General features: G+C 65.4%; 50 protein-coding genes and 2 tRNA genes (2 of these 52 only partly in view). 33 read left to right on the top strand and 19 right to left on the bottom strand.

Annotated elements, in window-relative coordinates:
- Positions 1-1,346, top strand: the 3' portion of a protein-coding gene (locus AB0362_RS15125) for a cytochrome c oxidase assembly protein (protein ID WP_255183252.1). It extends 568 nt beyond the left edge of the window; 1,346 of the gene's 1,914 nt are visible here — the last part of the coding sequence; its start codon lies off the left edge, out of view; it ends in the stop codon at positions 1,344-1,346.
- Between the two features lie 12 nt (positions 1,347-1,358).
- On the opposite strand, the gene AB0362_RS15120 is transcribed toward AB0362_RS15125, so the two are convergent.
- Positions 1,359-1,784, bottom strand: a complete 426-nt coding sequence (locus tag AB0362_RS15120; protein WP_231893809.1) for a MarR family transcriptional regulator — start codon at positions 1,782-1,784, stop codon at positions 1,359-1,361.
- An 82-nt stretch (positions 1,785-1,866) separates the two neighbouring features.
- Between AB0362_RS15120 and AB0362_RS15115 the strand changes: the two genes are divergently transcribed.
- The 8 genes from AB0362_RS15115 to AB0362_RS15080 all read left to right on the top strand — a co-directional run bounded on the left by AB0362_RS15115 (position 1,867) and on the right by AB0362_RS15080 (position 13,330).
- A complete protein-coding gene (locus AB0362_RS15115) occupies positions 1,867-3,663 on the top strand; it encodes an ABC transporter ATP-binding protein (protein WP_366235780.1) in 1,797 nt (598 codons plus the stop codon).
- A gap of 10 nt (positions 3,664-3,673) precedes the next feature.
- Positions 3,674-4,306, top strand: coding sequence for a YigZ family protein (locus AB0362_RS15110; protein WP_366235779.1), 633 nt, complete (start codon positions 3,674-3,676; stop codon positions 4,304-4,306).
- A 166-nt stretch (positions 4,307-4,472) separates the two neighbouring features.
- Positions 4,473-4,946, top strand: a complete 474-nt coding sequence (locus AB0362_RS15105) for a single-stranded DNA-binding protein (protein ID WP_366235777.1) — start codon at positions 4,473-4,475, stop codon at positions 4,944-4,946.
- A 115-nt stretch (positions 4,947-5,061) separates the two neighbouring features.
- Positions 5,062-6,741: an energy-dependent translational throttle protein EttA gene (gene ettA / locus AB0362_RS15100; protein ID WP_032402531.1), complete on the top strand. Its 1,680-nt coding sequence runs from the start codon at positions 5,062-5,064 to the stop codon at positions 6,739-6,741.
- A 1-nt stretch (position 6,742) separates the two neighbouring features.
- Positions 6,743-7,153: an acyl-CoA thioesterase gene (locus AB0362_RS15095; RefSeq protein ID WP_366235776.1), complete on the top strand. Its 411-nt coding sequence runs from the start codon at positions 6,743-6,745 to the stop codon at positions 7,151-7,153.
- Between the two features lie 127 nt (positions 7,154-7,280).
- Positions 7,281-12,119 (top strand): NAD-glutamate dehydrogenase, encoded by a 4,839-nt coding sequence (locus AB0362_RS15090; protein WP_366235775.1) that lies wholly within the window; start codon positions 7,281-7,283, stop codon positions 12,117-12,119.
- 64 nt (positions 12,120-12,183) lie between these two features.
- Positions 12,184-12,648, top strand: a complete 465-nt coding sequence (locus AB0362_RS15085) for a thioesterase family protein (RefSeq protein WP_068052572.1) — start codon at positions 12,184-12,186, stop codon at positions 12,646-12,648.
- Positions 12,641-13,330, top strand: a complete 690-nt coding sequence (locus tag AB0362_RS15080; protein ID WP_366235773.1) for a hypothetical protein — start codon at positions 12,641-12,643, stop codon at positions 13,328-13,330. Before AB0362_RS15085 ends, AB0362_RS15080 begins: the two co-directional genes overlap by 8 nt.
- Here the strand turns inward: AB0362_RS15080 and AB0362_RS15075 are convergent.
- Complete coding sequence (locus AB0362_RS15075; protein WP_366235772.1) at positions 13,327-14,910, bottom strand: glycoside hydrolase family 13 protein; 1,584 nt, start codon at positions 14,908-14,910, stop codon at positions 13,327-13,329. The two genes, AB0362_RS15080 and AB0362_RS15075, sit on opposite strands and share 4 nt — an antisense overlap.
- 211 nt (positions 14,911-15,121) lie before the next feature.
- On the opposite strand from AB0362_RS15075, the gene AB0362_RS15070 reads away from it, so the two are divergent.
- Positions 15,122-15,589: a cupin domain-containing protein gene (locus AB0362_RS15070; protein ID WP_283347840.1), complete on the top strand. Its 468-nt coding sequence runs from the start codon at positions 15,122-15,124 to the stop codon at positions 15,587-15,589.
- Positions 15,590-15,610: 21 nt separating this feature from the next.
- On the opposite strand, the gene AB0362_RS15065 is transcribed toward AB0362_RS15070, so the two are convergent.
- Both AB0362_RS15065 and AB0362_RS15060 read right to left on the bottom strand, forming a co-directional pair.
- Positions 15,611-16,006 carry a globin gene (locus AB0362_RS15065; protein ID WP_366235771.1) on the bottom strand — a complete coding sequence of 132 codons (396 nt, stop codon included), beginning with the start codon at positions 16,004-16,006 and terminating at the stop codon, positions 15,611-15,613.
- Between the two features lie 50 nt (positions 16,007-16,056).
- Positions 16,057-17,016 carry a mechanosensitive ion channel family protein gene (locus tag AB0362_RS15060; protein ID WP_366235832.1) on the bottom strand — a complete coding sequence of 320 codons (960 nt, stop codon included), beginning with the start codon at positions 17,014-17,016 and terminating at the stop codon, positions 16,057-16,059.
- Between the two features lie 231 nt (positions 17,017-17,247).
- Between AB0362_RS15060 and AB0362_RS15055 the strand changes: the two genes are divergently transcribed.
- From AB0362_RS15055 to AB0362_RS15045, 3 genes are all read left to right on the top strand, one after another.
- The gene (locus AB0362_RS15055; protein WP_176460278.1) at positions 17,248-17,910 is read left to right on the top strand and encodes an HNH endonuclease; all 663 of its coding nucleotides are present in this window, start codon (positions 17,248-17,250) and stop codon (positions 17,908-17,910) included.
- Between the two features lie 81 nt (positions 17,911-17,991).
- Positions 17,992-18,243 (top strand): hypothetical protein, encoded by a 252-nt coding sequence (locus AB0362_RS15050; RefSeq protein ID WP_068052560.1) that lies wholly within the window; start codon positions 17,992-17,994, stop codon positions 18,241-18,243.
- A complete protein-coding gene (locus AB0362_RS15045) occupies positions 18,230-18,706 on the top strand; it encodes a DUF5130 family protein (RefSeq protein WP_366235770.1) in 477 nt (158 codons plus the stop codon). The genes AB0362_RS15050 and AB0362_RS15045 overlap by 14 nt, the downstream gene beginning before the upstream one ends.
- Before the next feature lie 89 nt (positions 18,707-18,795).
- Here AB0362_RS15045 and pepN read toward each other — a convergent pair whose 3' ends face one another.
- Positions 18,796-21,369, bottom strand: coding sequence for an aminopeptidase N (gene pepN / locus AB0362_RS15040; RefSeq protein WP_366235768.1), 2,574 nt, complete (start codon positions 21,367-21,369; stop codon positions 18,796-18,798).
- Between the two features lie 158 nt (positions 21,370-21,527).
- Between pepN and AB0362_RS15035 the strand changes: the two genes are divergently transcribed.
- Entirely contained in the window at positions 21,528-22,145 is a 618-nt protein-coding gene (locus AB0362_RS15035; RefSeq protein WP_068052542.1) for a DsbA family protein, read from the top strand.
- A gap of 61 nt (positions 22,146-22,206) precedes the next feature.
- Here the strand turns inward: AB0362_RS15035 and AB0362_RS15030 are convergent, their stop codons facing one another.
- Positions 22,207-22,869, bottom strand: coding sequence for a DUF429 domain-containing protein (locus tag AB0362_RS15030; protein WP_366235767.1), 663 nt, complete (start codon positions 22,867-22,869; stop codon positions 22,207-22,209).
- 16 nt (positions 22,870-22,885) lie between these two features.
- On the opposite strand from AB0362_RS15030, the gene AB0362_RS15025 reads away from it, so the two are divergent.
- Positions 22,886-23,365 (top strand): ribose-5-phosphate isomerase, encoded by a 480-nt coding sequence (locus AB0362_RS15025; protein ID WP_068052539.1) that lies wholly within the window; start codon positions 22,886-22,888, stop codon positions 23,363-23,365.
- Positions 23,366-24,160 (top strand): DNA-formamidopyrimidine glycosylase family protein, encoded by a 795-nt coding sequence (locus tag AB0362_RS15020; protein WP_094640231.1) that lies wholly within the window; start codon positions 23,366-23,368, stop codon positions 24,158-24,160. It begins immediately after the preceding gene.
- Here AB0362_RS15020 and AB0362_RS15015 read toward each other — a convergent pair.
- Positions 24,157-24,930 carry a DUF1542 domain-containing protein gene (locus AB0362_RS15015; RefSeq protein ID WP_366235765.1) on the bottom strand — a complete coding sequence of 258 codons (774 nt, stop codon included), beginning with the start codon at positions 24,928-24,930 and terminating at the stop codon, positions 24,157-24,159. The two genes, AB0362_RS15020 and AB0362_RS15015, sit on opposite strands and share 4 nt — an antisense overlap.
- Before the next feature lie 108 nt (positions 24,931-25,038).
- Positions 25,039-25,112, bottom strand: a tRNA-Gly gene (locus AB0362_RS15010).
- A 170-nt stretch (positions 25,113-25,282) separates the two neighbouring features.
- Between AB0362_RS15010 and AB0362_RS15005 the strand changes: the two genes are divergently transcribed.
- The 5 genes from AB0362_RS15005 (at position 25,283) to clpX (ending at position 29,849) form a co-directional block, all read left to right on the top strand.
- A tRNA-Pro gene (locus AB0362_RS15005) sits at positions 25,283-25,356 on the top strand.
- Between the two features lie 112 nt (positions 25,357-25,468).
- The gene (tig, locus tag AB0362_RS15000; RefSeq protein ID WP_366235764.1) at positions 25,469-26,848 is read left to right on the top strand and encodes a trigger factor; all 1,380 of its coding nucleotides are present in this window, start codon (positions 25,469-25,471) and stop codon (positions 26,846-26,848) included.
- A gap of 83 nt (positions 26,849-26,931) precedes the next feature.
- On the top strand, positions 26,932-27,582 hold the full coding sequence (locus AB0362_RS14995) for an ATP-dependent Clp protease proteolytic subunit (protein WP_082898933.1): 651 nt from the start codon (positions 26,932-26,934) through the stop codon (positions 27,580-27,582).
- Between the two features lie 47 nt (positions 27,583-27,629).
- Entirely contained in the window at positions 27,630-28,271 is a 642-nt protein-coding gene (locus AB0362_RS14990) for an ATP-dependent Clp protease proteolytic subunit (RefSeq protein ID WP_008715342.1), read from the top strand.
- Positions 28,272-28,568: 297 nt separating this feature from the next.
- Positions 28,569-29,849 carry an ATP-dependent Clp protease ATP-binding subunit ClpX gene (gene clpX, locus AB0362_RS14985; protein ID WP_032394600.1) on the top strand — a complete coding sequence of 427 codons (1,281 nt, stop codon included), beginning with the start codon at positions 28,569-28,571 and terminating at the stop codon, positions 29,847-29,849.
- A gap of 79 nt (positions 29,850-29,928) precedes the next feature.
- Here clpX and AB0362_RS14980 read toward each other — a convergent pair whose 3' ends face one another.
- The 3 genes from AB0362_RS14980 to AB0362_RS14970 all read right to left on the bottom strand — a co-directional run bounded on the left by AB0362_RS14980 (position 29,929) and on the right by AB0362_RS14970 (position 32,964).
- A complete protein-coding gene (locus AB0362_RS14980) occupies positions 29,929-30,741 on the bottom strand; it encodes an N-acyl homoserine lactonase family protein (protein ID WP_366235762.1) in 813 nt (270 codons plus the stop codon).
- An 8-nt stretch (positions 30,742-30,749) separates the two neighbouring features.
- Complete coding sequence (locus AB0362_RS14975; protein ID WP_149406248.1) at positions 30,750-32,108, bottom strand: MFS transporter; 1,359 nt, start codon at positions 32,106-32,108, stop codon at positions 30,750-30,752.
- Between the two features lie 178 nt (positions 32,109-32,286).
- The gene (locus tag AB0362_RS14970) at positions 32,287-32,964 is read right to left on the bottom strand and encodes a TetR/AcrR family transcriptional regulator (RefSeq protein ID WP_068052526.1); all 678 of its coding nucleotides are present in this window, start codon (positions 32,962-32,964) and stop codon (positions 32,287-32,289) included.
- 109 nt (positions 32,965-33,073) lie between these two features.
- Here AB0362_RS14970 and AB0362_RS14965 point away from each other — a divergent pair, with 109 nt between their 5' ends.
- Both AB0362_RS14965 and AB0362_RS14960 read left to right on the top strand, forming a co-directional pair.
- A complete protein-coding gene (locus tag AB0362_RS14965) occupies positions 33,074-33,961 on the top strand; it encodes a shikimate dehydrogenase (RefSeq protein WP_366235759.1) in 888 nt (295 codons plus the stop codon).
- Positions 33,958-35,847, top strand: a complete 1,890-nt coding sequence (locus AB0362_RS14960; RefSeq protein WP_094688394.1) for a sugar phosphate isomerase/epimerase and 4-hydroxyphenylpyruvate domain-containing protein — start codon at positions 33,958-33,960, stop codon at positions 35,845-35,847. Before AB0362_RS14965 ends, AB0362_RS14960 begins: the two co-directional genes overlap by 4 nt.
- 7 nt (positions 35,848-35,854) lie before the next feature.
- On the opposite strand, the gene AB0362_RS14955 is transcribed toward AB0362_RS14960, so the two are convergent.
- From AB0362_RS14955 to pcaH, 6 genes are read right to left on the bottom strand one after another with little or no spacing between them, the layout of a single operon-like run.
- Positions 35,855-37,066, bottom strand: a complete 1,212-nt coding sequence (locus tag AB0362_RS14955; RefSeq protein ID WP_366235758.1) for an acetyl-CoA C-acetyltransferase — start codon at positions 37,064-37,066, stop codon at positions 35,855-35,857.
- Positions 37,059-37,880 (bottom strand): IclR family transcriptional regulator, encoded by an 822-nt coding sequence (locus AB0362_RS14950; protein ID WP_094688395.1) that lies wholly within the window; start codon positions 37,878-37,880, stop codon positions 37,059-37,061. Before AB0362_RS14950 ends, AB0362_RS14955 begins: the two co-directional genes overlap by 8 nt.
- Complete coding sequence (gene pcaD / locus AB0362_RS14945) at positions 37,877-39,046, bottom strand: 3-oxoadipate enol-lactonase (RefSeq protein ID WP_366235756.1); 1,170 nt, start codon at positions 39,044-39,046, stop codon at positions 37,877-37,879. The genes AB0362_RS14950 and pcaD overlap by 4 nt, the downstream gene beginning before the upstream one ends.
- Positions 39,043-40,392 carry a 3-carboxy-cis,cis-muconate cycloisomerase gene (pcaB, locus tag AB0362_RS14940; RefSeq protein WP_366235755.1) on the bottom strand — a complete coding sequence of 450 codons (1,350 nt, stop codon included), beginning with the start codon at positions 40,390-40,392 and terminating at the stop codon, positions 39,043-39,045. The genes pcaD and pcaB overlap by 4 nt, the downstream gene beginning before the upstream one ends.
- A gap of 23 nt (positions 40,393-40,415) precedes the next feature.
- Entirely contained in the window at positions 40,416-41,054 is a 639-nt protein-coding gene (pcaG, locus tag AB0362_RS14935) for a protocatechuate 3,4-dioxygenase subunit alpha (protein WP_366235754.1), read from the bottom strand.
- The gene (gene pcaH, locus AB0362_RS14930) at positions 41,047-41,763 is read right to left on the bottom strand and encodes a protocatechuate 3,4-dioxygenase subunit beta (protein WP_068052499.1); all 717 of its coding nucleotides are present in this window, start codon (positions 41,761-41,763) and stop codon (positions 41,047-41,049) included. Before pcaH ends, pcaG begins: the two co-directional genes overlap by 8 nt.
- Before the next feature lie 109 nt (positions 41,764-41,872).
- On the opposite strand from pcaH, the gene AB0362_RS14925 reads away from it, so the two are divergent.
- Together AB0362_RS14925 and AB0362_RS14920 are read left to right on the top strand one after the other, a co-directional pair.
- On the top strand, positions 41,873-42,622 hold the full coding sequence (locus AB0362_RS14925) for a CoA transferase subunit A (protein ID WP_179272194.1): 750 nt from the start codon (positions 41,873-41,875) through the stop codon (positions 42,620-42,622).
- Entirely contained in the window at positions 42,619-43,302 is a 684-nt protein-coding gene (locus tag AB0362_RS14920) for a CoA transferase subunit B (RefSeq protein WP_366235753.1), read from the top strand. The genes AB0362_RS14925 and AB0362_RS14920 overlap by 4 nt, the downstream gene beginning before the upstream one ends.
- Here the strand turns inward: AB0362_RS14920 and fdhD are convergent.
- Positions 43,285-44,124, bottom strand: coding sequence for a formate dehydrogenase accessory sulfurtransferase FdhD (gene fdhD / locus AB0362_RS14915; RefSeq protein ID WP_149406238.1), 840 nt, complete (start codon positions 44,122-44,124; stop codon positions 43,285-43,287). The genes AB0362_RS14920 and fdhD overlap by 18 nt on opposite strands.
- A 34-nt stretch (positions 44,125-44,158) precedes the next feature.
- Positions 44,159-46,366, bottom strand: a complete 2,208-nt coding sequence (gene malQ / locus AB0362_RS14910) for a 4-alpha-glucanotransferase (protein ID WP_366235831.1) — start codon at positions 46,364-46,366, stop codon at positions 44,159-44,161.
- Positions 46,367-46,515: 149 nt separating this feature from the next.
- Between malQ and AB0362_RS14905 the strand changes: the two genes are divergently transcribed.
- From AB0362_RS14905 to AB0362_RS14870, 8 genes are all read left to right on the top strand, one after another.
- Positions 46,516-46,947: an ATP-binding protein gene (locus AB0362_RS14905; protein WP_149406237.1), complete on the top strand. Its 432-nt coding sequence runs from the start codon at positions 46,516-46,518 to the stop codon at positions 46,945-46,947.
- Entirely contained in the window at positions 46,947-47,732 is a 786-nt protein-coding gene (locus AB0362_RS14900) for a SigB/SigF/SigG family RNA polymerase sigma factor (RefSeq protein ID WP_037193137.1), read from the top strand. Before AB0362_RS14905 ends, AB0362_RS14900 begins: the two co-directional genes overlap by 1 nt.
- A 28-nt stretch (positions 47,733-47,760) precedes the next feature.
- Complete coding sequence (locus tag AB0362_RS14895; protein WP_366235751.1) at positions 47,761-49,752, top strand: prolyl oligopeptidase family serine peptidase; 1,992 nt, start codon at positions 47,761-47,763, stop codon at positions 49,750-49,752.
- Positions 49,753-49,761: 9 nt separating this feature from the next.
- Positions 49,762-52,437 (top strand): valine--tRNA ligase, encoded by a 2,676-nt coding sequence (locus AB0362_RS14890; protein ID WP_366235750.1) that lies wholly within the window; start codon positions 49,762-49,764, stop codon positions 52,435-52,437.
- Positions 52,438-53,868, top strand: coding sequence for a folylpolyglutamate synthase/dihydrofolate synthase family protein (locus AB0362_RS14885; protein ID WP_366235749.1), 1,431 nt, complete (start codon positions 52,438-52,440; stop codon positions 53,866-53,868).
- A complete protein-coding gene (locus tag AB0362_RS14880) occupies positions 53,865-54,254 on the top strand; it encodes a DUF4233 domain-containing protein (RefSeq protein ID WP_094670662.1) in 390 nt (129 codons plus the stop codon). Before AB0362_RS14885 ends, AB0362_RS14880 begins: the two co-directional genes overlap by 4 nt.
- Before the next feature lie 69 nt (positions 54,255-54,323).
- Complete coding sequence (ndk, locus tag AB0362_RS14875; protein WP_032394582.1) at positions 54,324-54,737, top strand: nucleoside-diphosphate kinase; 414 nt, start codon at positions 54,324-54,326, stop codon at positions 54,735-54,737.
- Between the two features lie 574 nt (positions 54,738-55,311).
- Positions 55,312-57,671: the 5' portion of a translation initiation factor IF-2 N-terminal domain-containing protein gene (locus tag AB0362_RS14870; protein ID WP_366235748.1), read on the top strand. Its footprint extends 1,006 nt past the window's final position; the window shows 2,360 of its 3,366 coding nt (coding positions 1-2,360); its start codon is at positions 55,312-55,314; its stop codon lies off the right edge, out of view.

Genomic DNA, 57,671 nt, shown 5'->3' with positions numbered 1-57,671 from the left:
TGCTGGCGCACGTTCGCAGGCGCGGTGCACACGCCGATGTCGCGGCTCGCCGATTCTCCACGATCGCCGGAGTCTGTTTCGTGGTCATGGGCATCAGCGGCGTCATCAACGCCCTGGTCCGGGTTTCGCTCGCCGACCTGTTCACCACCACCTACGGCCTGCTGATCGTGGGCAAGATCGTCGCCCTGATCGTGCTGGGCGGCTTCGGCTGGATGCAGCGTCGCCGCGCCCTACCGGCCCTGATCGCCGATCCCACGGCCCGCGGGCCGCTGCTCCGGTTCGCCGGTGCCGAGGTGCTGGTCCTCGCGGCGACCATCGGGCTGGCCGTCGGACTCGGCCGCACACCGCCCCCCGCCGAGATCGACCCCAATCTCACGACCACGGAAGCGGCACTCGGGTACAACCTCAGTGGCCCGCCGACGTTCGCGCGTATGGCGCTGGACTGGCGCTTCGATCTGATCTTCGGCACCGCGGCGATCGTCATGGCCGTGGTGTACCTGATCGGGGTCCGTCGGCTGCGGCTGCGCGGCGACGCGTGGCCCGTCGGCCGTACCGTCGCCTGGGTCTTGGGCTGCCTCACGCTGCTGATCAGTACGTCCTCGGGTATCGGACGGTATTCCACGGCCGTGTTCAGCGTGCACATGACCGGGCACATGATGCTGTCGATGCTCGCGCCGGTTCTGCTCGCGCTCGGCGGTGCACTGACGTTGGCGTTGCGTGTCCTGCCCGCGGCAGGCAAGGACGGCGTCCCCGGGATGCGCGAGTGGTTGCTGATGGGCCTGCACAGTCGACTTTCGCAGTTCGTCACCCACCCGCTCGTCGCGGCGCTGATCTTCGTCGGCGGCTTCTACGTGCTCTACCTCGGCGGAATCTTCGGGGCAGTTCTGGACAGTCACGGCGCGCACCTGCTGATGAACCTGCACTTCGTGCTCAGCGGTTACCTGTTCTACTGGACCGTCATCGGAGTCGATCCGTCTCCGCGCAAGATCGCTCCGGTCACCAAACTCGCCGTCGTGTTCGGATCGCTACCGTTCCATGCCTTCTTCGGAGTGGCTCTGATGAGCATGAACACCGTGATGGGTGGCTGGTTCTACCGGACGCTCGGGCTGGATTGGAACTCCGACCTGCTCGGAGATCAGAAGCTCGGCGGCGGTATCGCCTGGGCCACGGGCGAGGTTCCGCTGGTGCTCGTCATGCTGGCGTTGCTGATCCAATGGACCCGTAGCGACGATCGAGATGCCAGGCGCAGTGACCGCGCCGCCGAGCGCGATCACGATGCCGACCTGGCCGCGCACAACGCGATGTTCGCCGAGCTCGCCCGACGCGAACGGACCGGCGAGCAGTAGTACCCGGTCGGTTCAGCCGGTCTCGGCGATCTTGCTCAACAGTCGGTTCAGCTCGTCGCGTTCCGCGGGCTCGAGGCCGTCGAACATTTCCGACGACACCTGACGGCGCGCGTCGTCGATTCTGTCCAACAGCGCGCGGCCGGTGTCGGTCAGCTCGACCAGGACGGCTCGCCGATCGCTCGGATCCTGTTGCCGGATCACCAGGTGCGCCGCCTCGAGGGAGTCGACGATGTCGGTGGCCGATCGCGCGACGATGCGCAGGTGCTCGGCGAGATCGCGTAGTCGCACGGACTCGGGCTCGCGCGCCAACACGTGCAGAGCCCGACTCTGTGAGGGATTGAGGCCGAACGGTTCCAACGCAGTCATGTGGCTGCGCCGGATCTGCCGCGCGACGGCCATGAACTGCTCGCTCAGGTTGGGCGAGTGTCCGGTTTCCATGTACGGGATCATAGCGACGGTTGCTCACTACCTCATAGTGAGGTAGCCTCTGCATATTACTTCAGCTACCACGGAGGTCTACTTGGAAAGCCGACCCGAACGTTCTCTCCTCGCGTCCGATCCAGCACCCGTGCGCCGAGTCCTGGCTCTGTTCACGCCCTACCGCCGCAAGATCGCCGTCGTCAGCGCGATCATCGTCGTCAGCGCGATCATCGCGCTCGCGTCCCCCTTGCTTCTCCGCGAACTCCTCGATCATGCGATACCCGACCGCGATGTCACGCTCGTCAGCCTGATCGCACTCGGCATGATCGCAGTTGCAGTCGCCACCAACACTCTCGGTGTCGTGCAGACCTGGATGTCCAACGGCGTCGGTCAGCGACTCATGCACGATCTACGCGTCCAGGTCTACTCGCACCTGCAACGCCAATCCCTCGGATTCTTCGCACGCACTCGTACCGGCGAGGTGCAATCACGCATCGCCAACGACATCGGCGGCATGCAATCGGTGGTCACCAATACCGCAACGTCCATCGCGCAGAACGCGACGACCGTTGCCGCGACGGTGGTCGCACTCTTCCTGCTCGACTGGAAGCTCGCCACGTTCTCGTTGATCATCCTGCCGGTCTTCGTCCGTGTCGCTCGCCGCATCGGCGACGAGCGGCGCAAGATCTCCACCAAGCGACAGAAGCTGCTCAGCGACCTGTCGGTGCAGATCGAGGAATCACTCTCGGTCAGCGGCATTCTGCTGGGCAAGACCACCGGTTCCGCACAGGTGTTGACCGAGAAGTTCGCCGACCGATCCCACGAAGTGGCCGGCGTCGAACTCGCGGCGATGATGGCAGGGAAGTGGCGCATGGCCACGATCCAGATCAGCTTCGCCGTCATGCCTGCTCTGGTGTACTGGTTCGCCGGCATCACCATCGGGCAGGGGAGCGCACTGACGATCGGAACTCTGGTCGCGTTCACCGCTCTGCAGACCCAATTGTTCCGGCCCACCATGCAATTGCTCAACACCGGCGTCGAGGTGCAGGCCTCGCTCGCCCTGTTCGGGCGAGTGTTCGAGTACCTCGATCTGCCGATCGACGTGGCCGAGCCCGCCCATCCGGTGGCGCTGCCTCGCGAGTCCGTCCGCGGAGACGTCGCCTTCCGCGCCGTGGACTTCACCTACACCTCGGCAACGGTTCCGACATTGAGCGGCATCGACCTCGAGGTCCCGGCAGGCAGCACGCTCGCTCTCGTCGGCGCAACCGGGTCCGGCAAGACGACTCTGGGCTATCTCGTTGCGCGGCTGCATGATCCGACGGCCGGATCGGTGACGATCGACGGCATCGATCTGCGGGAGATGGCGTCGGAGAACATCGCCGACCTGGTCGGCGTCGTCTCTCAGGAGACGTACCTGTTCCACGCCACCATTCGAGAGAACTTGCGATTCGCCAAACCCGACGCCACCGACGAGGAGATTTTCGCAGCCGCCCGAACGGCACAGATCCACGACTTCATCGACGGCCTCGACGACGGCTTCGACACCATGGTCGGCGAACGCGGATACCGCTTCTCGGGCGGTGAGAAGCAACGCATCGCCATTGCCCGAACGGTGTTGCGCAATCCACCGATCCTGGTGCTCGACGAAGCGACCAGCGCCCTCGACAATCGCACCGAACGCGCAGTGCAAACCGCGCTCGACGGCCTGATGAACGGGCGAACGACCATCCTCATCGCGCATCGACTGTCCACGGTGCGCTCCGCGGACAGCATCGCAGTACTCGATCACGGCGTCGTTCGCGAGGTCGGAAGCCACGAATCCCTGTTGGAGAACGACGGCATGTACGCCCAATTGGTCCGAGCCGCAGACGATGTGGTGGACAGTGTTGCCGCATGAGTGAGACCGGGTGATCCCACTGCGTACCATCGCCGGTCGTGTCGAGTGCGAGACCGAGGTCAAGAAGTCGAGGTTTCTCGCGGTCGTCGATCGCGCGGCCACGGAAGCCGAGGCGCGCGCTGTGATCGAGGCGGCCCGCAAGGCCGATCCTGCTGCCGGACATCACTGTTCGGCGTTCATCGTCGATTTTTCGCCGCCGGATCCGCGCATCGAGCGGTCCAACGACGACGGTGAACCGAGCGGGACGGCAGGTACACCGATGCTCGACGTGCTGCGCGGGCATCACCTGACCAACGTCGTCGCGGTCGTCAGCAGATATTTCGGTGGAACAAAGCTGGGCACCGGAGGACTGGCCCGTGCCTACGGCGGAGCGGTGGCCGAGGCGTTGGCCGGTGCGATGTTCCTGACCCGGGAGCGACGCGAGATCATGACTCTCGAACTCGACCACGCCGAGGTCGGTCGCGTGGAATCGGAATTACGCGGGCACGGGGTTGTCGTCGTCGGCACCTCCTACGGCGCGTCCGCGGTACTGACCGTCGCGGTTCCGGACGCCGATTCGACTGCGGCCCTGGTTGCTTCGCTCACTGCGGGGCGAGTGATCCCCGAGCTCGACGGTCACATGTACGCCGAGATTCCCGACTAGCACACGGTCCCGACATTCTCGGGTCGTGCGGGCCCCGATTCGGGTGCTTCATCCACAGGCCGGCCGGTTGTCCACATTTCGCCGACTCGTTCACCACGGACGTCTTCCGCGTAGCAGTGTCGATATCGATCGCAACCACGCGACATCGATCGAGGGGGAACACACCATGTACGAAGCACAGTGCGCAGTTGTCGGAACGGTCATCACCAATCCCGTCAAGCGCTCCACACCCACCGGCGACGAGGTCCTCAGCTTCCGGATGGCCAGCAACGCCCGACGTCAGGATCGCAACACCGGCGAGTGGACCGACGGCGGAACCCTTTACCTGACGGTCACGTGCTGGCGTCGCCTCGTGCGCGGCGTCGGAGCATCGCTGATGAAGGGCGACCCGATCATCGCCTACGGGCAGCTGCGGACAAACGAGTACACCAACCGCGACGGGGTAGAACGCGCCGATCTGGAGATGCGGGCCAGCGCCGTCGGACCGGATCTCGCGCGCTGCAACGTCTCGATCCATCGGACGAAAGCGGTGGCACCCGAGGCTGCGACGGACGGCGATCCGGGAGCTACCGAACCTCTGGACGAGGATCGGGACCACGATCGCATCGAGGACGACGTGCGCGAGTCCGTTCCGGCTTGACGGTCTCCCGGCATCCGCCGTCCGCGCTGCATCGGAACCTCGATCGAGTGCGGGCGGCGGCTGCGCGCGCGGGCGGTGGTGCCGGAGACCCACTCGCACCGATAAGCTGGGCGTCATGGCTGAATTCATTTACACCATGAAGAAGGTGCGCAAGGCGCACGGCGACAAAGTCATCCTCGACGACGTGACAATGAGCTTCTATCCAGGAGCGAAGATCGGCGTCGTCGGCCCCAACGGCGCCGGTAAGTCCAGCATCCTCAAGATCATGGCGGGAATCGATCAGCCCGGAAACGGTGAGGCGTTCCTCGCTCCCGGTGCCTCGGTCGGCATCCTCATGCAGGAACCGGTCCTCGACGACACCAAGACCGTTCGCGAGAACGTCGAGGATGGTCTCGGCGAGACGATGGTCCAGCTCAAGCGGTACAACGAGATCGCCGAGTTGATGGCCACCGACTACTCCGACGAGCTGATGGAAGAGATGGGCGAGCTGCAGGAAAAGCTCGACCACGCCGATGCCTGGGAGATCGACTCCCAGCTCGAACAGGCCATGGACGCGCTGCGCTGCCCGCCGCCCGAGTCGCCCGTCACCAACCTCTCCGGTGGTGAGAAGCGCCGCGTGGCGCTGTGCAAGCTGCTGCTGAGCAAGCCCGACCTGCTGCTGCTCGACGAGCCCACCAACCACCTCGACGCCGAGAGTGTGCTGTGGCTCGAGCAGCACCTGGCCGCATACGCAGGCGCTATTCTCGCCGTCACTCACGACCGGTACTTTCTCGACCACGTTGCGCAGTGGATCGCCGAGGTCGACCGCGGACACCTGTACCCGTACGAGGGCAACTACTCCACGTACCTGGAGAAGAAGGCCGAACGTCTCGAGGTCTCGGGCAAGAAGGACCAGAAGCTGCAGAAGCGCCTCAAGGACGAACTCGCCTGGGTTCGTTCCGGTGCCAAGGCACGTCAGGCCAAGAGCAAGTCTCGTCTGGCTCGCTACGACGAGATGGTGGCCGAGGCCGAGAAGACCAGGAAGCTCGACTTCGACGAGATCCAGATCCCCAACCCGCCGCGCCTCGGCGACGTCGTGGTCGAGGTCAAGAGCCTGGACAAGGGCTTCGACGGCCGCGTGCTGATCAAGGATCTCTCGTTCACGTTGCCCCGCAACGGCATCGTCGGCGTCATCGGCCCCAACGGCGTCGGTAAGACGACGCTGTTCAAGACCATCGTCGGGCTCGAGGAGCCGGACGGCGGCGAGGTCAAGATCGGTCAGACCGTCAAGCTGAGCTACGTCGACCAGAACCGCTCGGGCATCGACTCGAAGAAGACGGTGTGGGAGACGGTCTCCGACGGTCTGGACTTCATCACCGTCGGCAGTTCCGAGTTCCCGTCGCGTGCGTACATCAGCTCGTTCGGGTTCAAGGGCCACGATCAGCAGAAGCCCGCCGGAGTGCTCTCCGGTGGTGAGCGGAACCGGCTGAACCTGGCGATGACGCTCAAGCAGGGCGGCAACCTGATCCTGCTCGACGAACCGACCAACGACCTCGACGTCGAAACCCTCGGATCTCTCGAGAACGCTCTTGAGGAATTCCCGGGCTGCGCCGTGGTCATCTCGCACGACCGGTGGTTCCTGGACCGCACCTGCACGCACATCCTGGCGTGGGAAGGTGGCTTCGGCGACAACGAGGCCGCGTGGTACTGGTACGAGGGCAACTTCGAGGGCTACGAGGCCAACAAGGTCGAGCGCCTCGGACCCGACGCGGCCCGCCCGCATCGCGTCACGCACCGAAAGCTGACCAGAGACTGACATGCCGTCGAAAACCTTCACCTGCACACTTCAGGTGCGGTGGGGTGATTCCGACCGTCTCGGCCACGTCAACAACACCCGGTTCGTCGAATACCTCCAGGAGGGCCGCGTTCAGTTCCTGAACGCGGTCTTCGGGGGTCCGGGTGTGCGCGGCGCAGCGGTGGTGCGGAAACTCACCACCGATTTTCTGCATCCGATTCTCGACGACTCGGGTCCGCTGACGATCGAGCTGTGGATCACCCGCATCGGGACCACCTCGTACGGCGTCCGGCACGTGGTGACCGACCGCGACGGAAAAGTCTGCGCGGATGCCGAAGCACTGATGGTTGCCTTCGATCTCGCGACGTCTTCCTCTCGTCCTTTGTCGGAGGACGAGAGGAACCTTCTCGCGGAGTATCTCGTCGCGAAGTAGTTCGCCACGCGCCGGCTCAGCGAGGTCACTGCGGTAACAGGGTGTTCGACACTAAGGTCGAGGAGTCATCGACGACCGGCGATCGGCGGGCGTCGGGAAAATCCTCACGAGGGAGTACTCGAACACCATGCCACGCTCGCTGGACCTGCCCGACAACGACTGGGCCGACGGCCTCGACGACCGACTCCTGGCCGAGCTGGCGACACTGCGTACCGAGTACTTCGAGCACGTGGACACGACGGCCGTCGGAGCGTCCGCGCACACTCCCGACACCACGTCCTTTCACCGGCACGTCCGGTTGGCCGCTCAGCGGCTGCCCGAGACCGCGAACGTAGCGGTGCACCGACCCAGCGAGTCGAGTTCGGCCGCCCATCAGGCCGCGGGCAGCTATCTGCAGATCGTCACCGACGACATGCCGCTCCTCGTCGAGTCGGTCATCTCGCTGCTGTCCCGACTCGGCATCGAGTACACCGACGTGGTCCATCCCATTCTGTCGGTCGCCCGCGACGCGGACGCCAAGCTGACGGGTCTGAGCGCCGACGGTCGACGCGAATCCTGGATTCACGTCCAGCTGCATCCGTCCACGTCCGCGGAGGCCCTCGCCCGCGTGGAGTCGGAGGCGAGCCGGGTGTTGGCCGACGTGCGTCAGGTCGTCGGCGACACCGAGCGCATGCGTCGGGTACAGGCCGAGGTCGCCGATCTCCTCGACGGCGCGGCCGAGCGGGCCGGTGATGCGGAGTCCGACATCGCCGTCGAACATCGCGACGCAGCCGCGTTGTTGCGCTGGCTCGGCGACGGTCACTACACGCTTCTCGGCTACCGCCGGTACCGGCTCGGCGGCGTCGACGGTGCACGGACGGCCACCGGCGAGGAGTCGAGCAGCCTCGGGGTGTTGCGCGACGCGGCCCACGACGTGGACGGTTCGGAGCCGCTCGGTCAGCGCGATCTGGTCGCCCTGACGCAGGGAGCGAGTCCTGCGACGGTGCACCGCGCCGTCTACCCCTACTTCGTCAGTGTTCTCGACGCCGAGAACTCCGCCGAACACCGTTTCGTCGGCGTCTTCACCGTGACGGCGCTGCACGAGAACGTGCTCGACATTCCGGTGATCGAGCGTCGGGTGCGCTCGGTGATCGCCCGGGCCGGTCATGATCTCGGGTCGTTCTCGGGTCAGGCGATGCTCGAAGTGCTGCAGTCGATGCCGCGCTCGGAACTGTTCGCCACCTCGGCGGCCTGGCTGTTCGAGACCGCGAGTGCTGTTCTGGCACTGGGCCGTCGGCGCAAGGTCAAGCTGTTCGTGCGGCCCGATGCCGGCGGGTCCTTCGTCTCCGCCCTGGTGTATCTGCCGCGAGATCGCTACACCACCCGTGTTCGGCTGGCCATTCAGGATCGGCTGCTCCGTGAGCTCGGCGGCACCTCTCTGGACTACACGGCGCGCGTGACGGAATCGGACCTGGCGCTGCTGCACGTGACCGTCCGCCGCACGCCGGGAACGGCATCGACGGAGCTGGCTGCCGAGGACATCACCCGGATCGAGGCGGCTCTGACCGAGACCACCAGAACGTGGGAGGACTCTCTCGGCGACGCGGTCTCGCTGGACCGCACCGTGGACCCGCTGCGGATTCAGCGCTACACAGAGGCGTTCCCCGAGGCCTACAAGCAGGACTTCAGTCCGGCTCGGGCCGTGACCGACATCGCTCGCCTCGAAGGGCTCGGCGACGAGTCGATCGACATGCAGCTCTACCGCAACGAGCAGTCGGCCGTGGGTAGTTGGCGGTTCTCGCTGTACATCGGCGGCGCGGGTGTCTCGCTGTCGCAGGTGCTGCCCATCCTGCAGAGTCTCGGCGTCGAGGTCGACGACGAACGACCGTACCCGGTGGTGCGGCCGGACGGAATGTCGTGCTGGATATACGATTTCGGGCTCTCGGCCTCACGTGAGATGCTGCGTTCGGCAATCGACGGTGACATCGACGCGGAGTTGTCCGAGGCGGGCACCGCCGATCGCGAGAGTCGAGTGCAGCACCGATTCACCGATGCGTTCGCGGCGGTGTGGAGCGGCGAGGCGGAGGCCGACCGGTTCAACGAGCTGGTCATGCGCGCCGGCCTGCACTGGCGGCAGGCAGTGGTGTTACGCGCGTACGCGAAGTACTTGCGCCAGGCCGGTTTTCCCTACAGCCAGTTCAACATCGAGGGTGTGCTGCTGACACACCCGCGCACTGCACGGCTGCTCGTCGGGTTGTTCGAGGCGCAGTTCGATCCCGAGGCGAGTTCGGAGGAGAACGCACAGTCGATCGGCACCCAGCTGGGTGAACTGATCGACGAGGTCGTCAGCCTCGACGCCGACCGAATCCTGCGCAGCATGTTCGAGCTGATCCGCGCGACCTTGCGCACCAACTACTTCGTGGTGGGGGTCGACGGCGAACATCGCGAGAACCTCTCGCTCAAGTTCGATCCGCAATCGATCGCCGAATTGCCCAAGCCGAAGCCGAAGTTCGAGATCTTCGTGTACTCGCCCCGCGTCGAAGGTGTGCACCTGCGATTCGGGGCCGTCGCCCGCGGCGGACTGCGCTGGTCGGATCGACGTGAGGACTTCCGGACCGAAATTCTCGGACTCGCCAAAGCCCAGATGGTCAAGAACGCCGTCATCGTGCCGGTCGGAGCCAAGGGCGGATTCGTCGTCAAACGGCCCCCTGCCGTGACCGGTGACGCCGATCGAGATCGCCAGGCGCACGCCGAGGAAGGCAAGGCCTGCTACCGCCTGTTCATCGCCGGGCTGCTCGACATCACCGACAATCTCGACCGCGCTACCGGAACGGTGACGGTTCCCACCGGAGTCGTGCGCCGCGACGGAGACGACACCTATCTCGTCGTTGCCGCGGACAAGGGCACCGCGACCTTCTCGGACATGGCCAACGACGTTGCCGCGAAATACGGTTTCTGGCTCGGCGACGCCTTCGCGTCCGGTGGTTCGGCGGGCTACGACCACAAAGCCATGGGCATCACCGCCAAGGGTGCGTGGGAGAGCGTCAAACGCCACTTCCGTGAGCTCGGAATCGACACGCAGAGCCAGGATTTCACAGTCGTCGGCGTCGGCGACATGAGCGGGGACGTGTTCGGCAACGGCATGTTGCTCAGCCGGCACATTCGCCTGCTCGCCGCGTTCGATCACCGGCACATCTTTCTCGACCCCGACCCCGAGCGTGAGTCCTCGTTCGCCGAACGGGAGCGGTTGTTCGCACTGCCGCGGTCGTCGTGGGCGGACTACGACACCTCGCTCATCAGTGCGGGCGGCGGCGTGTGGGAGCGGACGCGCAAGTCGGTCCCGATCAGTGCGGCGGCGCGCGCCGCCCTCGGGCTGGGGGATTCCGTGGTCGCGCTGTCACCGCCGGAGCTGGTGAACGCGATCCTTCGGGCCCCGGCCGATCTACTGTGGAACGGCGGAATCGGTACGTACATCAAGGCGTCCACCGAAACCAATGCCGAGGTCGGTGACAAGGCCAACGACACGGTGAGGGTCGACGGAATCGACGTGCGCGCCGCCGTGGTGGGGGAGGGCGGCAACCTCGGAGCCACCGCACTGGGCCGCATCGAATACGCCGCTGCCGGAGGCAAGATCAACACCGATGCCGTCGACAACTCCGCGGGTGTCGACTGCTCCGATCACGAGGTCAACATCAAGATCCTGTTGGAGACGGCCATCACCAACGGCAACCTCGCGCGCGAGGATCGGGACGAGCTGCTCGCGTCCATGACCGACGAGGTGGGCCGGCTGGTGTTGTGGGACAACATCATGCAGAACGAACTGCTCGGCACCTCGAGATTCGACGCACCGAGCCTGGTCACCGTGCACAGTCGGGTGATCGAGGATCTGGAAGTGCGCCGAGGTCTCGACCGCGAGCTGGAGGCGCTACCGACCGAGGCGGATCTACGGCGTCGCAAGCAGGACGGCCGCGGGCTGACCTCGCCGGAACTCGCGACGTTGATGGCTCACGTGAAGTTGGCGTTGGAAGCCGAACTGCTCGACAGCGAACTGCCCGACAGTGACGTCTTCGCTCCGCGGCTGCCCAAGTATTTCCCCGAGCCGCTGCGAGAGCCGTACGCCGCCGCGATCACCACGCATCCTCTCCGGCGGCAGCTGGTGGCCACGACGCTGGCCAACGAGGCCATCGACTGCGGTGGCATCACGTTCCCCTACCGATTGACCGAGGATTCGGGTGCGGCAGGCACCGACGCCATTCGTGCCTTCGCCGCCGCCACCGAGATATTCGGACTCGACGAGGTGTGGAACTCGATCAGGGCCGCGGACGTGCCGACTGCGGTCTCGGCCGAACTGTTGCTCGAGTCGCGTCGCATGCTCGACCGTGTCTCGCGCTGGCTGCTGGCCAACCGTCCGCAGCCGCTGGCCGTCGGCGCCGAGATCAGTCGGTACGCCGGTCAGGTGCGGGCACTGCAACCGTCGGTGTCCAGGTGGATCTCCGGGCATCAAGCCAGCGACCTGGACTCCCGCTCGGCTGCGGCGATCGAACGCGGCGCGCCGGCCGAGCTGGCGCGCCGGATCTACGGCCTGCTCGATGTGTACTGCCTACTCGACATCATCGATATCGCGGACATCGTCGACCGGGACGGAGCCGAGGTCGCCGAGCTCTACTTCGCCCTCGATGCGCACATCGGTATCGACTGGTTGCTCACCGCGGTGTCCAAGCTGGCCCGCGGAGACCGTTGGCATTCCTTGGCGCGCTTGGCTCTTCGCGACGATCTGTATTCCTCGTTGCGGGGAATCACCCAGGCAGTGCTTGCGGGCGGCGAGCCGGACGAGTCGGTCGCGGAGAAGATCGCCGAATGGGAGTCGACCAACTCGTCTCGTCTGGCGAGGTCTCGTGCGGCGTTGACCGAAATCGCCGAGTCGGGAACCCTCGACCTGGCCACCCTGTCGGTCGCTGCCCGACAGGTCCGCAACATGGTGCCCTGACCTTCAGCACCACATCGCCACTGGCGACACCGCCGATACTCGACCGAGAAGAGGAAACGACCACGTGAGTGTGCCCGACGCCCATCTGTCCGACAAGCGACCTGAAACCGAGCGAGTGGGCTTTCATGCCACCGTGGACGTGCGGTGGTCGGATATGGATGTGTATCAACACATCAACCATGCCCGGATGGTCACTCTTCTCGAAGAGGCACGCATTCCCTGGCTGTTGGTGGACGGGAGGCCGACGGCGAACCTGCGCCACGGCGCGGTGATCGCGGATCTGCACGTGAAGTATCGAGGCCAGCTCCGGCACGAGGACGGCCCCCTCGATGTGTTCATGTGGATCGACGCGGTGCGGGCGGTGGACTTCGTCGTCGGATACGAGGTACGAGCCCGGGGAGCGTCGTTGGACACTCCCGCGGCCGTGGTGGCCTCGACGCAGATTGCGGCGTTCGACATCGATGCGCAGCGGCTGCGCCGGCTCACTCCCGAAGAGCGTGAGTTTCTCGTGAGCTGGCAGCGTGTATGAGCGCGTACTGACCGTTCCCGATGCGGTCGAGCGGGAGAACCTGGCGACGTTCTGCACCAGGGCGCTGCGTTTGGACGAAGCTGCGGTGATCCGTATGCGGACCCGAGCGGGCGGCGGTGTGTCCTGCTGGGCTGCAACGGGTTTCGATGCTCTCGCGGCTCGGGTCATCACCGGAACCGTGGTGCCGGACGACACCAGTGCCGGTGCCGACGTGTTGGTCACGGCTGTGCAGCAGGCGACCGACGGCGTGATCGACCCGGGATTTTCGATGGATTCCGCCTGGCGCGGAGCCCTGCCACCGGACGGTGGCTTCGGCCATCTCGACGATGTGCCGGCCCGGGTGCTCGTGGGGCTCGCGCAACGCGGCGTTGCACTGGCCAAGGAGCACGGCAGCAGTCACGGCCCGCCGAGTTCGTTGCTCGAACAGGAGGTTCTGCACGTCGCGGGCGAGAACGACGACGTCTCGATCTCCATGCGGACGGTATTCGCTTTGACCGCAATGGGTTTCGTGCCGCACAGTGGCAGCGACCCGTTGACCGTCGACGTCGACCCGGATCGGATCTCGCCCGACGAGGTGGTTCGTGTGCGGGTGTCGAAGGTCTGGCTACGTCTCGATGCCCGCTACGGCTCCGTCTTCGCTCGTCGCGCGGGACAACAGTTGTCGCTCACCGTCGAGCGTTAGACGAGCCACGCAGCGGCGTTCGCGGGAAGCCTGCCGTCCACCAGCGGAGCACTGGCCAGCAGCAACTCGCCGGGAGGCAGCGGGATCGACTCGTCCGACGCGTTCAAGGCGCAGATCAGGCCACCGCGTCGACGAAACGCCAGGCAGCCGGGAGGGGATCCGTACCAATCGACTCCGCTACCGGTGAATTCCGGACGTAGAGCCCGCAGCTCGAACGCCGTCCGATAGAGGCTCAGCATCGAATCGACGTCTTCGAGTTGCGCCTCGGCGGTGTACCCGTCCCATTCGGCCGGCATCGGCAACCAGGTTCGATCGGTGGAGGAGAACCCGAACGGTGGTGTGTGCCCCTCCCACGGCATCGGCACTCGGCAGCCGTCGCGGCCACGCTCGGCGTGCCCGGATCGCTCCCACACCGGGTCCTGCAACGCACTGTCGGGCAGTTGTACGTTCGGCAGCCCCAGTTCGGCACCGTTGTACACGAAAATCGTTCCGGGAAGGGCCAATTCGACGAGGATCATGGCGCGCGAGCGCGCCCGACCGAGGTCCCCACCGCCGTACCGGGTGACCTCACGTTCGACGTCGTGATTGGACAGCGTCCACGTCGGGGTTCCGTCGACGAATTCGACGGCGGCCAGTGAGTTGGAAATGGCGTCGCGGATGGTCTCGGCGTCGAAATCGACACTGGCCAGCCGGAAGTTGAAACCCAGGTGCAACTCGTCGGGCCTGATGTATTCGGAGAAACGCACGTTGTCCTGCACCCAGATCTCGCCGACGGTCACCGTTCCCGGAAACTCGTCCATGACGGCTCTGATGCGTCGATGCAGGTCGTGGACCCGAGGATTGTTGAAGCGGGGATCGTCGTCGTCGTTCTTCATCAACGCGTTGAGTTCGAGACTCATGTCGGCCAGGTCGACGGGTTTGGCCATACCGTGTGCCACATCGAGCCGGAAGCCGTCGACGCCGCGGGAAAGCCAGAATCTCAGGGTGCGCGCGAAGTCGTCGAACACCTCCGGGTTGTTCCAGTTCAGATCCGGTTGCTCGGGCGCGAAGATGTGCAGGTACCACTGGCCGGGGGATCCGTCGGGCTCGGTGATCCGGGTCCAGGCCGGGCCACCGAAGATGCTTGGCCAGTTGTTCGGCGGCTGCGCACCGTCGTCACCACGTCCGTCTCGAAAGATGTAGCGAGCACGCTCGGCGCTACCGCGCGCTGCCGTCAGGGCAGATCGGAACCACGGGTGCTCGCTGCTGGTGTGATTTGGCACCAGGTCCATCGTGACCTTGATGTCGCGCGCATGAGCTTCGTCGACCAACGCGTCGAAGATCTCCAGGTTGCCGAACAGGGGGTCGATGTCACGGGGATCCGACACGTCGTACCCGTGATCGGCCATGGGCGACCGGGTGATGGGTCCGATCCAGATTGCGTCGATTCCCAGCAGCTCGAGGTAGCCGAGCTTGTCGCGAATTCCGTCGAGGTCACCGATGCCGTCACCGTTGGAGTCCGCGAACGAGCGGGGATAGATCTGGTAGAAGACGGCGTCCTGCCACCACAACAGCTCGGAGCTTTCGATCGGATCGGTCACAAGGGGCAATAGTGCCAAACGATCGGCCGCAGAACGATTCAGGGGCGTTGGGGCATGACAGGAGGCAGCCGCATGGGTCAACGAACAGTAAAGCTTTGTGCTCATTCACATGACCGACTCGTGCCGGTTCGTTGGGAAAGTGTTGTATGTTCTGCTCCTGGAACCAGTAGCGGCGGAAGCCGCGCCCGACGGTGAGGACGCGACGGAAACCATGATCACTTCGACCATCGAAGCCGTACGACTCGGCGACATCGCGCTCGACGACAGCCCCATCGAGCCGACCTGGATTCTCGAAGGAAGCCCGCAGGCTCGCCTCGCCGAGTGGTCGAAGAGCATCGACGGCACCACCACCACCAACGTGTGGGACTGCACGGCAGGACGCTTCCGGTGGTACTTCGCCGTCGACGAGATCGTGCACATCATGGACGGTTCGGTGACCGTCTCGAGTGAGGATCACGCACCGCGCACCCTGCTTCCCGGCGATGCCGCACTGTTCCGTGCGGGCACCTGGTCGGAGTGGCACGTGGAGAGCTACGTACGCAAGCACGCCATCCTGCGCCAGCACCTACCCGCTCCCATGAGCTTCGCGCTCAAGGTGGCCGGCTCCGTTCGCGCGCGGGTGGGCAAGCTCAAGGTAGCCGTCGGCGGCAAGAGCCCGCAGCGCGTCGGATCGCTGTAGCCCGCTGCGCTTTCGGGGCCGTCAGATCGCCGAGTTCATCATCGAATTGGCGGCCATCTCCATGTAGTCGATCAACTGGGCTCGGTGTGCGGAGTCCATGACGTCGGGGGCGATCGACGCGATCGCGATGTGCATGCAGCGCAGCCACGCGTCTCGCTCCATCGGTCCGATCCGAAACGGGTTGTGGCGCATGCGAAGTCGAGGATGGCCGCGCTCGTCGGAGTAGGTTCGCGGCCCGCCCCAGTACTGCTCGAGAAACATCCGCATCCGCCGTTCGGCCGGTGCCAGATCCTCCTCGGGGTACAACGGCCGCACTATCTCGTCCTTGGCGACTTCTTCGTAGAACTTCGCCGTGAGTGACCGGAACGTCTCGGCACCGCCTACCGCGTCGTAGAACGTCTGCTGCGGTTCGGTCATCACACTCTCTCTGTTCGTTCCTGGTCGGCGTCGGTCACGTCCATTGTCCCTCAGCTGCCTCGCTCGGCCACGACCCCACCCGGGCGACCCAGTGCGTACGGTGCCTTGATGTCGGCATCGTCGAACGCCTGGAGGATCTCCTGGTGCAGTCTGCGCTGTACGGCCCACTGGCGTCCGGGGCGGGTCTTGATCGTGATGCGGATGGTGACGGTGTCGGCGCTGACCGCGTTGACACCGAGCATCTCGGGCGGTTCGAGGATGTCATCGGCGAAGTCCTTCGATTCCACCACCGCCAGCGTGGTGCGTTCGGCGACAGCGCGGGCCTCGTCGATGTTGGCCGTGTGGGACACGGGCAGATCCAACACGGCGACCGCGAAGCCCTGACTCATGTTGCCCACGCGCAGCACCTCGCCGTTGCGGCAGTACCACACGGTGCCGTTGACGTCCCTGATCGTCGTGACGCGTAGCCCGACGCTCTCGACCGTGCCGGTCGCTTCACCGAGGTCGACGACGTCACCCACTCCGTACTGGTCCTCGAGGAGCATGAAGATGCCCGAGAGAAAGTCTCGGACCAGGTTCTGCGCACCGAAGCCGAGGGCGACGCCGACGATCCCGGCCGAGGCGATGAACGGAGCGACGTTGACCCCCACGACGTCGAGCACCGACAGCACGAACCACGTGAGAATCATGACCGAGACTGCGGACTTGAGCACCGAGCCGATCGTGTTGGCACGCTGTTTGCGTCGCTCGTTGAGAATCGCGCCCTTGACGGTGCTCGACGAACGCTCGCGCAGCGGACGCAGCAGCGTCGGAGCCTTCCCGACGTTGTTGCGGGTGAATCGATCGATCAGTTTGTGCAGGACGAGGCGCAGCACGATGGCGAGGGCCAGATAGCCGAGAGCCTGCAGCGGACGATCGACCAACCAGTCGCGTCCGGTCTCCGTCAGCTCGAACGCTCGGGTGTCGAGATCTCGCAACAGCGACGGTTCGGAGAGGGACGATGCGGACAGGAAGGTTGATACAGACACCCGAAAAGTCTACGGAGACGCAGAAATCTTGCCAGTCACGCAGCGCATGGAGCCGTCGTTCGTCGTTCGTGAACGCGAGGATGCGAGATGTTCACCGATCGGCAACAGAAAATGCCGGGAAAAAGGCTGTGCGAGGAGGGTGCATTCGTGTTCCACTGTGACTCGTGTTCCACGCAAGCCATGCGCGGGCGCCGACTGTTTCTGGAGCAACGCATGAAGAACTCGCAACACCGCCATCGACAACTCCCGCCCACTGAGGGCCGCACCACGCACGACCAGCGTGAGACGGCCTCGGGGGCTTCTCCGCTGCGTGTGGTGCCGACGGCCCACAGTGCCACGGGCGACGACGCCGTACCGGCGTGGGTCAAGCGCCGTGTGCTGCTCCTCAATGCCACATTCGAACCACTGACCGCGCTTCCGATGCGCCGGGCGGTGGTTCTTCTCGTTTGTGGGAAGGCCGACGTGGTGCACGACGATCCGGAGGGGCCGTTCATCCGGTCGGCCGACCGCTCGGTGCAGGTGCCGTCGGTGATCAGACTGCGGACGTTCGTCCGTGTTCCGTATCGTGCCCGGGTGCCCATGACACGACAGGCGCTGATGCACCGCGATCGGTTCCGGTGCGCATACTGCGGAAGCAAGGCCGAGACCGTCGACCACGTGGTTCCGCGTAGCCGCGGAGGTGGCCACTCGTGGGAGAACTGTGTCGCCTGCTGCGCCTCGTGCAACCATCGCAAGGCGGACAAACTGCTCAGTGAGATCGGCTGGACGTTACGCGCCCAGTTGGTGCCGCCGAAGGGTCCGCACTGGCGACTGTTGGCGACGACGAAGGAGCTGGATCCCAGTTGGCTCGCGTACCTCGGTGAGGGCGCTGCCTGACGCGGGCGCGCCTGCACTTTTCGGTCACAACACCGGCCCCGACGTGGTCCGACGCGCAATTGTCGACTAACGTCACACCCTGTGAGCATTTTTGAGACCACGCTGATATTCGGGGTGATTCCGGTTGCGGTGATCGGACTCCTCGGCGCGTTGTCCTACTTGACCGACAAGCAGCCCGGTATGGACGTTCCGCCCTACCGACTGACGGACGAGTGGACGCGCGAGCCATTGCTGTGGACTGCTACGGACGAGGTGACTCCTTTCGGAGGTCACGGTTCGCACGGTGCCGACACAGCCGACTCGATCGGAGGTTCCGCAAGTGGCAAGTGGTGAACTCGTCCGCAGTGACGTCAGAGAAGAAGACCTGCCCGGCGGTGCAGCCCTCACCGCGAGCGGCCGCATCTCGGCTGCTCACGAATTCGGGACGACCAATCCCGAGCACCTGCCGTTCGCGACGCAGGACCTGGTTGCACTCGACGATGCACTCACGCAGGCGATTCGACAGACCAAGATCCGGTTCAACGTCTACATCGGTGATCTCGGCGTCGATCCCGCTGCGGGTGCGGATTCGGTGTTCCCCGGCACACCCGATGCCATCCGTTCGGTCCTCATCGCCGTCGACCCCAATCGGCATGCTCTCGAGATCCGCACCGGCAGGCGAGTGTCCAACCGCGCGACCGACCGGGTTGCACAGTTGGGTGTCACCGCCGCGCTCGGTCCGTTCCGCGACGGCAATCTCATCGACGGTCTGGTCACGGCCGTCCGGGTGATGACCGCGTCCATCCTCAGCCCGTAACTCTTCACCTCCAGACCGCGCTTCCACGACGAGGGCCGGTTGTCCACCTCGCGGTGGGCAACCGGCCCTCGTCGTCTGTGCCGTCCAGATCAGCTCGCGTCGAACTCCCGCGCAGCGAGAGCGCGGACGACGCCGGCCCTGCCCTCGATCACCAACCGTCGAAGTGCGGGTGGCAGATCGCCGTCGAGGAACTCGTCCGCGGCCGCCAGTGACTGCTCACTGATCGACCAGGATGGGTACAGCCCGATCACCACGGTCTGCGCGACCTCGCTGGATCGACGAGACCACACACCTTCGATGGCGTCGAAGTAGCGAGCGACATACGGTTCGAGCAGCTCGCCCTGACCTGGGCCGGCGAAGCCGCCGATGATCGAGCGAGCGGTGATGTTCGGCACCGCGTCGTCGTCGACCACTGTGGTCCACGCCTGTTCCTTGACCTCCGCGCTCGGGCGTGCAGCACGTGCCGCCGCAGCCGATCGAGCCCCGGCAGCTGTGTTGTCCTTGCCCGCCTCGGCGTCGATGACCGGCGATTCCAGTCCATCCGCGTCGATGGCCCCGGCACCGGCCAGGGCCGTGACGATGCGCCACCGTAGATCGGTGTCGACTCCCAGACCGGACAGGGACTGACCGTCGACGTCACCGTCGAGCAATGCGCGCAGCACCTCGATGTGGCGATCGCCGAGTTCGATGCCGGTGAGGGCGTTGACGAAGGCCAACTGGTGATCCGAGCCTGCCTCGGCCCCGCGGGCCAGCTCGAGCAGAGCGTCGGCGAACTCGGGGGTACCGTGTTCGGCTGCCCACGCCGGATCGGCGTAGCTGGTGATGGCGGTCTGCGCTTGAAGCAGAAGACGTTGCACCACACCCACTTCCGTCTCACCGCCGATTCCGCGCTGGACGAGGGCAACGAAGTCTCGCGCCTTCATCTCGGCGGATCGAGTCATTTCCCAGGCCGCCGACCACGCAAGGGTGCGGGGGAGTGGTTCGGCGATGTCACCGATTCGGGAAAGCAGGACCTCGAGTGAATCCGGGTCGAGACGCACCGCGCAGTACGTCAGGTCGTCGTCGTTGACCAGAACGAGCTTGCCGCGCGAGACACCCACCAGAGCGTCGACATTCGTCGATTCGGCGGCATCGAGGTCGAGTTCGACGCGGTCGGTGCGCACCAGCTTGCCGTCGACGTCGTCGTAGATGCCGACCGCGATGCGGTGTACGCGATGCTCGCCCGCACCCGGGGCCGCACCGGTCTGCAGCACCGAGAAGCGGGTGAACTTGCCGTCGGCGTCGACGTCGAAATCCGGACTCAGGGTGTTCAGGCCGGTGGTGCGCAGCCACTGGGCGCCCCAATCGGACAGATCGCGTCCCGACGACTTCTCCAGTGCAGCAAGGAGATCCGAGAACGTGGCGTTGCCGAAGGCGTGATCGACGAAGTACGCCCGCAAGCCGGCGAGGAAGTCCTCCTTACCGACGTACGCCACCAGCTGCTTGAGCACACTGGCGCCCTTGGCGTAGGTGATGCCGTCGAAGTTGACCTCCACGGCCGCGAGATCGGGAATGTCGGCGGCGATGGGATGCGTCGACGGCAGCTGGTCCTGGCGGTACGCCCAGGCCTTCTCGACGTTGGCGAAGGTGGTCCACGCGTTGGTGTACTCGGTTGCCTCGGATTGGCACAGCACCGAAGCGAACGTCGCGAACGACTCGTTGAGCCACAGGTCGTCCCACCACGTCATGGTCACCAGGTCGCCGAACCACATGTGTGCCATCTCGTGCAGCACGGTCTCGGCGCGCCGCTCGTACGAGGCGCGTGTCACCTTGGACCGGAAGACGTAGTCCTCGAGGTACGTGACGGCACCGGCATTCTCCATCGCGCCGGCATTGAACTCGGGCACGAACAGCTGGTCGTACTTTCCGAAGGCATAGGGAGTGCCGAAGTTCTCGTGGTAGAAACCGAAGCCCTGCTTGGTCTCGGTGAACAGGCGCTCCGCGTCCATGTGCTCGGCAAGCGATGCGCGGCAATAGATTCCGAGGGGGATGGTGCCGTGGTCGTCGGTGTACGAGTCGGTCCACTCCGCGTACGGCCCGGCGATCAGGGCGACGAGGTAGGTGCTCATCGACGGGGTCGTGTCGAACACGTGCTCGCCCGCTGCAGGCTCGGCGGCGTGCGCGGCATTGGAGATGACGGCCCAGCTCTCCGGCGCGGTGACCTTCACATCGAAGGTGGCCTTGAGATCGGGCTGATCGAAGCAGGCGAACATGCGTTTGGCATCGGCGGTCTCGAACTGCGAGTACAGGTAGACCGAATCGTCGGACGGGTCGACGAAGCGGTGCAGACCTTCTCCGGTGTGCGAGTAGAGGCAATCGGCGTCGATGACGAGTTCGTTGTGCTCGGCCAGATTCTCGAGTGCGAGGCCCGTCGACTCGTCGTAGTTCGCGGTATCGAGACCGGTGCCGTTGAGCGTCGCGGAGCGGATCGTGCTCGCGATGATGTCCACGAAAGTCGACGCCCCGGCGGTGGCCGCGAACGTGATGGTGGTGAGCGAGCGGAAAGTCTTCTCGCCCGGATTGCCCTCGCCGTCGGTGAGATCGAGAACGATCGCGTACTTCGTTTCCCCGATGATCGCCGAACGCTCGGAGGCTTGGTCACGCGTCAGGTTGGGAGCAACCACTTCAGTCGACACCTCTTCGTGTAGTTATGGGTAGTGCCGTCCATCCCATCACGTCACGCGTACCCCGCGCTGGCCGACGGGCCGTGCGGAATGTCTGCGCGGTGTGCGGTTGTTACGCAATGAAGACACGATGACCTCGACTTCCAAGGAGTAGGACAGTGGCCGGTTCAGGACAGAAAGACACTGCGGATTTTTGGTTCGACCCACTGTGCCCGTGGTGTTGGATCACCTCGCGGTGGATTCTCGAAGTGCAGCAGGTGCGAGACATCGATGTGAACTTCCACGTCATGAGCCTGGCAGTGCTCAACGAGGGCCGCGATCTGCCCGAGGAGTACGCCGCGATGATGAAGAAGGCCTGGGGGCCGGTCCGCGTTGCGATCGCCGCAGCCAAGCTGAAGGGTGACGAGATCCTCGACCCGTTGTACGCGGCCATGGGAACGCGAATTCACAACGAGGGCAACAAGGATTTCGACGTCGTGATCGCGGAGTCGTTGGCGGAACTGGACCTGCCCGGTGACCTGGCGAAGGCAGCCGAGAGCACCGACCACGACGAGGACCTGCGGACCAGTCATCACGCAGGCATGGACAAGGTCGGACCCGATGTCGGTACCCCGACCATCCACGTCAACGGCGTGGCCTTCTTCGGCCCCGTGCTCTCCCGAATCCCACGTGGCGAAGAGGCAGGCAAACTGTGGGACGCATCGGTGATCTTCGCGTCGTACCCGCACTTCTTCGAGCTCAAGCGCAGCCGCAACGAGGACCCGCAGTTCGACTGATCGCGCTTCCCCTCGTGCGTGGAAACTCGTAGTAGGAGTAGAGATTTCACGCACGGGGGCGCTAGGCCACGATTCGATCCTTGCCGTCCGCGGTACCGAACGTCAGATGCTCGCCGAGGTGGAAGCGTCGCGCCGACCACGCCGCTGCGGCCGCGTCGAGGAAGTCGTCGACGACGGGTCCTGGCGGCAGATCCGCCAGATCGACGTGTTCGCTCCATCGCATCATCGAGGCCAGTCGTTGTCCGACACCGCGGCCGGTCTTCTTCGACGAGAAGACCGTCGCCGGGGACATGGCCCGGAACGAGCATTCGGGATGTACCTCGATGTACCTGTCCCGATCGACGTCCGCATCCCGCCACGCCTTCACGGACGGCAGGATGTGCCACGTCTGCTTGCTGATCGCTTTGCCGGTGAGCTGCCGAGAAACGGCACACGCTTCGGGATACGACTCGGCGTCGAGCACGCCTGCGACCGGCGTGTGGAAGATGGAGCTGCGCGCCGTACCGAGAAACGTCTTCGCCTCCAGTTCGCTGACGCGATAGCCGTGCTCGGGCAACGACAGCGGCATGTCGACGCCCACCCGAGCGCAGTCCCGTGTCACCTCGAGCACCTCCGTCACCGACGCGCACGCGGTCCACGTCAATGCGGTCTCGGCCAGAACCGCGACCACCCACGCGCCTTTCGCGCCGTCCACACCGGCGAATTTCTCGGCTTCGGAGTTCACCTGTCAGACTCTAGGCATGCGCGTATACCTGGGTGCCGACCACGCCGGCCTCGAGTTCAAGAATCAGATCATCGAACACCTGACGGCGACCGGGCACGAGCCCGTCGACTGCGGTGCCTTCGACTACGACCCCGTCGACGACTACCCGGCATTCTGCATCGACGCAGCACGTCGCGTCGTCGCCGACCCGGGTAGCCGCGGCCTGGTGCTCGGCGGTTCCGGCAACGGCGAGCAGATCGCTGCCAACAAGGTGCCGGGCGCGCGCTGCGCGCTGGCGTGGAGCGTCGAGACCGCCAAGCTGGCCCGCGAGCACAACGATGCTCAGCTCATCGGCATCGGTGGCCGCATGCACACCCTCCCCGAGGCCCTCGCCATCGTCGACGCCTTCCTCGGCACCCCGTTCTCGGGCGAGGAGCGCCACCAGCGCCGCGTCGACATTCTGTCCGAGTACGAACGCAGCGGCGAGGCACCCGTCGTGCCGGGAAAGCCCGAGTAGGTGCCCGAGGGGCACACTCTGCACCGACTGGCTCGGTTGCATCAACGTCGGTTCGGCGGGGCACCGGTCGAGGCGAGCAGTCCGCAGGGGCGCTTCACCTCCGGTGCCGCGCTGATCGACGGTCTCGTACTGGAGAAGGCCGAGGCCTGGGGCAAGCATCTGCTGCATCGATACGAGTCGGATCTGATCGTGCACATCCACCTCGGCCTGTACGGGAAGTTCACCGAACAATCTGTGCCGCTGAACGATCCGGTGGGTGCCGTGCGGTTGCGCATGGTGGGGGAGAAGTACGGAACCGACCTGCGCGGACCCACGGCCTGCGAGATCTACACCGAGGAGCAGGTCGACGCCCTGGTGGCGCGCCTGGGCCCGGACCCCCTGCGTAAGGACGCGGACCCGGACGGAGCGTGGGCGCGAATCTCCAAGTCGCGCACCGCAATCGGAACCTTGCTGATGGATCAGAAGGTGCTTGCCGGCGTCGGAAACGTCTACCGCGCCGAAATTCTGTTCCGGCACGAGATCAACCCGATGCGACCGGGCAAGGACCTCGATCGAGCAGAATGGGACGCGATCTGGCTCGACCTAGTGGAACTGATGAAGATCGGTGTTCGACGCGGGCGCATCATCACCATCCGGCCCGAGGACGATCACGGCGACACCTACGGTGCGCGGCGACCGCGCTCGTACGTCTACCGCAGGCAGGGATACCCCTGCCGGGTGTGCGGTGCCGACATCCTGCACTCGGTGATGCAGGCGCGAAACCTGTTCTGGTGCCCGGTCTGTCAGGCGACCTAGAAACCGCCGAAGTCGCCGCCCCCGCCGAAATCGCCTCCGCCGTCGAACATGCCACCGCCCCCGTCGTCCATGGCACCGTATTCCGTGTCGCCACCGAGGTCGTCGCCGCTACCGCCGTCCGAACCGTCGGCCCCCGTCTCGCCACCGGCCGCGGTCTCGGCCGGAACGCCGGCCATGCCGGAGAACATCGCCGAGAACAGGAACATCGATCCCATTCCCCATGCACCGGCGACCAGGGCGGGACGCCACCACGGCTCGGAGTACCAGCCCGCGGGCACCGGACGGCCCGCGACACGGCCACCCGGGTAGTAGTTGGGGGTGCGATCGGACGGATCCGGTGATGCTGCGATCTCACGGCCCTCGAAGTCGACCTTGCGTTCTTCGGTGACGCGACCTGCCTGCTGTTGGCCGTCGATGCCCTGCACCTCCGGGCCGGGATCCATGCCCATGGCCAGTCGTGCGGCGCGGATGTAATAGAGGCCCTCGAGCGCGGTCTGTTTGGCCAGTCTGGCTTGTTCGGGGGTGGTGGCCTGGTCGATCTGCGAACCGGCAGCGATGTTGCGTTCGGACGCATCGGCCAGGGCCTGCTTGGACGGTGTGTCGGTGCCGATCAGGTGGTAGACCTGACCGCCCAGGCGTTCGATCGACTGGCGGGCGTCGGCCTTGGCGTCGGCCAGCGCGGTTTCGGCCGCCGCAGCCGAGTTCTTCTTGCTTCGCAGGACCAGCAGGGCCACTGCGGCGACGACGATGACGATCAGGATTATTTCCACTGCGGGCCTTCCGCCGACGGTGCATGCCCGGTTGTACGGACAATTCGGACACCGTCCAGAGTACGCGGACACGAAAAAGCCCCGCACTGACAGTGCGGGGCTTCTCGATGGAGCCGATGACGAGAATCGAACTCGCGTAGCCTGTTTGGAAGACAGGGGCTCTACCATTGAGCTACATCGGCGTGCAAACAACAGTCGTGGGATCGCCAGTTCCGTCGCCTGCGTTTCAAGACTGTACCCAACGCCGACGCAGGATTCCAAACCGGCCCGCCGCGACCGGTTCCGCCGAACGTCATCGGTGGGGCGCCCATTGGGGGCTACTATCGGTTGCTGTTCAATGGTGTGGGTACGACGGGGTGTGGCGCAGCTTGGTAGCGCATCCGCTTTGGGAGCGGAGGGTCGCAGGTTCAATTCCTGTCACCCCGACAAATGAGGGCCGCAGGCACGGTTCGCCGTGTTCGCGGCGAGCGAGGTAAGACCGCAAGCCAGCACCGTAAGCACCACCAGCAAGCAAGAATTACCAAAAGGAGCATGTTCCGTGAAGAGCACCGTCGAGCAGCTGAGCCCGACGCGAGTCCGTATCAACGTTGAGGTGCCCTTCGAGGAGCTCAAGCCTGATTTCGACCGCGCGTACAAGGCTTTGGCTCAGCAGATCCGCCTCCCCGGCTTCCGTCCCGGCAAGGCTCCGGCCAAGTTGCTCGAAGCGCGCGTCGGCCGCGGGGCAGTTCTCGAGCAGGTCGTCAACGACGCTCTTCCCGCCCGTTACTCCGAGGCCGTGACCAACGAGAAGGTCAAGGTCATCGGCCAGCCCGAGATCGAGATCACCAAGATCGAGGACGGCACCGAGCTCACGTTCACCGCCGAGGTCGACGTTCGTCCCGAGATCGATCTGCCCGACTACTCGACCATCAGCGTCGTCGTCGATCCGCTCGAGATCAAGGACGAGGCCGTCGACGAGCAGCTGCAGTCGCTGCGCCAGCGTTTCGGCACCCTGACCGGTGTCGATCGTCCCGTCCAGTCGGGCGACTTCGTTTCGATCGATCTCTCGGCCACCGTCGACGGCGAGAACGTCGAAGAGGCAACCGCGAGCGGACTGTCCCACGAGGTCGGTTCCGGCCAGCTCATCGAGGGACTGGACGACGCGATCATCGGTGTCTCCGCGGACGAGTCGAAGGAGTTCACCTCGACCCTGGTCGCCGGTGAGTACGCAGGCAAGGAAGCCGTCGTCACGGTCAAGGTCGTGTCCGTCAAGGAGCGCGAGCTGCCCGAAGCCGACGACGAGTTCGCCCAGCTGGCCAGCGAGTTCGACACGTTCGACGAACTGCTCGCCGATCTGAAGACGCGCGTCGAGCGAGTCGCGAAGGTCGAGCAGGCCGGTCAGATCCGCGACAAGGTGCTCGAGACCCTGCTCGACACGCTCGAGATTCCGGCTCCCGAGGCCGTCGTCAAGGCCGAGGTCGATTCCCAGGTGCACGAGGCCATCCACGGTCTCGACCACAACGAGGAAGCACTGGCCGAGCTGCTCGAGTCGCAGGGTTCGAGCCGCGAGGAATTCGACAAGGACGTCAAGGAAGGCGCCGAGAAGTCGGTGCGTACCCAGCTCCTTCTCGATGCGATCGCCGAGGCCGAGAACACGCAGGTCGGGCAGGAAGAGCTCACCGAGCGGATCATCTTCCAGGCGCAGCGCTACGGCATGCCGCCCGAGCAGTTCATTCAGCAGGTGCAGCAGGCCAACCAGCTCGGTGCCGTGTTCGCTGATGTCAAGCGCGGTAAGGCGCTGGCTTCGGTCGTCGAGCGCGTCAACGTGACCGACACCACCGGCGCGACCGTCGACACCGCAGAGCTGTTCGGCAGCCCCGCCGACGCTCCCGACGAGGTCGAAGCAGCAGATTCTTCCGAGGGCGAACAAGAGAAGTAACGCTCACAGCGAACGACGGCGGTTCCGGGACTCCGGAGCCGCCGTCTTTCGTTAGTGTCTGTGTCAGGAACCAACGATTTGTTATGGAAAAGGCAGGTACCGTGACTGTTCAGAATCCGGCGGCTTCGCACCAGCAGAGTCCCGTCATGACTTCGGCTGCAGCAGGGCTGAATCTCAGCGACTCCGTGTACGAGCGTCTGCTTCAAAACCGCATCATTTTCCTCGGTACCCAGGTCGACGACGACATCGCCAACAAGTTGTGCGCTCAGATCCTGCTGCTTTCGGCCGAGGACCCCACTCGCGACATCGCGCTGTACATCAACTCGCCCGGTGGCTCGGTCACCGCGGGTATGGCCATTTTCGACACGATGGAATTCGCCGAGTGCGACATCGCGACCTACGGAATGGGTCTGGCGGCCTCGATGGGTCAGTTCCTGCTCTCGGCCGGTGCCAAGGGCAAGCGTTACGCCCTGCCGCACGCGCGCATCATGATGCACCAGCCCTCGGCCGGTATCGGCGGCAGCGCCTCCGACATCGCCATCATGGCCGAGCAGTTCGCGCACACCAAGCGCGAGATGGCAGAGCTGATCGCCCTGCACACGGGTCAGACCGTCGAGCAGATCACCGAAGACTCCGATCGTGACCGCTGGTTCACGGCGCAGGCCGCCAAGGAATACGGGTTCGTGGATCACGTCGTCAGCCGTGCGCGGCAGGCCGGCGGAATCGGCGAGTAATTCGGCCGCTCCCGGCGACCCTCGATCACTTACATCTTGGAGAAACGATGACAAACCTGTTCGACCCCAATCAGCTGCCGTCCTCCCGATACATCCTGCCCTCCTTCGTCGAGCACTCCAGCTACGGCGTGAAGGAATCGAACCCGTACAACAAGCTGTTCGAGGAGCGCATCATCTTCCTCGGCGTCCAGGTCGACGACGCGTCCGCCAACGACGTCATGGCGCAGCTGCTGGTGCTCGAGGGCCTCGATCCTGATCGAGACATCACGATGTACATCAACTCGCCCGGTGGGTCGTTCACCTCGCTGATGGCGATCTACGACACGATGCAGTACGTCCGTGCCGATGTCGCGACCGTCTGCCTCGGCCAGGCTGCGTCTGCCGCGGCCGTCCTGCTCGCCGCCGGCACTCCCGGTAAGCGTGCAGCACTGCCCAACGCACGCGTGCTGATTCATCAGCCGTCGAGCGGTGGAATCCAGGGCCAGGTGTCCGACCTGGAGATCCAGGCCGCCGAGATCGAGCGCATGCGTCGACTCATGGAGACCACCCTCGGCCGCCACACCGGCAAGGATCCCGACGTCATCCGCAAGGACACCGATCGCGACAAGATCCTCACCGCGGAACAGGCCAAGGACTACGGGATCATCGACACCGTGTTCGAGTACCGCAAGCTCTCTGCCCAGAAGTAGCAGAGCGACCACCACCGGTCGGACCGTGTAGGTCCGGCAGAACTATCCGACGCCGGGTGTGAGTGCAGAACTCCACCCGGCGGTCGCGATCGGCGACCCGAATGGCGCAATCGGTGAAATCGGGTGGCGAATCACCGGAAACAACCCGCCCATGTTCGGCGAACACGGGTACCGTCGCATCCAAGAACTCGGTCGACCGAAGTCGGCATGACGACAGACCGAGAAGTAGCCCACGAAGGTTTCGGCCACACCCGGTCGGCGTGGGTCGTACGCGGACAAGGAAGTAGGAACCTCCGAATGGCACGCATCGGTGACGGTGGCGATCTGCTGAAGTGCTCCTTCTGCGGCAAGAGCCAGAAGCAGGTCAAGAAGCTCATCGCTGGACCAGGGGTGTACATCTGCGACGAGTGCATCGACCTGTGCAACGAGATCATCGAAGAGGAATTGGCCGAATCGAGCGAAGTCAAGCTCGACGACCTCCCCAAGCCCTCCGAGATCAAGGACTTTCTCGAGAACTACGTGATCGGTCAGGACGCTGCCAAGCGCACGTTGGCCGTCGCGGTCTACAACCACTACAAGCGCATCCAGGCCGGTGACAAGGCGCGCGACGTACGAGGCGAATCCGTCGAACTGGCGAAGTCGAACATCTTGATGCTCGGACCGACGGGATGCGGAAAGACGTACCTCGCGCAGACCCTGGCGAAGATGCTCAACGTGCCCTTCGCCATCGCCGACGCCACCGCCCTGACCGAGGCCGGATACGTGGGCGAGGATGTCGAGAACATCCTGCTCAAACTGATCCAGGCCGCGGACTACGACGTCAAGCGCGCCGAGACCGGCATCATCTACATCGACGAGGTCGACAAGATCGCTCGCAAGAGCGAGAACCCGTCGATCACGCGCGACGTGTCCGGCGAAGGCGTGCAGCAGGCGCTGCTCAAGATCCTGGAAGGAACACAGGCCAGCGTGCCGCCGCAGGGCGGTCGTAAGCATCCGCACCAGGAGTTCATCCAGATCGACACCACCAACGTGCTCTTCATCGTGGCCGGTGCGTTCGCCGGACTGGAGAAGATCGTGTCCGATCGGGTCGGCAAGCGTGGGCTCGGATTCGGAGCCGAGGTTCGCTCCAAGGCCGAGATCGACACCCAGGATCACTTCGCCGAGGTGATGCCCGAGGATCTGATCAAGTTCGGTCTGATTCCCGAGTTCATCGGTCGACTGCCGATGATCGCGTCGGTGACGAACCTGGACAAGGAATCGCTCGTGACGATTCTGTCGGAGCCGAAGAACGCGCTGGTCAAGCAGTACCGACGCCTGTTCGACATGGATGGCGTCGAGCTCGAGTTCACCACCGAGGCCCTCGAAGCAATTGCCGACCAGGCGATTCTCCGCGGAACCGGTGCCCGTGGACTGCGCGCCATCATGGAGGAAGTTCTGCTGCCTGTGATGTACGACATCCCGAGCCGCGACGACGTCGAGAAGGTCGTCGTGACTGCCGAGACGGTGAACGACAACGTGCTGCCGACCATCGTGCCGCGCAAGCCCGAGCGTCCGGAGCGCCGCGACAAGTCCGCCTGATACGGCCGATCGACCTGCTGGACAACGACGAATCCCCGACCTCATCCGCGAGGTCGGGGATTTTTCGTTCTCGTCGTAGTCAGCCGATGATCACGGCGTGCGCACCGGGGGCGGCGGTCACTGCGGGAAATCGGCTCGATACCAGCGGGTCGTGGCCGGGTACGAAAATGCCGGGGTCGGCGGCGAGCTCACGGATTCGATCGAAGGCTCCGTACATGTCCGGCAGCGCGTGCAGGATCGCGAACGGGCTGTCGTCCTCGATGTTCTCGTAGAAATGACTGGCGTCGGAGGCCAACACCACCGGGCCGCGGTCGGTGCGCACTCTGACCACCTGCATGCCTGCGGTGTGTCCGCCGACGGCGTGGACCGACAGCCCTGGGAACAGGTCGAGATCGCCGTCGACGAGGTCGAGCCGAGTGCCGCGATCGGCGGTTCGGATGTGCTCGGTGTCGGCCTGCGAGAGCAACCACTGTTCTCGGGTGATGCGGGCGGCCCACGGCCCGGTCCAGTATTCGAGTTCTCGGCGCTGCACCACGTATCGCGCAGACGGGAGATCCGCGACGACCCCGGTGTGGTCGTAGTGCAGGTGGGTCAGGATGCAGGTGTCGATGTGATCCGGTGTCAGCCCCAGTTCGCCGAGCAGTTCGATGGGTGACCCGTGATAGTCGAGCCCGTCCATCGATTCGGCTGTGGACCGGGACATTCCGGCGTCGATCAGCACCGTGCGGGTCTTCGAGACAGCGAGCCACACGTAGTAGGCCACCGTCTGGCTTTCGGTGCTGCGCTCGTCGCGTTGGTGAAAGAGATTGCTGCGCAATGCCGTTCGACTGGCATACTGCAGGGCGAGCACCGTCCAGGTGCCCGCCGCTGCAGGTCGAAGTGCGTCGATCACGATCTCGATCAGACCGACGCGGCGCGTGCGCTGTCGGTGGTGCGAGTCCGAAGACCGAGCTCGTCGGTGGGGGTACGGAAGGTCTCCTTCGACGTGGCGACGATGACGACGTTGATGGTGCAGAAGACCGCGGTGACGATCGCGACGGGTAGCCACGCACCGACCTCGGCTCCGGCGATCGCTCCTGCGATGGTCGGCGCGAATCCTGCGATGGCGAAGCCGATCTGGGTTCCCAGTGCGGTTCCGGTCAGGCGAACCCGGGCCGGGAACATCTCACCGTAGAACGAGGGCCAGACGCCGCCGGTGGCGCTGTGCACGAAGCCGAACATCACGATGCCGAAGACGAAGATGAGGACGTAGTTGCCGCTCGAGATCGACCACAGGTAGCCGAACATCAGGATCGCGCAGCCGATGGAGCCGAACAGGAACACCGGCTTGCGGCCGATGCGATCCGACAGGGCACCGAAGAAGGGCAATGCGAAGAGGGCGACGACGTTGGCGAGAACGCCCACCCACAGCATCGGGGTGCGCTCGAGGCCGACGGTGTTGACGGCGTACGACAGCGCGTAGACGGTGAAGATGGTGCTGACCGAGGCGATCATGGCGGCCAGCATGACGCGGACCACGGCCGGTCGATGCTCGCTGAGCAGTTCGGTCACGGGCAGGCGCTGCGGTTCGGTGGAGGCCACTTCTTCCTCGAAGACCGGGGTCTCGTCGAGCGAGCGGCGGATGACGAAGGCGGCGACGACGACGAAAGCGCTGAGGAAGAACGGGATTCGCCAACCCCAGCTGAGCAGTGCTTCCTCGGGGAGCATGGCGACGGGCAGGAACACTGCGGTGGCGAGAATCTGCCCGCCCTGGGTGCCGCTGAGGGTGAAGCTGGTGAAGAACGCGCGCCTGTCGTCCGGGGCGTGTTCGAGCGTCATCGAGTTGGCCCCGGCTTGCTCACCGCCGGCCGAGAATCCCTGGCACAGGCGAAGCAGCACCAGGATGATGGGCGCGGCGATGCCGATGGATTCGTACGAGGGCAGGACACCGACGCCGAGGGTGGCGATACCCATCAGCAGGACGGTGGCGACCATGACCTTCTTGCGTCCGTAGCGATCACCGATGTGGCCGAGGACGAGTGCGCCGAGCGGCCGTGCGAGGTATCCGACGCCGAAGGTGGCCAGGGCCAGCAGGGTTCCGGTCGCAGGGTTGGAGCCCGGGAAGAACACGCGGCCGAAGACGAGTGCGGCTGCGGTGCCGTAGATGAAGAAGTCGTAGTACTCGAGGGCGCTGCCGACCCATGCGGCGGTCGCCGCTTTGCGCGGGTTCGCCCCGGGGCGAAGCGGCGTCGGGTGGGAGCCAGGGGTGTGCGAATCCATCGTTCTCGTGTCTCTCTTCGTGAGGCGGGGGAGCTCGGGCGCTGGTCGACGACGCTTTCTCGGCGATCGGACCGCTAATGTACTAAATGGTTAACACCGGGTGCCCCTGAATACTGAACGTGATCCATGCCACGTGTCAACCCCCGAAGTGACGAGACCTACCGCGCAAACGCGAAAATCAGCGAGAAGGCGAGGTCAGGAACGCGATGATCATGTCGCCGAGCATTGCGCGCAGGCGCTCGCGATGCCGGGGATCGGTGAGGTCGCGGCCGAAGAGGGCCTCGAAGGTGTACCGGTTCGACAGACGGAACACGCAGAAGCTGCTGATCGTCATGTGCACGTCGAGGGCATCGACGTCCGTGCGGAAGACCCCGTCGGCCTGTCCACGCTCGAGGATGCTCGACAGCAGTTCCGCGGCGGGATTGCCGAGGTTGCTCAACGCCTCGGATCTGGAGATGTGTTCGCCGCGGAGGATGTTCTCGGTGGAGACCAGGCGGATGAAGTCGGGATTCTCCTCGTGATGGTCGAACGTCAGGGAGGCGATGGCCCGAATGGCTTCGACCGGTCCCAGGCCCTCGACGTCGACGTCTCGTTCACGCTCGCGAATGCGCAGGTACGACCGTTCGAGCACGGCCTTGTACAGGCCTTCCTTGTCGGTGAAGTAGTAGTACAGCATCCGCTTCGTCGTATGCGTGCGCTCGGCGATCTCGTCGATGCGCGCCCCGGCGAAGCCCTTGTCCGCGAACTCCTCGGTGGCCACCTCGAGGATGTTGTGCCGGGTCAGGTCGCTGTTGCGTCGACGCTTGACGGTGGGTCCACTGCTGTCGTCGGACGTGTCGGTTGCGCGCGGAGCCATGGATCAACTCTATCGGTGCCGATTGCGGCAAAAGGGTTGGGCGCGAGGCGGTGGCGTAGTACCGTCGAGCTAATTCACCAATTCGTACATTAGGCCCGAGGAGATCGACATGCCGGAATCCCTGCTCTGCGGACTGATCGGGACGGGCATCGGCAAGTCGCTCACTCCCGCGATGCACGAACGGGAGGGTGCCGAGCACGGGCTGACCTACCAGTACCGGATCATCGATCTGGACAGCCGTGGACTGACCGTCGAAGATCTGCCTCGTCTCGTCTCGACCGCCGCTGACCTCGGATTTCGAGGACTCAACATCACGCACCCGTGCAAGCAACGCGTCATCTCCACTCTCGACGGGCTCTCCGAGGACGCCGCCCGACTCGGGGCCGTCAATACCGTTCTGTTCGCCGACGGCCGCGCCGTCGGCCACAACACCGACTGGTCCGGATTCGACCGCAACTTCGGCCGCGGATTGCCCGGTGCCGACATCGGTGACGTGGTGCAACTCGGTGCCGGGGGAGCAGGGGCGGCCGTTGCCTACGCGATGGCCCGACGCGGCGCAGGCAGGCTCACTCTCGTCGATGCCGATCCGCTTAGGGCACAACAACTCCGAGATTCCCTGGCGGTGATGTTCCCGGACGTCGACATTGTCTCGGCAGGCCTCGACCGGCTCGCCGCCGTCCTCGACACCGCAACCGGCCTGGTGCACGCCACCCCGATCGGAATGGTCGAACACCCCGGATCTGCTGTGCCCGAGGCACTCCTGCATCCGCGGATGTGGGTGGCCGAGGTCGTGTATCGACCGGCCGAGACCGAGTTGCTCGCTGCCGCATCCCGAGTCGGGTGCCGAACGCTCAGCGGAACCGGAATGGCAGTGTTCCAGGCCGCCGACGCATTCGAGATATTCACCGGACGCATCGCCGACGCCGATCGAATGATCGCGCACATGAGCGCGTTGATCGCGCTGGAGGATCGCGCCGCCGCAGGTGTTCTCGCATGACGCACATCGCCACATCGGTGGCAACGGTATCGCTCAGTGGTTCGCTGGACGAGAAAATGCGTGCCATCGCCGATGCGGGGTTCGACGGCTTCGAGGTGTTCGAGCCGGACTTGATCAGCTCTCCGGATCTTCCCGCGGACATCGCGAAGAAGGCAGCCGACCTCGGTCTGACCCTCGACCTCTATCAGCCCTTTCGCGACGCCGACTCGGCCGATCCGGAACAGTTCGCCCGCAACCTCGTTCGCGCCGAGCACAAATTCGACGTCATGGAACAGTTGGGGTGCGATCTGCTGTTGGTCTGTTCCTCGCCGCTGGCCGGTGCCGTCCGTGACGACGCCCTGCTGGTCGAACAGATGGCAACCCTCGCCGAGCGTGCGCATCGGCGCGGAATGCGACTGGCGTACGAGGCGTTGGCGTGGGGTGCCCACGTGAGCACCTACCGCCATGCCTGGGACATCGTCCGGCAGGTCGATCATCCCGCTCTGGGAACGTGCCTCGACAGCTTCCACATCCTGTCCCGCGGAGACGATTCCGCAGGCATTCGAGAGATCCCCGGCGAGAAGATCTTCTTCCTCCAGCTGGCCGACGCGCCGCACCTGGTGATGGACGTACTGCAGTGGAGCAGGCACCACCGGTGCTTTCCAGGGCAGGGCAGCTTCGATCTGGCGCGGTTCGGTGCCGATGTCGCTGCCTCCGGGTACTCCGGCCCGTGGTCGCTCGAGATCTTCAACGACGTCTTCCGGCACTCCGACACCGGCCGCACGGCATCCGACGCGCATCGGTCGCTGCTGTACCTCCAGGAGCAGGTGCGCGACGTCGAAACACCCTCTGCCGGTAACGATCTCTTCGCGCCGCCACCGCCCGGTCCGATCGAGAACGTCGTCTCCCTGCGAATCGCTGCAGGGCCTGCGAAGGCAGCGCAACTGGGTACGACACTGCGACACCTTGGCTTCGATCTGACCGCAGCACACAGCGAACACGGACTCAGCCTTTTCACGCAGGGGCCGCTGGCGGTCGCCGTCGACACCACGGTGGACACACTGTGGACCGCGCCCGGCGTTCCGGCTCACCTACCGGCGTTGGCCCAGATCGGGATTCGCAGCGAGCGGCCGGATCTGTGGCTGACTCGAGCTCGTGCGCTGGGAGTCACCGCGTCCACCGTCTCCATGCCCGGCGTGGCCGACGCCACCGACGCAGTGGTACGTCTGGCCGTGACCGGTGCGACGTCGCTGGACCTCCGTACCCGCCACAGCGCGGGTGCCTGGCAATCGGCATTCGACCTGGCACCCAAGGTGGTGCAGGAGAACCGGGCGTGCGTCTCGCACGTGGATCACATCGCCCTCGCCGTGCCTGCCGAGAGCTGGGACGGCGTGATGCTGCTGCTGCGCTCGGTGTTCGGAATGGTGCCGCACGAGGGCCAGGACGTCGTCGACGCGATCGGCCTGGTTCGTAGCCGAGCACTCACCCTCGCCACGGCCAACGGCACGATTCGACTCTCGCTCAACATGGTTCCCGGCCGCCCGTCGGACTCGGACCCTCTGCCCGCGGCCCGGCGCGGAGGCGTCGGACATGTGGCGTTCGGGTGCGAGGACATCTACGCCGCTGCGAGTGCAATGACCGAACGCGGCCTCACCCCGCTGCGGATCTCGCCCAACTACTATCGTGATCTCGACGCGCGATTCGGACTCGGCTCCGAGACGTTGGACGCGATGCAGCGCCTCGGGATCCTGTACGACGCGGACGGGACCGGCGGTGAGTTCTTCCACTTCTTCACCGAAACCGTGGGTGACGACCTGTTCTTCGAGGTGGTCCAGCGAGTGGGTGGCTACGAGGGCTACGGGGAGACCAATTCGGCTGTGCGACTGGCGGCGCAACTGCAGTACTGATCGGTGATCAGCCGATTCGCTCGAACACCGCCGCAAGTCCCTGTCCGCCGCCGATGCACATGGTCTCGAGTCCGTAGCGGACTTCCCGTCGGTCCATCTCGCGCAACAGCGTCGCCAGGATGCGGGCTCCGGTGGCACCGACGGGATGGCCGAGCGAGATGCCGGAACCGTGTGGGTTCAACCGCGGATCGTCGGACTCGATGCCCCAGGACCGGGTGACGGCGAGAGCCTGAGCGGCGAACGCTTCGTTGAGTTCGATGATGCCCATGTCGTCCAGGCTCAATCCGAGGCGTCCGAGCGCCTTCTCGCTGGCCGGTACCGGTCCGATACCCATGGTGCGCGGAGCGACTCCGGCGACACCCCAGCCGGCCAGTCTGACCAGCGGCCGAAGACCCAGTGCTGCAGCCTTTTCCGGGGTGGTGACGATCGCGATGGCGGCACCGTCGTTCTGTCCGCTGGCATTTCCGGCCGTGACCGTCGACTCGGGGTCGATCGACGCACGAATCGCCTTCAACTTCGCCAACGACTCGACGGTGGTGTCGGCACGCGGATGCTCGTCGGTGGTGACGAGTACCGGATCCGATTTGCGTTGGGGGACCGACACTCCCACGATCTCCTCGGCGAACACGCCGCTCTTCTGCGCAGCGACTGCGCGCTGGTGAGACTGCACTGCGAGTGCGTCCTGATCGGCGCGGGCGATCGAGAACTCCGCGCGCAGATTCTCCGCGGTTTCGATCATGCCGCCGGGAACCGGAAAGTTCTTGCCGCCCGCGGTCACTCGCGCTCGGGCGAGTCGGTCGGACAGGGCCACGGCCTCGGCCTTGACTCCCCAGCGCATGCCGGTGGCGTAGAACTCCGTCTGACTCATACTCTCGACGCCGCCCGCCAGAACCAGATCGTTACCGCCGGACTGGACCTGCATGCACGCCTGCAGTACTGCTTGCAGACCGGAGCCGCAGCGTCGGTCGACCTGCATTCCGGGGACGTCGATACCCAGATCTGCATCGAGCGCGGCGATGCGTCCGATCGCGGGTGCGTCGCCGTTGGGGGATGCCTGGCCCAGGATGACGTCGTCGATGTCGGCACCGGAGATGCCGGTTCGGGCAACGAGTTCGGCAATGACGGTGGCGGCCAGGGCCTGGGCGGAGATATCGCGGAACTGACCGCCGAAGCGGCCGACCGGGGTCCGAAGGGGTTCGCAGATGACGGCGTCAGGCATGGGTGGTTCCTCGTCTGTCGTTGGGTCCGGTACTCACCCGGAGCAAGTCGGTCTCGATGGCGCGGGTGGCGTCGAGCAAGGCCGGGAGTAGTTCGGTGCGGACGGCGTCGGCGGTATGACGCGCAGCCTGGGTGGAGACGTTCGCCGCAGCGACGACCGTCCCGTTGCTGTCGTGGATGGGAGCCGCGATCGATCGCAGGCCCTCTTCGAGTTCCTGATCCACCAGACAGAAACCGTCGGTCCGCACGCGTTCGAGTTCGCGTCCGAGGGCGTCGGCAGTGGTGATCGTCTTCCCGGTGAGCGGAGTCAGCCGGACTCGATCGAGGTAGGCAGCGAGTTCGTCGGCCGGTAGGCCGGCGAGCAGCACTCGTCCCATCGATGTGGCGAATGCAGGGAATCGGGTGCCGATGTTGATGCCGACGGTCATGATGCGGCTGACCGGAACTCGGGCGACGTACACGACGTCGTCGCCGTCGAGAATCGAGACCGAGGACGATTCTCGGACCCGTTCGGCGAGAGCTTCCAGATGCGGCCCCGACACTTCCGGGAGGGACAGGCTCGACAGGTAGCTGTAGCCCAGTTCGAGCACCCGCGGGGTGAGCCAGAACATGGAGCCGTCGGTACGGACGTAGCCGAGTTCGACGAGTGTGAGCAGGAACCGCCGGGCGGTGGCACGGGTGAGGTCGGTTGCTCGGGCGACATCGGAGAGTGTCCGACGTGGATGCTCGGCGTCGAAGGCTCGGATCACCGCGAGGCCCCGGCCGAGCGACTGGACGTAGTCCGAGGACGGCGGCGGTGATTCCGCGGGGTTCACGAGGTACCCGATTCGGTCTCGGCGATGGCCGCGTTCGCCAGAGCGAATGCGCTGTTGCTGTTCGGAACTCCCGCGTACACCGCGGTGTGCAAGAAGACTTCGGCCAGTTCGTCCGGTGCCAGTCCGGCGCGCAGCGCTGCGCGAATGTGCATGTCGAGTTCGTGCTGGTTGCCCACCGCCGTCAGGATCGCCAGGGTCAGCAGTCTGCGGGTGTGGTGATCGAGTCCCGGTCGGTTCCAGATGTCACCCCATGCGGTGCGGGTGATGAAATCCTGGAACGGTGCGGTGAACTCGGTGCGGCCGGCGATGCTGCGGTCGACATGCGCATCGCCGAGGACGCTGCGCCGCACCGTCATACCGGCATCATGGGCCGCTGCGCGTCCGACGGCATACGCATCCGACCCGATGTGTGCGGCAACCGCCGCGGTGACGGGACCGGCTTGCTCCACGTTGGCCAGATGAGCGGCCGGGTCGAGAACCCGGAACGTCGATCCGGCGACGCCGTCGGCGATGATCTTCAGGTCCTCGGGGGTGGTCGAGGGATCCTGCCGGCCCGCGATCACCAGGGTCGGGGCGGTGATCCGGTTCAGATCCGATCGAGAATCCCACTCGGACAACGCCTCACAGCATGCTGCGTAGCCCTCGTCGGACGTGTCGGCGATCATCCGGCGATGACGCTCGACGAGATCGGCGTCGCGAGCGGCCAGTTCGGGGGTGAACCAACGCTCGAGTACGGCATCGGCCAGCGACGCCGTGCCCGCCGCTCGGACCGCCGCGGCACGGTCGAGCCACTGCGCCGGCTCACCGAACTTAGCCGAGGTGCACAGCAGCGTCAGAGTCCGTACTCGCTCCGGGCGATGGATGGCGAGCCACTGCGAGACCGCACCGCCGAGGGACAGACCGACGAGGTGCACACGGTTGACCTCGAGTGAATCCAGCAGCGCCACCACGTCCTCGGCGAGTTCGGCCACCGAGTAGGGACCGGGTGGGACCGGTGATCGTCCGTGCCCGCGAAGGTCGACGGCGAGAACGTGAACGGCGGCGGACAACGCTGCGATCTGCGGGTTCCACATCGATCGGTCGGAGCCGAGCGAACCGATCAGCACGACGGTCTCCGCGTCGGCGCTCGGTCCTTCGATGCGTTCGTGAGCAAGTGCGACAGTCATCGTGAATCCTTCGAATCTGTGGTGTGTTCGGTGTCGAGGTCGTGCTCGGCGAGGATCGCGTCGACCAGCTCGGGTGCGTGGCCGAGATACGCGGCCGGGTCGAGTAGTTCGCGCACCGTCGACGGTGGCAGGAATGCTGTGATGGCAGGGTCGCTGTCCAGCGGCGCTCCCGTCGCGCATCGCGCAGTGACGATTTCGCGGGCCTGCTCGGTGTGCGCTGCCAATGCCGCGGTGACACGTTCGGCGAGCAGCGCTCCGCCCGTCGCGTCGAGATTGCGGGCCATTTCCTCGGGATGAACGTGCAACCCGCTCAGGCTCTGCGTGATTCGGTGGGCGGCACCACCGGTGAGGCGGAGCAGATCGGTGATCGTCTCCCACTCGGCATGCCACGCTCCAGCGGCGCGCTGGTGTTCGTGGTCCATGTTGGAGAGCACGGTGGCCACTGCACCCGGGACCCGCCGGGCCGCAGCGCGAGCCGTGACGGCGGCAACGGGATTGCGCTTGTGCGGCATCGCAGACGATCCGCCCGGCGCGTCCTCCGAGACCTCGCCCAGCTCGGTGGCGGACATCGACACGATGTCCCCGGCGATCTTGCCGATCGTTCCTGCTGCGACACCCAACGAGCACGCAATATCGGCAATCGCGGTGCGGTCGGTGTGCCAGGGCGCGGTCTGTCGAGCCAACCCCAGTTCGACGGCGAGCGCGGCGGCGATGGCCGGTCCGTGTGGATGCACGGCGGCGAGAGTGCCTGCAGCGCCGCCGTACTGGACGGTGCATGCGCGTCGAACGGCTGCGACTCCGGTCCGCGCGCGGTGCAGCCCCGAGAACCAGTTCGCAGCCACCAGACCGAAGGTGGTGGGCAAGGCCTGCTGGCCGAGAGTGCGGGCCGCCATCGGGGTGGTGCGATGGGTCAGGGCGAGACTTCTCGCGGCCGCACTCGCAGCGTCGAGCGAGGCCTCGATCACACCGAGCGCGTCGCGGGAAAGGAGCATCAGCGCGGTGTCCATGATGTCCTGGCTGGTGGCACCGGGATGCACTGCCGTGGCAGGAACCTCGGCCTCGGCCACCTCGTTCCGAAGAATCTTAACCAGCGGGATCACCGGATTACCCCCGGCCGCGGCATCTGCTCCGAGCCGCGCGATGTCCAGGTTCGCCCCGAGTTCGGTCGCAGTGGTGGTGACGATCTCGGCGTGACCGGCCTCCACGAGACCGACCGTTGCTGCGGCCCTCGAGAGCGCCGCCTCGACGGCGAACATCGCTGTCACCCAAGCCCGGTCGCCCACGAGCGGTGCGAGCGCGTCGCTACCGAACGTCGGATCGAACAGTGCCCCTCGCTCGGATTCCATCGTCCCCTCTCGCCATCGGTGTGTCACAGCGCGAAGAACGGAGTCTCGTCGCCGTCCGGATCGGTGTTCTGCAGCACGATGTCGAGGTGGTACCCACCGTGCACCGGTGCTGCGACGAGTCTGGCACGCTTGTGCTCCGGCACGGCGGACAACACCGGATCGAGCTCGTTGGCCTCGGCCTCGTCGGGAAAGTACACCCGCGTCACGACCCGGTCGAGCATCCCGCGGGCGAAGATCCCGACGTCGATGTGCGGTGCCTCCACAGCACCGTTCTCGGCGGGAAGCGGTCCCGGCTTGATCGTCGTGATCGTCATCGTTCCGGTCTCGTCGGCGAACGCTCGCCCGAAGCCACGAAAGCCCGTGATGCGAGACGCCACCGCGCCACGCGGATCGTCGGGGTGATCGAACCGGCCGTCGCCATCGGCCTGCCAGGTCTCGATCATGGCGTCGGACATGGGGTTTCGGGCTCCGTCGATCAGTGTGAACGACACCGTGATCTCGCCTTCGGTGCCCGGCGGCACCACGTTTTCGCCGTCGGGCCACAACAATCCGATGTGCACGTACGGGCCCACGGTCTGCGACGGGGTCTGCCCGAAGGAGGCGGTGGTGAAATCGGCTCCGGCGACCACGGGGTAGCGCGGGGCGAACTCGGGATCAGTCATCGTGGTCGTCTTCCTCGAAGGGGGTGGCGTTCCGGCCGCGGAGCACGATGTCGAATCGAAATCCGAGGGCCCAGTTGTCCTGTGTCGCCTCGTAATCGAACGCGCCGATCATTCGGGCCCGCGAGTCCTCGGGGGCGGCGTTGAAGATCGGATCCTGGAAGAACATGGGGTCGTCCGGGAAGTACATCTGTGTCACGAGGCGCTGGGTGAACGCCTGGCCGAACAGGGAGAAGTGAATGTGAGCTGGCCGCCATGCGTTGTGGTGATTGCCCCACGGATACGCGCCCGGCTTGATCGTGGTGAAGCGATACCTGCCCTGGGCATCGGTGAGAACGCGACCGGTGCCGTTGAAGTGCGGATCCAGTGGTGCGGGCCACCGGTCACCGGTGTGCCGGTATCGACCGCCTGCGTTGGCCTGCCATACCTCGACGAGGGTGTTCGGAATCGCCTTGCCGTCGCTGTCGAGCACCCGGCCGTGCACGATGATCCGCTGCCCCTGTGCCTCACCGTCGTTCGCCAGGGTGAGGTCTGCGTCGGCGGCGGTGACTCGTCCTTCGCCCAGTACCGGTCCGGTGATCTCGGTGAGTCGCTGGGGGAGCAGGGTCAGTGGCTGTGCCGGATGCCGAAGGGCGGTGGTCCGGTACTCGGGGAAGTCGCGTGGGGCATGGACACCCGATTGGTCCCGGTACTCGGGCGGGAGATGAAGCATCGACGGTTCCTCACGATTGTGGGTGATCTACGCAACAGCCAGAATAGCGAAGTGTTCGCATTGTGGCAAACTGTTCATATTCCGCACAGAATGCTGTAGCGTGCATCTCATGTTGGACAAAGTCGTGGCCAGCGCCACCGAAGCCGTAGCGGACATCCCTGATGGGTCCTCGATCGCCGTCGGGGGCTTCGGATTGGTCGGAGTGCCGGAAATACTGATCGACGCTGTGCTCGCGCAGGGTGCGACAGATCTGGAGACCATCAGCAACAACTGCGGAACCGATGGCTTCGGTCTCGGCGTTCTGTTGATGCAGCACCGCATTCGGAGAACCATCAGCTCCTACGTGGGCTCGAACAAGGAATTCGCACGGCAGTACCTGTCCGGAGAACTCGAAGTCGAGCTCACTCCGCAGGGCACGCTCGCTGAGCGGCTGCGCGCAGGCGGCGCCGGGATCCCCGCGTTCTTCACCCCCGCAGGCGTCGGCACCCAGGTCGCCGACGGGGGATTGCCGCTGCGCTACGACGGTAGCGGCGGAATCGCACTGGCCAGTCCACCGAAGGAGACACGCGAGTTCGACGGCGTCACCTACGTGATGGAACGCGGGATCGTCGCAGATTATGCGCTCGTGCACGCGTGGAAGGGGGACCGTCACGGGAACCTGGTGTTCCACGCCAGCGCGCGAAACTTCAATCCGCCCGCGGCGGAGTCGGGACGCATCACCATCGCGCAGGTCGAGCATCTCGTCGAGCCGGGTGAGATCGGACCCGACGAGGTGCACACCTCGGGTATCCACGTACAGCGGGTGGTCCACGTCGGACCGGTCGAGGTCGGCATCGAGCAGAGGACGGTACGAGCATGAGCGAGAAGATGACCCGCGAACAGATGGCGGCACGGGTGGCACAGGAGCTCAGTGACGGTCAGTACGTCAATCTCGGCATCGGCATGCCGACCCTCGTGCCCAACTACATCCCCAACGACGTCTCGGTGATCCTGCATTCGGAGAACGGGGTGCTCGGCGTCGGACCGTATCCCACCGAGGACGAACTCGACGCCGAGATCATCAACGCGGGCAAGGAGACCATCACGGTTCTTCCCGGTGCGTCCTACTTCGATTCCGCGCAGTCGTTCGGAATGATCCGCGGCGGCCAGGTCGATGTCGCCGTATTGGGGGCGATGCAGGTCAGTGCCACCGGTGATCTGGCGAACTGGATGATTCCCGGGCACATGGTCAAGGGCATGGGTGGCGCGATGGATCTGGTGCACGGAGCGCGACGCGTCATCGTGATGATGGAGCACGTCTCCCGCAAGGGCGAGCCGAAGATTCTGGAGCAGTGCACCCTGCCGCTGACCGGTAAGGGCTGCGTACACAGGATCATCTCGGACATGGCCGTTCTCGACGTCACCGAGAACGGTCTCCGTCTCGTCGAGACCGCACCGGGTGTGTCCGTGGACGAGGTCAGGAACGCGACCGCGGCCGAACTACTGGTCGAAGTCGGTCAGGAGTGGAGCCTGCGGAACGACTCAGGCACTACCGTCTGAGACGAGAACGCGGTCGGCGTGGGAGTAGATGTTCATCGACCGGCCGCGGAGGAAGCCGATGACCGTCAGACCGGATTCGGTCGCGAGGTCGACCGCCAGCGAGGACGGGGCCGAGACCGCCGCGAGAATCGGTATTCCGGACATCACCGCCTTCTGGGCCAACTCGAACGAGGCGCGGCCGCTGACCATCAGCACCGTGCCCTGCAGGGGAATTCGATCGTTGGTCACCGCCCAGCCGACGACCTTGTCGACGGCATTGTGGCGTCCGACATCCTCACGCAGGACGAGCATCTCGCCGTCCGCAGTGAACAGGGCGGCGGCGTGCAGGCCGCCGGTCGCATCGAAGACCTTCTGTGCAGCCCGCAACGTGTCGGGTAACCCGGTGAGAGTGTCCGAGGTCACGACGACGGAATCGGCCACGGGGGAATGCTTGGTGCGCAAGCGAATCGCGTCCAACGATCCCTTGCCGCACACCCCACACGAGGACGTCGTGTAGAAGTTGCGTTCGACGCCGGTCTCGGGCGGAGCGACTCCCGCGGCCAGGGTGACATCGAGGACGTTGTAGGTGTTCGCGCCCTCGTCGTCGACACCGTCGCAGTAGCGAGCCGCTGCGATATCGGCTCCCGAGGCGATCACACCCTCGGTCAGCAGGAAGCCGTGAACGAGCTCGACGTCGTGGCCGGGAGTGCGCATGGTGACGGCCAGCGCTGCGCCGTTCACCCGCAACTCGAGCGGCTCCTCCACCACGAGAGTGTCCGGACGTTCGACGCGGTGCTCACCTCGGAGTCGGACAACGGGCCTGCGGGTGGTGATGCGGCCCATCAGTATCGGCCGGATTCGCGGTGACGTGGGTGACTCATTCTTCGATTGTGGACCCCGGTGTCGTCGGGCCGTCGACTCGGTCGGCCATTGCGCTCACCAACGAGACCAGGCGCGGGTGATCGACGAGGTCGTCGACGAGCACACGCTTGCCTTTCGCGTCGGCCAACGGGATCTTCCAGTTCTCGTACTGGGTTTCGTCGGTACCGGGCTGGTTCTGAATTCGGTGTTCGCCGACGGCGTCGACGAGAGCGACACCGATCAGCAGGGACGGGCTGCGCTGGACGAGGCGATGCAGAGCTTCCACCGTCTCGTGGTTGTCGGCGTCGGCACCGAGCAATCCGCGCTCGCGCGCCAGGTCGAGAACTGCCTCGCGCTTGGCTGCGTCGATGTCCTTCTCGGCCTCGATGTCTCGTTCGAGCAGGCCGAGACGGGACCGCAGGTCGATGTGTTCACCCTCGAGGTATCCGGCCGTCGGGGGCAGATCGTGTGTGGTCACCGATGTCAGGCACAGGGTGCGGTAGTCCTCGGGTGCAATGGGCCCGGACTCGTCCGCTTCGAACCACAGGATCGAGGTGCCGAAGATGCCGCGCTCGGTGAGGTACTCCTGCACCATCGGCTCGAAGACACCGAGATCCTCACCGACCACCACCGCGCCTGCCCGCTCGGCCTCGAGGGCCAGGATGCCGATCAGCGCCTCGTGGTCGTACTCGACATACGTTCCGCCGCCGGCATTCTCGGCCTCCTGCGGAATCCACCACAGGCGGAACAGTCCCAGGATGTGGTCGACGCGGATGCCGCCGGCATGACGAAGGATCGTGCGCAGCATGTCTCGATAGGGGACGTACGCCAGTTCGCGTAGTCGGTCCGGATCCCACGGGGGTTGGTTCCAGTTCTGGCCCTGCTGGTTGAAGTTGTCCGGCGGCGCGCCCACCGTGACTCCCGACGCCAATACGTCACCCAGAGCCCAGGCATCGGCTCCGCCGCGCGCCACGCCGACGGCGAGGTCGTGCATGATCCCGATGTCCATCCCCGCATCGAGTGCCGAGCGTTGCGCGGCGGCCAACTGCTCGTCGCAGATCCACTGCAGCCACATGTGGAAGTCGATGCGCTCGGCGAGCTTGGTGCGCTGCTCGAGCACGAAGTCGGTCCGCGGGTGTGCTGCCTTGTCGGTCCAGGCCGAATTCTCGGGTCCGAATTTCTCCGCCAGGGCGCTCCACACCGCGAAATCGCGCAGTCCGGAACCCTCGCGTTCGACGAACGCGCGGAATGCGGACTGGCGGGCCGGGCTTCGTTCCACCTTGTGAACACGTTCCAGGGCACGCAGTTTCGCCGTGAAGGTCGAGTCTCGATTCAGCTTTCCGGTTCGCTTGTTGGCCTTGTCGAACCGCTTGGCCGCCTTCCGGACCTTGCCGAACTGTTCCGGTGACAGCAGCGCGGTTTCGCGAATGTTCTCCACCCGGATGTAGAGCGAGTTGAAGAACCGGCGGGTGGTCGGCAGATAGGGCGACGCCTCCACCGGTGTGGTGGGTCGGTCGGCGTGCAGCGGATTGACGAGGAGATAGTCGAAGCCGTGCTCGCGGCCGGCGATGTCGGCCATGTCCTCGAGATCACCGAGATCACCGATTCCCCATGATCGTCTCGATCGCACCGAATACAGCTGGGTGAGCAAGCCCGTCCGCTGCCGATCTGCCAGTTCTGCGTTGGGTGACAACGACTTCGGAGTGACGACCACAACCGTGTCCGACGTCCGGACCGTGTTGTCCTCGCTGATCGTCGTCGCGGTCAGGCTGTGCCAACCGAGCGGTGCACTGCTCGGAACGACGAACGTGGCACGACCGATGAGGCGGCCGTCGACCTCACGGGGATCGACCCAGACGTCGGCCTGGGTCACCTCGATGGTCTCGCCGTCCTCGGAGACCATCGAGACCTCGACCGGATTGCCGTGTGGCACATGGACCCACACCACGGCGTCGGTGCCCTGCGTGGCCACCACCACCGGCGGAAGCAGGCGCCGCCACGGCGCGTTCTCGATGTCGGCCAGAGCTCGGTCGACGTCCTCGGTCGATTCGGTCGCGTAGCCGCGCGCGGCGAGCACCTGACGCAGGGTGTCGTCGCTCACTTCGTGTTCGGTGTCGTCCCAGCCTCGGTACGAGGTCGATGTGCCGAGACGTCGGGCGAGAGAGCGAAGTGCCTGCGAGTAGTCCACACCGATGATCGTGCCAGTTCGTCGCGCCCGCGTCATGCCGGCCGGGCCTTCGTTCACCGGCCACCGCTCCGATCCGAACGACGGGCGGGTCCGGTTGCTCGACTGCCAGGATTGAAACACGCCGCGCTGGGTAGTCTGGGTCGGCGAACGGTAAAACGACTGCTCGGCGACGATAGGAAGTGCGGATGGCTGGGGTCAGCAAGATCGAAGAACTGGAGCGAGGTTCCGGTGCACCGGTCGAGCTGAGGGTGCGCGCCGAGGCCGACCAGCTTCCGGTGGTCCGTGCAGTCGCCGAGACACTCGCAGTGCTCAGCGACTTCACGCTCGACGACATCGCCGACGTCAAGTTGGTCGTGGACGAGGTGTGTTCGCAGTTGATCAAGGGCTCGGTCACCGATGCAGAGCTTTCGTGCACGTTCGCGGTGAGCGACTCCGGAATCCGGATCGTCGTCACCTCCACGTTGACCTCCACATCCGTGCCGAAGAAGGACAGTTTCGGCTGGCACGTGTTGCAGACGCTGACCGACGCCATCGAGTTGCGCGCCGACGACGCCGTCGAGGGCGAGGCCGGTCACACGGTCGCGATTGACGTGGTCAAGCGGAGGAGCAAGGTCTAGTGCCTGTGCCGCACGAACGAAGCACACGGCGAGAGTCCGACGATTACAGCGACGTTGTCGCACTGATCCAGCAGATGCAGGCGCTCGACGAGAATTCACCGCAGCGCCGAGTGCTGCGCGATCGCATCATCACCCGCTGCCTGCCTCTCGCAGAACACATCGCACGCCGCTTCGGCGGCCGCGGCGAAGCACACGAGGACCTGCTGCAGGTCTCACGTCTCGGTCTGGTGAACGCGGTCGACCGATTCGACATCGAACGCGGTTCGGACTTCGTGTCGTTCGCGGTGCCCACGATCATGGGCGAAGCTCGCCGCTACTTCCGCGACGCCGGATGGTCGGTTCGAGTGCCGCGGCGCATGAAGGAACTGAACTCGATGATCTCCCAGGCTGTGGGATCGCTGTCGCAGAAGCTCGGCCGGGCTCCGACCGCCAGCGAGATCGCGGCCGAACTGGGGATCGACGTCAAGGAAGCCTCGCAGGCTTTGCTTGCGCGCAGCGCGTATCAGACCGTTTCGGTCGACTCGGTGGTCAGCGAGGATCGGTTGCCGCTGATGGACACCCTCGGTGCCGATGATCCCGAACTCGAGAAGATGGAGAGCTACCTCGCGGTGCGGCCTGCACTCGAGAAGTTGCCCGAGCGTGAGCGTCGAATCGTCGTGCTCCGATTCTTCGGGTCGATGACCCAGACTCAGATCGCGGAGAAGGTGGGGATTTCGCAGATGCACGTCTCGCGAATCCTGGCTCGCACGCTCGCTCAGCTGCGTGAGGACCTCGGCGAGGACTGAACTCGACCGGCAAAGCTAGGCTCGCGGGATGAGTATGTACGACGACGTCGACGAGTACATCGGAGCCCGTAGGGTCACGGGCCTGGCGGCATCGCGCGATTTCTCGCGGGCGGTGGTCGTGGTTGCCGCACTGGACGATTCGCGGACCGAGTATCGAACGTCGTTGTGGGAGATCGATGTCGACGGCGGTTCGCCCGCCCGGCGTATCACCCACGGCGAGTGGGGTGAGAGTGCTCCGGTGTTCACCTCGGCGGGCGATCTGTTGTTCTCTCGCACATCGAGCAAGGACGATCCGGCTCGGCTGTGGATTCTGCCTGCCTCGGGCGGTGAGGCGCGCGTTCTCGAGACCAGGTCCGCCGGTCTGAGCGAGGTCGTGACCGCCCGTTCCGGATTGGGGCTCGTCGGACTCTCGCCGGTGTTCGGATCGTCGAGCACCGATGAGGACGACGACGCCCTGCGCACCGAGCGCAAGGCGAACAAGGTGGATGCAATTCTGCACACCGGAGTTCCGGTGCGTTTCTGGGATCACGATCTGGGGCCTGCGACGCCGCACCTGTTCGCGGGATCGTCGGACGGTTCGACCGGACTGCGCGATCTGACGTCGGATGCGGCCGGAGCGTTGCACGAAGCGGCCTTCGATGTCGGTGCCGACGGTTCGTTCGTCGTGTCCACCTGGTCCGTCCCCGGCGCTCTGGCGACCGCGCGGACGGTGCTGGTGCGTATCGACACCGCGACGGGGGAGCGCACGACGATCGTCGACGACGTCGATGCCGACCTGGGCTCACCTGCGATCTCGCCGGACGGAGCGTCCGTGGTGTTCGTGCGTGAATCGCTCTCCACTCCCGAGGACGCGCCTCGAATGACGCTGCAGCGCTACGATTTCGAGTCGGCTTCGGTCGTAGATCTCGCTCCCGGCTGGGATCGGTGGCCGATCGACCCGGTGTGGCTGCCGGACGGGTCGGGGGTACTGGTCACCGCGGACGACGACGGCCGGTCCCCGATCTTCGTCGTGCGTGAGGGCGCGGAGCCGCGTCGGCTGACGAACACGAACGACGCGTACACCCACGTCCACGTGTCCTCGGACGGAACCAGGGTGCTGGCCCTCGCCGCGTCGTATCTGGCCGCCCCGCATCCGGTCTCGATCGACCTGTCCGACGGCACCGTCGACGACCTCGACAGCTCCGTCGACCGCTGTCCTGTGCCCGGAACTCTCACCGAGATCGACACCGTCGTCGACGACGGTGCTCGGGTGCGCGGCTGGCTGGCACTGCCCGAGGGTGCCTCGGACGCGGCACCCGCACCGCTGCTGCTGTGGGTGCACGGTGGCCCGCTCGGCTCGTGGAACACCTGGTCGTGGCGGTGGAATCCGTGGCTGATGGTCGCTCGCGGGTACGCCGTGCTGCTGCCGGACCCGGCGCTGTCCACCGGGTACGGCCAAGAGTTCGTACAGCGCGGCTGGGGAGCGTGGGGCAAAGCTCCGTTCACCGATCTGATGGCGTTGACCGACGTCGCGGTCGCGCTACCCGAGATCGACGAGACCCGCACCGCGGCGATGGGCGGATCTTTCGGCGGCTACATGGCCAACTGGATCGCCGGACACACCGATCGGTTCGACGCCATCGTCACCCATGCGAGCCTCTGGGCGCTCGATCAATTCGGCCCGACGACCGATGCTCCGTGGTACTGGGCGCGGGAAATGTCTCCGGAGATGGCGGTCGAGAACTCCCCGCACCTGTTCGTCGCGGACATCGCGACGCCGATGCTGGTGATCCACGGCGACAAGGACTATCGCGTGCCCATCGGCGAGGGCCTACGGCTGTGGTACGAACTGCTCAGCGAATCCGGCCTGCCCGCCGACGACGAGGGCAACACCGAGCATCGTTTTCTCTACTTCCCGGCCGAGAACCATTGGATTCTGAGTCCTCAGCACGCCAAGGTCTGGTACGAGGTGGTGCTGGCATTCCTGGCCCAGCACGTGCTGGGCGAGAGGGTGTCGATGCCCCGAATCCTCGGCCACTAGAATCGACCGGTGACCAGTTCAGCGCCAGAGCACTCAGAGAACCCCGCCGATTCGATCGACCTGCCCAAGAGCTGGGATCCCAGTGCGGTCGAGGCGGAGCTGTACCGGTCCTGGGTCGACGCCGGGTACTTCGAAGCCGACGCGACCAGCGGCAAGCCGCCCTACTCCATAGTGCTGCCCCCGCCCAACGTCACCGGCAGCCTGCACATGGGCCACGCTCTCGACCACACGCTGATGGACGCGCTCAGTCGTCGCAAGCGGATGCTCGGGTACGAGGTGCTGTGGTTGCCGGGCATGGACCACGCGGGTATCGCCACGCAGACCGTCGTGGAGAAGCAACTCGCCGCCGACGGAAAGACCAAGGAAGAGTTCGGACGCGAGGCGTTCATCGACAAGGTCTGGGACTGGAAGCGCGAATCGGGCGGAACCATCGGTGGGCAGATGCGACGCATCGGCGACGGTGTCGACTGGAGTCGAGAGCGTTTCACCATGGACGACGGCCTGTCCGAGGCCGTCCAGACCATGTTCAAGCGGATGTTCGACGACGGTTTGATCTACCGCGCCGAGCGACTGGTCAACTGGTCGCCGGTGCTGCAGACCGCCATCTCCGACATCGAGGTCAAGTTCGAGGACGTCGACGGCGAACTGGTGTCGCTGCGATACGGCTCGCTCGACGATGCCGAGCCACACGTCATCGTCGCGACCACCCGAGTCGAAACGATGCTCGGCGACACCGCAGTCGCGGTCCACCCGGACGACGAACGGTACAAGGCTCTCGTCGGCACCACCCTCGAGCACCCGTTCACCGGACGGCAGATTCCGATCATCGCCGACGACTACGTGGACCCCGAGTTCGGCACCGGCGCAGTGAAGATCACCCCGGCACACGATCCCAACGACTTCGAGATGGGCGTGCGGCACTCGTTGCCGATGCCCTCGATCATGGACAAGGCAGGCCGGATCACCGATACCGGAACGCAATTCGACGGTATGGATCGCTTCGAGGCGCGCGTGAAGGTGCGTGAAGCACTCGCCGAGCAGGGCCGCGTCGTCGCCGAGAAGCGCCCCTACCTGCACAGCGTCGGCCACTCCGAGCGTAGCGGCGAGCCGATCGAGCCACGTCTGTCGCTGCAGTGGTGGGTCAAGGTCGACACCTTGGCGAAGGCGGCCGGTGACGCAGTGCGTAACGGCGACACCGTCATTCATCCCAAGAGTCAGGAACCGCGCTGGTTCGCCTGGGTCGACAACATGCACGACTGGTGCATCTCGCGTCAGCTGTGGTGGGGTCATCGGATTCCGATCTGGTACGGACCCGACGGCGAGACCGTCTGCCTCGGACCGGGGGAGACGCCGCCCGAAGGCTGGGAGCAGGATCCCGACGTCCTCGACACCTGGTTCTCGTCCGGTCTGTGGCCCTTCTCGACGATGGGGTGGCCCGACGCCACCGCCGATCTCGAGAAGTTCTATCCCACCGGTGTTCTCGTCACCGGATACGACATCCTGTTCTTCTGGGTCGCCCGCATGATGATGTTCGGCACCTACGTCGGAGCGGACGACGCGATCACCGCGGGCAAGCAGGGGCCGCAGGTTCCGTTCCGAGATGTGTTTCTGCACGGCCTGATTCGGGACCAGTTCGGCAAGAAGATGTCGAAGTCGCGCGGTAACGGCATCGATCCTCTCGACTGGGTCGATCGTTTCGGTGCCGACGCGCTGCGCTTCACGCTCGCTCGCGGCGCGAACCCCGGTGCCGACATGTCGGTCGGCGAGGATCACGCGCAGTCCTCGCGCAACTTCGCCAACAAACTGTTCAACGCAACGAAGTTCGCGTTGATGAACGGCGCGGCACCGGCAGATCTCCCGTCGCGGTCCGAGCTGACCGACGCCGACCGTTGGATCCTCGACCGACTCGAACAGGTTCGGGCAGAGGTGGATTCGGCGTTCGACCGTTACGAGTTCAGCAAGGCCTGCGAGGCGCTCTATCACTTCGCCTGGGACGAGGTCTGCGACTGGTACCTCGAGATCGCCAAGGTGCAGTTCGCCGACGAGACCATCGCCGTCACCACGCGCGGGGTTCTCGGCAACGTTCTCGACGCCTTGCTGCGACTGCTGCATCCGGTGATTCCGTTCGTCACCGAAACGCTGTGGAAGGTGCTCACCGGCGGCGAGTCGCTGGTGATCGCCGCGTGGCCCACCGCCTCCGTCGATTCACTGGATTCTGTTGCTGCACAGCGCATCGACGACATGCAGCGGCTCATCACCGAAATTCGCCGGTTCCGCAGCGATCAAGGACTCAAGCCGTCCCAGAAGGTGGCGGCCCGCATCGTCGGAGTCTCCGAATCGGATCTGGACGGGCAGATTTCGGCGGTCACCGCACTGGCTCGACTGACCGAGCCCGCTGAGGACTTCGCGGCGACGGCGTCGGTCGAGGTGCGTCTGAGCAAGGCCACCGTGGTCGTCGAACTCGACACCTCGGGCACCGTCGACCTGGTCGCCGAGCGGGCCCGACTGGTGAAGGATCTCGCGGCTGCGGAGAAGGAACTCGCGCAGACCACCGGCAAGCTCGGCAACGAAGCGTTTCTCGCGAAGGCACCGGATGCGGTGGTGGACAAGATCAGAACACGCCAGACGATCGCAGGCGAAGAGATCGCCCGCATCACGGCGCGGCTCGAATCGATGGGAACCTAAGTGACCGAATCCGACGAGGCCCTGCCCCTGCCTCCGCCGAGCCCGGTCGATCTGGCCGAGCTCGCACTCGTGGAGGCCGAGCTCGACAAGCGTTGGCCCGAAACGAAGATCGAGCCGTCGACGGCTCGGATCTCGGCGCTGATGGACCTGCTCGGCTCGCCGCAGAGGGCGTATCCGTCGATTCACGTCGCGGGCACGAACGGCAAGACCTCGGTGACCCGCATGATCGATGCGCTCCTCACCGCGTTCCATCGGCGCACGGGCCGCACCACCAGTCCGCACCTGCAGATGGCGACCGAGCGGATCAGCATCGACGGCAGGCCCATCTCGCCGCGGCTCTACGTCGACACCTACAACGAGATCGCTCCGTTCGTGGACATGATCGACGCGCAGTCCGAGGCTGCGGGCGGACCCCGCATGAGCAAGTTCGAGGTGGTCACGGCCATGGCGTTCGCGGCGTTCGCCGAGGCCCCGGTCGAGGTTGCCGTCATCGAGGTCGGACTCGGCGGGCGTTGGGACGCCACCAACGTCGTCGACGGCGACGTTGCCGTCATCACCCCGATCGGCCTCGATCACGTCGAGTTCCTCGGCGACGATCTCGCGACGATCGCGGTAGAGAAGGCGGGGATCATCAAGAAGGCACCGGAATCGCTGGTGCCGCGCGATACCGTCGCGATTCTGGCGAAGCAGCAGCCCGAGGTGTCCGAGGTCCTGCTGCGGGCGGCGGTACAGGCGGACGCTGCGGTGGCCCGAGCCGGATCGGAATTCACCGTCCTCGGCAGGCAGATCGCCGTGGGAGGCCAGCAACTGGAACTGCAGGGGCTCGGCGGGGTGTACACCGACGTCTTCCTTCCCCTGCACGGCGAGCATCAGGCGCACAATGCCTCGCTCGCACTCGCGGCGGTGGAGGCTTTCTTCGGTGCGGGTCCGGATCGTCAACTCGATCAGGACACCGTTCGCGGGGCGTTCGCAACGATCGTCAATCCGGGTCGGCTCGAGCGGGTGCGCAACGCCCCGACAGTGTTTCTCGACGCCGCGCACAACCCACATGGGGCAGCAGCGCTCGCCGCTGCCCTCACCGACGAATTCGATTTCCGCAAACTCGTCGGCGTCGTCAGCGTCATGGCGGACAAGGATGTCGGAGCAATCCTCGACGCGCTGGAGCCGGTGTTCGACGACATCGTCGTCACCCACAACGGGTCCGCGCGGGCGATGGACGTGGACGCGTTGGCCGACATCGCGGTGGCCAAATTCGGCGACGAACGCGTCGTGGTGGCGTCGACCCTGCCCGATGCGCTGGAAACGGCGATCGGGTTGGCCGAGGAAGTCGCCGAGCCGGGTGAGGCCGTGTCCGGTGCCGGAGTCGTGGTGACCGGATCCGTGGTGACCGTCGGTGCAGCCCGCACTCTGTTCGGAAAGGACCCCGCGTGAGCGAGACAGAGTTCAGACCACCCACGAACGATCCGTGGAAGGGGTTCCGCGGTGTCTGTGCAGGAACGTTGGTACTCGAAGCCATCGTCGTTCTGCTCTCGCTGCCTGTGGTCGCCGTCGTGGGCGGCGGTGCAACGTGGTTTTCGACCACGTACATCGTTCTCCTCGCGGTCGCGATGATCGCAGGTGCCGGCAAGCAAGGCGAGCCCTGGGCGATGAAGTTCAATCTGATTCTGCAAGTGTTCGTTCTGTTCGGAACGGTGTTCCATCTGTCCATCGGCATCGTCGGCCTGATCTTCATCGCCGTGTGGCTGTATCTGCTGTACCTGCGCCGTGACATCACCGAGCGAATCCGACGTGGGATGCTGCCGGGGCAGCGCGACTGACAGGGGAAACCTGTCGGTTTCGGCGATGCGGCGCGCGCTGCATCGCTGTGTTCCATTACTGTTCTCGACGTGACCGACCGCACCCTTGTACTGATCAAGCCCGACGGAGTTGCCCGGCGTTACGTAGGAGAGATCCTCGGCCGCGTGGAGAAGAAGGGTCTGAGCATCGTCGCACTCGAGCTCAAGACCGTCTCCCGCGAACTGGCCTCGGCTCACTATGCGGAGCACGAGAGCAAGCCGTTCTTCCCCGAGCTGCTCGAGTTCATCACGTCCGGACCGGTGGTGGCCGCAGTTCTCGAAGGCCCCCGCGCCATCGCTGCGTTCCGCCAGATCGCAGGCGGCACCGACCCCGTGGCCAAGGCGGTTCCCGGCACCATCCGTGGTGACCTCGCCCTCGACGGTCAGCAGAATCTGGTGCACGGATCGGATTCCGTGGAATCGGCCGAGCGCGAGATCGCACTCTGGTTCCCCGGCCTCGCCTGACCGTTCCGCCTTCGACACGAAAAGCAGCACTTACTTCCGGCCTCGCCGCATCCGCTCGGAACCCGAACGGTGCGGCGTGGCGAGTACGCATCACAGCGTGTGGGATACTCGACGACAGATCGACTTCACTGCACCAGTACGTACAGGTTTCACGCTCCACCCGAAGCCCAGGCTTCACCGAAGTTCGCTAGTCCGGTGTGGTGTATTCGATCGGATGACTGTCGTCTATCCGCTGCCCGTCATCGCAGATGCTCGAACGAGAGACAGGCTCGTTCGCGTTCTTGCTTGATGATCAGGCGCTCGGATCGCCGGTACACCACCATCCAGCCAGGCACCGCACACGCTGTCGTCGACCACCGAGAACTACGAAGTGGTCATCGGCTCGGGTGCGGAGCGAGACCGAACAGCTGACGTCCAACCCGACGTGAGTACACAAGGATTGCCCTCGCGTGGCCGCGTCACACCCGAAGTCGGATGGACGCGCCCGGGGGCCCGAGGAGACTACGTGGCCGATCAAAGCCCGCCCGAAGATGTACAGAACGCAAACGCAGGTCGTACGGAGCCTCCCGGCACGGTGTCGTCTGTGGAAACCGACGCGGTGTCGTCGGCGCAACCCGACACGATCGAGCTGCCGACCAGGCTGCGCGTGCACGCTCTGGCAAAGATTCTGGGCGTCACCAGCAAGCAGTTGCTCGTCACCCTCGGTGAGCTCGGTATCGAAGCGCGCAGTGCACAGTCGAGCCTGAGCCGTGACGTCGCGGAGTCCGTTCGTGACTCGGTCAACGCGCCGACAGCGCCCACCGGGCAGACAGTCGACTCGTCGACTGCCGCGGAGCCGGTTGCGGAGGAACCTGTCGAGGCACCCGCCGTCGAGGCCTCGTGGTCCGAGCCGCAGCTGTTCACCAGCGCGCCCGCTCCGGAGCCGGAGGCCGATCGGTCCGCGGCAACGACCGATCAGCCCACCGCGACGACGTTCGCCACCCCGCTGTTTCTGCAGCCCGCAGCCGTGGACGCCCCAGCGACGGAATCTGCGGAGTCTCCGGCGGAGCCCCCGGCGCGCCGTCGCCGCAGCCGCAAGGCAGCGCCCAAGGACGAGGTCGCCAGCACCGACAGCAGCGCGGACACCGACGGCAGTGAGTCCGCGGTGACGTCGGAGACCGCTGCACCCGAGGCCTCTGCACCCGAGACCTCTGCAGTCTCGACCGACCGGTCCTCTTCCGAGGCCGACGAGTCGACCGCTGCCGAGGGGGCGACCGACGGTGACGGCGACGACGATCAATCTCAGCCTCGACGCCGCCGCCGTGGCCGCCGTGGCCGCGGCCGTGGTCGCGGCGAGCAGTCCTCGGACGAGTCGAACGACGACAATTCCGACGACGATTCCGACGGCGACTCGGAGACCACCGATTCGGCCGACACAGAATCGACCGATTCCGACTCGGACGAGTCCTCGTCGAGTGACGAGCAGCAGTCGAACTCGGGACGACGCTCGCGTCGATCGCGCACTCGCAGCCGTACCTCGGACCGGCAGAACTCCGATTCGACCGATTCCTCCGACGACACTCGCACCGCGGACTCCTCGGCCGAGGACGGCGACGACGAGTCCGATTCGGGTGCCCAGGACAATTACGACGACTCCGACAACGGCGGTTCGGACGGAGACGGCTCCAGCCGTCGTCGTCGACGCCGTCGCCGGCGCAAGACCGGAGCAGAAGCCGCTGCCGAGGGTGCCTCGTCCGAGGACGATCCGCCCAACACCGTCGTGCACGAGCGCGAGCCGCGCAACAAGAGCCGGGCACCCCGGGACGAGGTCCAGGGAATCACGGGCTCGACGCGTCTCGAGGCCAAGCGCCAGCGCCGCCGCGACGGGCGCGATGCCGGTCGTCGTCGGCCGCCGATCCTCACCGAGTCCGAGTTCCTGGCTCGCCGCGAATCCGTCGACCGCGTCATGGTCGTGCGTGAGAAAGCGACTCCGGATCACCCGCTGACCACTCAGGTTGCCGTGCTCGAAGACGGTGTGCTCGTCGAGCACTTCGTCACCAGCAGTGCCACTGCGTCGATGGTCGGCAACGTCTACCTGGGCCGCGTACAGAACGTGCTGCCCAGCATGGAAGCAGCCTTCATCGACATCGGGCGTGGCCGCAACGGCGTGCTGTACGCGGGCGAGGTCAACTGGGACGCTGCGGGGTTGGGCGGAAACTCACGGAAGATCGAGCAGGCTCTCAAGCCCGGCGATCAGGTTCTCGTCCAGGTCAGCAAGGATCCGGTGGGGCACAAGGGTGCTCGCCTGACCACGCAGCTGTCGCTCGCGGGTCGATTCCTCGTCTACGTGCCCGGTGGAAGTTCCACCGGCATCAGCCGCAAGCTGCCCGACACCGAGCGCAAGCGGCTCAAGGAAATTCTGCGTGACATCGTGCCTCCCGAGGCCGGCGTCATCATCCGCACCGCAGCGGAGGGCGTCAGCGAAGAAGAGCTCGCACGCGACGTGACTCGCCTGCAGGCGCAGTGGGCCAGCATCGAAGAACGCTCGGCCAACGCCGAAACCGGCAAGGGCGTGCAACCACAGACGCTGTACGAAGAGCCCGACATGCTCGTCAAGGTCATCCGTGACCTGTTCAACGAGGACTTCTCCAAGCTCGTCATCGAGGGCGACAAGGCGTGGACGACGACGTCGAACTACGTCGAGACCGTGGCCCCGGACATGATGGAGCGGCTGCACCGATACGAGGCCGACGGCAGTTCCGTCGACGTCTTTGCCGCGCACCGCATCGACGAGCAGCTGGCCAAGGCCCTCGATCGCAAGGTCTGGCTGCCGTCCGGCGGCACCCTGGTGATCGATCGCACCGAGGCGATGACCGTCGTCGACGTCAACACCGGCAAGTTCACCGGGTCGGGCGGCAATCTCGAAGAGACGGTCACTCGCAACAACATCGAGGC

The sequence above is a fragment of the Rhodococcus sp. NPDC079359 genome, from assembly GCF_040702585.1.
Lineage (GTDB): Bacteria > Actinomycetota > Actinomycetes > Mycobacteriales > Mycobacteriaceae > Rhodococcoides.
Note: the sequence above shows the minus strand (reverse complement) of the source record. Positions and strands in the feature narration are given on the sequence as shown.

Bases quoted from the DNA above. Each gene is read 5' to 3' on its own strand.
- AB0362_RS15065 (WP_366235771.1), bottom strand. From the start codon at position 16,006: ATGACCGAACCGCAGCAGACGTTCTACGACGCGGTAGGCGGTGCCGAG.
- malQ (WP_366235831.1), bottom strand. From the start codon at position 46,366: ATGACGCGGGCGCGACGAACTGGCACGATCATCGGTGTGGACTACTCG.
- AB0362_RS15055 (WP_176460278.1), top strand. From the start codon at position 17,248: ATGAAGAACTCGCAACACCGCCATCGACAACTCCCGCCCACTGAGGGC.
- AB0362_RS14895 (WP_366235751.1), top strand. From the start codon at position 47,761: ATGAGTATGTACGACGACGTCGACGAGTACATCGGAGCCCGTAGGGTC.
- AB0362_RS14995 (WP_082898933.1), top strand. From the start codon at position 26,932: ATGGAAAAGGCAGGTACCGTGACTGTTCAGAATCCGGCGGCTTCGCAC.
- AB0362_RS15070 (WP_283347840.1), top strand. From the start codon at position 15,122: ATGATCACTTCGACCATCGAAGCCGTACGACTCGGCGACATCGCGCTC.
- AB0362_RS15120 (WP_231893809.1), bottom strand. From the start codon at position 1,784: ATGGAAACCGGACACTCGCCCAACCTGAGCGAGCAGTTCATGGCCGTC.
- AB0362_RS14905 (WP_149406237.1), top strand. From the start codon at position 46,516: ATGGCTGGGGTCAGCAAGATCGAAGAACTGGAGCGAGGTTCCGGTGCA.
- AB0362_RS14920 (WP_366235753.1), top strand. From the start codon at position 42,619: ATGAGCGAGAAGATGACCCGCGAACAGATGGCGGCACGGGTGGCACAG.
- AB0362_RS15025 (WP_068052539.1), top strand. From the start codon at position 22,886: ATGCGCGTATACCTGGGTGCCGACCACGCCGGCCTCGAGTTCAAGAAT.
- pcaG (WP_366235754.1), bottom strand. From the start codon at position 41,054: ATGACTGATCCCGAGTTCGCCCCGCGCTACCCCGTGGTCGCCGGAGCC.
- fdhD (WP_149406238.1), bottom strand. From the start codon at position 44,124: ATGGGCCGCATCACCACCCGCAGGCCCGTTGTCCGACTCCGAGGTGAG.
- AB0362_RS15095 (WP_366235776.1), top strand. From the start codon at position 6,743: ATGCCGTCGAAAACCTTCACCTGCACACTTCAGGTGCGGTGGGGTGAT.
- pcaH (WP_068052499.1), bottom strand. From the start codon at position 41,763: ATGCTTCATCTCCCGCCCGAGTACCGGGACCAATCGGGTGTCCATGCC.
- pcaD (WP_366235756.1), bottom strand. From the start codon at position 39,046: ATGACTGTCGCACTTGCTCACGAACGCATCGAAGGACCGAGCGCCGAC.
- AB0362_RS14955 (WP_366235758.1), bottom strand. From the start codon at position 37,066: ATGCCTGACGCCGTCATCTGCGAACCCCTTCGGACCCCGGTCGGCCGC.
- AB0362_RS14975 (WP_149406248.1), bottom strand. From the start codon at position 32,108: ATGGATTCGCACACCCCTGGCTCCCACCCGACGCCGCTTCGCCCCGGG.
- ettA (WP_032402531.1), top strand. From the start codon at position 5,062: ATGGCTGAATTCATTTACACCATGAAGAAGGTGCGCAAGGCGCACGGC.
- AB0362_RS15090 (WP_366235775.1), top strand. From the start codon at position 7,281: ATGCCACGCTCGCTGGACCTGCCCGACAACGACTGGGCCGACGGCCTC.
- AB0362_RS14965 (WP_366235759.1), top strand. From the start codon at position 33,074: ATGCCGGAATCCCTGCTCTGCGGACTGATCGGGACGGGCATCGGCAAG.
- AB0362_RS14925 (WP_179272194.1), top strand. From the start codon at position 41,873: ATGTTGGACAAAGTCGTGGCCAGCGCCACCGAAGCCGTAGCGGACATC.
- pcaB (WP_366235755.1), bottom strand. From the start codon at position 40,392: ATGGAATCCGAGCGAGGGGCACTGTTCGATCCGACGTTCGGTAGCGAC.
- clpX (WP_032394600.1), top strand. From the start codon at position 28,569: ATGGCACGCATCGGTGACGGTGGCGATCTGCTGAAGTGCTCCTTCTGC.
- AB0362_RS14970 (WP_068052526.1), bottom strand. From the start codon at position 32,964: ATGGCTCCGCGCGCAACCGACACGTCCGACGACAGCAGTGGACCCACC.
- AB0362_RS14960 (WP_094688394.1), top strand. From the start codon at position 33,958: ATGACGCACATCGCCACATCGGTGGCAACGGTATCGCTCAGTGGTTCG.
- AB0362_RS14990 (WP_008715342.1), top strand. From the start codon at position 27,630: ATGACAAACCTGTTCGACCCCAATCAGCTGCCGTCCTCCCGATACATC.
- AB0362_RS15105 (WP_366235777.1), top strand. From the start codon at position 4,473: ATGTACGAAGCACAGTGCGCAGTTGTCGGAACGGTCATCACCAATCCC.